This window comes from Bacillus sp. S10(2024) (assembly GCF_050473865.1).
Taxonomy (GTDB): domain Bacteria; phylum Bacillota; class Bacilli; order Bacillales; family Bacillaceae_G; genus Bacillus_A.
On sequence record NZ_JBFLUR010000002.1, the window covers coordinates 4,352,403 to 4,410,073 of the forward strand.

52 protein-coding genes (2 of these 52 cut by a window edge) are annotated in these 57,671 nt (G+C 37.1%); 44 read left to right on the plus strand and 8 right to left on the minus strand.

The window, feature by feature from the left end; all coding sequences use genetic code 11:
• A protein-coding gene (gene pulA / locus AB1280_RS22145; RefSeq protein WP_429757025.1) for a type I pullulanase crosses the window boundary here: on the plus strand, positions 1-1,816 show its 3' portion. The gene continues 326 nt to the left of window position 1, outside the view; only the last 1,816 of its 2,142 coding nucleotides appear in the window; its start codon lies off the left edge, out of view; its stop codon occupies positions 1,814-1,816.
• Between the two features lie 239 nt (positions 1,817-2,055).
• The gene (locus AB1280_RS22150; RefSeq protein WP_429757026.1) at positions 2,056-2,853 is read left to right on the plus strand and encodes a phosphotransferase family protein; all 798 of its coding nucleotides are present in this window, start codon (positions 2,056-2,058) and stop codon (positions 2,851-2,853) included.
• Between the two features lies 1 nt (position 2,854).
• On the opposite strand, the gene AB1280_RS22155 is transcribed toward AB1280_RS22150, so the two are convergent.
• Positions 2,855-3,133: a YtzH-like family protein gene (locus tag AB1280_RS22155; RefSeq protein ID WP_272188510.1), complete on the minus strand. Its 279-nt coding sequence runs from the start codon at positions 3,131-3,133 to the stop codon at positions 2,855-2,857.
• 197 nt (positions 3,134-3,330) lie between these two features.
• Here AB1280_RS22155 and trmB point away from each other — a divergent pair, with 197 nt between their 5' ends.
• A complete protein-coding gene (trmB, locus tag AB1280_RS22160; RefSeq protein ID WP_429757027.1) occupies positions 3,331-3,984 on the plus strand; it encodes a tRNA (guanosine(46)-N7)-methyltransferase TrmB in 654 nt (217 codons plus the stop codon).
• Positions 3,985-4,141: 157 nt separating this feature from the next.
• Positions 4,142-4,426 carry a DUF4183 domain-containing protein gene (locus AB1280_RS22165; RefSeq protein ID WP_272188507.1) on the plus strand — a complete coding sequence of 95 codons (285 nt, stop codon included), beginning with the start codon at positions 4,142-4,144 and terminating at the stop codon, positions 4,424-4,426.
• Between the two features lie 37 nt (positions 4,427-4,463).
• Here the strand turns inward: AB1280_RS22165 and AB1280_RS22170 are convergent, their stop codons facing one another.
• Positions 4,464-4,652 (minus strand): DUF4183 domain-containing protein, encoded by a 189-nt coding sequence (locus AB1280_RS22170; protein WP_429757028.1) that lies wholly within the window; start codon positions 4,650-4,652, stop codon positions 4,464-4,466.
• Positions 4,653-4,680: 28 nt separating this feature from the next.
• Here AB1280_RS22170 and AB1280_RS22175 point away from each other — a divergent pair, with 28 nt between their 5' ends.
• Together AB1280_RS22175 and AB1280_RS22180 are read left to right on the plus strand one after the other, a co-directional pair.
• The gene (locus AB1280_RS22175) at positions 4,681-4,887 is read left to right on the plus strand and encodes a hypothetical protein (protein ID WP_429757029.1); all 207 of its coding nucleotides are present in this window, start codon (positions 4,681-4,683) and stop codon (positions 4,885-4,887) included.
• An 894-nt stretch (positions 4,888-5,781) separates the two neighbouring features.
• Entirely contained in the window at positions 5,782-6,765 is a 984-nt protein-coding gene (locus AB1280_RS22180) for a S66 family peptidase (protein ID WP_429757030.1), read from the plus strand.
• Positions 6,766-6,802: 37 nt separating this feature from the next.
• Here AB1280_RS22180 and AB1280_RS22185 read toward each other — a convergent pair whose 3' ends face one another.
• Positions 6,803-7,066 carry a hypothetical protein gene (locus AB1280_RS22185; RefSeq protein WP_429757031.1) on the minus strand — a complete coding sequence of 88 codons (264 nt, stop codon included), beginning with the start codon at positions 7,064-7,066 and terminating at the stop codon, positions 6,803-6,805.
• Positions 7,067-7,068: 2 nt separating this feature from the next.
• Entirely contained in the window at positions 7,069-7,581 is a 513-nt protein-coding gene (locus AB1280_RS22190; RefSeq protein WP_429757032.1) for a GrpB family protein, read from the minus strand.
• Between the two features lie 180 nt (positions 7,582-7,761).
• On the opposite strand from AB1280_RS22190, the gene AB1280_RS22195 reads away from it, so the two are divergent.
• From AB1280_RS22195 to AB1280_RS22260, 14 genes are all read left to right on the plus strand, one after another.
• On the plus strand, positions 7,762-8,163 hold the full coding sequence (locus AB1280_RS22195; RefSeq protein ID WP_429757033.1) for a YxeA family protein: 402 nt from the start codon (positions 7,762-7,764) through the stop codon (positions 8,161-8,163).
• Between the two features lie 174 nt (positions 8,164-8,337).
• Positions 8,338-8,820 (plus strand): CPBP family glutamic-type intramembrane protease, encoded by a 483-nt coding sequence (locus tag AB1280_RS22200; RefSeq protein ID WP_429757034.1) that lies wholly within the window; start codon positions 8,338-8,340, stop codon positions 8,818-8,820.
• 630 nt (positions 8,821-9,450) lie between these two features.
• The gene (locus AB1280_RS22205) at positions 9,451-10,797 is read left to right on the plus strand and encodes a 2-hydroxycarboxylate transporter family protein (RefSeq protein ID WP_272188499.1); all 1,347 of its coding nucleotides are present in this window, start codon (positions 9,451-9,453) and stop codon (positions 10,795-10,797) included.
• Between the two features lie 68 nt (positions 10,798-10,865).
• Positions 10,866-12,077 carry an NAD(P)-dependent malic enzyme gene (locus AB1280_RS22210; RefSeq protein ID WP_429757035.1) on the plus strand — a complete coding sequence of 404 codons (1,212 nt, stop codon included), beginning with the start codon at positions 10,866-10,868 and terminating at the stop codon, positions 12,075-12,077.
• Positions 12,078-12,503: 426 nt separating this feature from the next.
• A complete protein-coding gene (locus tag AB1280_RS22215; protein WP_429757036.1) occupies positions 12,504-14,114 on the plus strand; it encodes a sensor histidine kinase in 1,611 nt (536 codons plus the stop codon).
• Positions 14,107-14,814 (plus strand): response regulator, encoded by a 708-nt coding sequence (locus AB1280_RS22220; RefSeq protein WP_429757037.1) that lies wholly within the window; start codon positions 14,107-14,109, stop codon positions 14,812-14,814. Before AB1280_RS22215 ends, AB1280_RS22220 begins: the two co-directional genes overlap by 8 nt.
• A 488-nt stretch (positions 14,815-15,302) precedes the next feature.
• The gene (locus AB1280_RS22225) at positions 15,303-16,769 is read left to right on the plus strand and encodes a catalase (protein ID WP_429757038.1); all 1,467 of its coding nucleotides are present in this window, start codon (positions 15,303-15,305) and stop codon (positions 16,767-16,769) included.
• 1,624 nt (positions 16,770-18,393) lie between these two features.
• Positions 18,394-22,485, plus strand: a complete 4,092-nt coding sequence (locus tag AB1280_RS22230; protein WP_429757392.1) for a Cna B-type domain-containing protein — start codon at positions 18,394-18,396, stop codon at positions 22,483-22,485.
• Positions 22,486-23,487: 1,002 nt separating this feature from the next.
• A complete protein-coding gene (locus tag AB1280_RS22235; RefSeq protein ID WP_429757039.1) occupies positions 23,488-25,869 on the plus strand; it encodes a Cna B-type domain-containing protein in 2,382 nt (793 codons plus the stop codon).
• Between the two features lie 186 nt (positions 25,870-26,055).
• Positions 26,056-26,436, plus strand: coding sequence for a cell wall hydrolase (locus AB1280_RS22240; RefSeq protein WP_429757393.1), 381 nt, complete (start codon positions 26,056-26,058; stop codon positions 26,434-26,436).
• 220 nt (positions 26,437-26,656) lie between these two features.
• Entirely contained in the window at positions 26,657-28,204 is a 1,548-nt protein-coding gene (locus AB1280_RS22245; protein WP_429757040.1) for a spore germination protein, read from the plus strand.
• A 4-nt stretch (positions 28,205-28,208) separates the two neighbouring features.
• A complete protein-coding gene (locus tag AB1280_RS22250) occupies positions 28,209-29,312 on the plus strand; it encodes a GerAB/ArcD/ProY family transporter (RefSeq protein ID WP_429757041.1) in 1,104 nt (367 codons plus the stop codon).
• Positions 29,309-30,412: a Ger(x)C family spore germination protein gene (locus AB1280_RS22255; protein ID WP_429757042.1), complete on the plus strand. Its 1,104-nt coding sequence runs from the start codon at positions 29,309-29,311 to the stop codon at positions 30,410-30,412. The genes AB1280_RS22250 and AB1280_RS22255 overlap by 4 nt, the downstream gene beginning before the upstream one ends.
• A gap of 376 nt (positions 30,413-30,788) precedes the next feature.
• Positions 30,789-31,223: an ester cyclase gene (locus AB1280_RS22260; RefSeq protein WP_429757043.1), complete on the plus strand. Its 435-nt coding sequence runs from the start codon at positions 30,789-30,791 to the stop codon at positions 31,221-31,223.
• A 49-nt stretch (positions 31,224-31,272) separates the two neighbouring features.
• On the opposite strand, the gene AB1280_RS22265 is transcribed toward AB1280_RS22260, so the two are convergent.
• Both AB1280_RS22265 and AB1280_RS22270 read right to left on the minus strand, forming a co-directional pair.
• Positions 31,273-31,824 (minus strand): NAD(P)H-dependent oxidoreductase, encoded by a 552-nt coding sequence (locus tag AB1280_RS22265; RefSeq protein WP_429757044.1) that lies wholly within the window; start codon positions 31,822-31,824, stop codon positions 31,273-31,275.
• Between the two features lie 35 nt (positions 31,825-31,859).
• The gene (locus AB1280_RS22270; protein WP_429757394.1) at positions 31,860-32,408 is read right to left on the minus strand and encodes an ester cyclase; all 549 of its coding nucleotides are present in this window, start codon (positions 32,406-32,408) and stop codon (positions 31,860-31,862) included.
• A gap of 211 nt (positions 32,409-32,619) precedes the next feature.
• On the opposite strand from AB1280_RS22270, the gene AB1280_RS22275 reads away from it, so the two are divergent.
• From AB1280_RS22275 to AB1280_RS22290, 4 genes are all read left to right on the plus strand, one after another.
• Positions 32,620-32,958: a winged helix-turn-helix transcriptional regulator gene (locus tag AB1280_RS22275; RefSeq protein WP_272188486.1), complete on the plus strand. Its 339-nt coding sequence runs from the start codon at positions 32,620-32,622 to the stop codon at positions 32,956-32,958.
• Positions 32,959-33,107: 149 nt separating this feature from the next.
• Positions 33,108-33,506 carry an alpha/beta hydrolase family protein gene (locus tag AB1280_RS22280; RefSeq protein WP_429757045.1) on the plus strand — a complete coding sequence of 133 codons (399 nt, stop codon included), beginning with the start codon at positions 33,108-33,110 and terminating at the stop codon, positions 33,504-33,506.
• Positions 33,503-34,102, plus strand: coding sequence for a prolyl oligopeptidase family serine peptidase (locus AB1280_RS22285; RefSeq protein ID WP_429757395.1), 600 nt, complete (start codon positions 33,503-33,505; stop codon positions 34,100-34,102). Before AB1280_RS22280 ends, AB1280_RS22285 begins: the two co-directional genes overlap by 4 nt.
• A gap of 157 nt (positions 34,103-34,259) precedes the next feature.
• Complete coding sequence (locus AB1280_RS22290) at positions 34,260-34,973, plus strand: SDR family oxidoreductase (RefSeq protein ID WP_429757046.1); 714 nt, start codon at positions 34,260-34,262, stop codon at positions 34,971-34,973.
• A 49-nt stretch (positions 34,974-35,022) separates the two neighbouring features.
• On the opposite strand, the gene AB1280_RS22295 is transcribed toward AB1280_RS22290, so the two are convergent.
• Entirely contained in the window at positions 35,023-35,604 is a 582-nt protein-coding gene (locus AB1280_RS22295; protein WP_429757047.1) for a nucleotidyltransferase family protein, read from the minus strand.
• A 100-nt stretch (positions 35,605-35,704) separates the two neighbouring features.
• Between AB1280_RS22295 and AB1280_RS22300 the strand changes: the two genes are divergently transcribed.
• The 10 genes from AB1280_RS22300 to AB1280_RS22345 all read left to right on the plus strand — a co-directional run bounded on the left by AB1280_RS22300 (position 35,705) and on the right by AB1280_RS22345 (position 45,939).
• Positions 35,705-36,568 carry a YtnP family quorum-quenching lactonase gene (locus tag AB1280_RS22300; RefSeq protein ID WP_429757048.1) on the plus strand — a complete coding sequence of 288 codons (864 nt, stop codon included), beginning with the start codon at positions 35,705-35,707 and terminating at the stop codon, positions 36,566-36,568.
• 51 nt (positions 36,569-36,619) lie between these two features.
• The gene (locus AB1280_RS22305; protein ID WP_429757049.1) at positions 36,620-37,474 is read left to right on the plus strand and encodes an ABC transporter permease subunit; all 855 of its coding nucleotides are present in this window, start codon (positions 36,620-36,622) and stop codon (positions 37,472-37,474) included.
• Positions 37,464-38,510: an ABC transporter permease subunit gene (locus AB1280_RS22310; protein ID WP_429757050.1), complete on the plus strand. Its 1,047-nt coding sequence runs from the start codon at positions 37,464-37,466 to the stop codon at positions 38,508-38,510. The genes AB1280_RS22305 and AB1280_RS22310 overlap by 11 nt, the downstream gene beginning before the upstream one ends.
• Positions 38,511-38,625: 115 nt before the next feature.
• A complete protein-coding gene (locus AB1280_RS22315; RefSeq protein ID WP_429757051.1) occupies positions 38,626-39,438 on the plus strand; it encodes a TrmB family transcriptional regulator in 813 nt (270 codons plus the stop codon).
• Between the two features lie 60 nt (positions 39,439-39,498).
• Positions 39,499-40,371 (plus strand): DMT family transporter, encoded by an 873-nt coding sequence (locus AB1280_RS22320; protein ID WP_272188473.1) that lies wholly within the window; start codon positions 39,499-39,501, stop codon positions 40,369-40,371.
• Positions 40,372-40,589: 218 nt separating this feature from the next.
• Entirely contained in the window at positions 40,590-42,152 is a 1,563-nt protein-coding gene (locus AB1280_RS22325) for a fatty acid--CoA ligase (RefSeq protein ID WP_429757052.1), read from the plus strand.
• Complete coding sequence (locus AB1280_RS22330) at positions 42,149-43,294, plus strand: acyl-CoA dehydrogenase family protein (RefSeq protein WP_429757053.1); 1,146 nt, start codon at positions 42,149-42,151, stop codon at positions 43,292-43,294. Before AB1280_RS22325 ends, AB1280_RS22330 begins: the two co-directional genes overlap by 4 nt.
• A gap of 18 nt (positions 43,295-43,312) precedes the next feature.
• Positions 43,313-44,185 (plus strand): 3-hydroxyacyl-CoA dehydrogenase family protein, encoded by an 873-nt coding sequence (locus AB1280_RS22335; RefSeq protein WP_429757396.1) that lies wholly within the window; start codon positions 43,313-43,315, stop codon positions 44,183-44,185.
• Positions 44,182-45,333 carry a thiolase family protein gene (locus tag AB1280_RS22340; protein WP_429757054.1) on the plus strand — a complete coding sequence of 384 codons (1,152 nt, stop codon included), beginning with the start codon at positions 44,182-44,184 and terminating at the stop codon, positions 45,331-45,333. The genes AB1280_RS22335 and AB1280_RS22340 overlap by 4 nt, the downstream gene beginning before the upstream one ends.
• A gap of 147 nt (positions 45,334-45,480) precedes the next feature.
• Positions 45,481-45,939: a GNAT family N-acetyltransferase gene (locus AB1280_RS22345; protein WP_429757055.1), complete on the plus strand. Its 459-nt coding sequence runs from the start codon at positions 45,481-45,483 to the stop codon at positions 45,937-45,939.
• Between the two features lie 118 nt (positions 45,940-46,057).
• On the opposite strand, the gene AB1280_RS22350 is transcribed toward AB1280_RS22345, so the two are convergent.
• Positions 46,058-46,369 (minus strand): PepSY domain-containing protein, encoded by a 312-nt coding sequence (locus AB1280_RS22350; protein WP_090918891.1) that lies wholly within the window; start codon positions 46,367-46,369, stop codon positions 46,058-46,060.
• Positions 46,370-46,510: 141 nt separating this feature from the next.
• Between AB1280_RS22350 and AB1280_RS22355 the strand changes: the two genes are divergently transcribed.
• From AB1280_RS22355 to murC, 10 genes are all read left to right on the plus strand, one after another.
• Positions 46,511-47,584 carry a M42 family metallopeptidase gene (locus AB1280_RS22355; protein ID WP_429757056.1) on the plus strand — a complete coding sequence of 358 codons (1,074 nt, stop codon included), beginning with the start codon at positions 46,511-46,513 and terminating at the stop codon, positions 47,582-47,584.
• Positions 47,585-47,634: 50 nt separating this feature from the next.
• Positions 47,635-48,144 (plus strand): DUF84 family protein, encoded by a 510-nt coding sequence (locus AB1280_RS22360; RefSeq protein WP_429757057.1) that lies wholly within the window; start codon positions 47,635-47,637, stop codon positions 48,142-48,144.
• 223 nt (positions 48,145-48,367) lie between these two features.
• Complete coding sequence (locus AB1280_RS22365) at positions 48,368-48,682, plus strand: thioredoxin family protein (protein WP_098918480.1); 315 nt, start codon at positions 48,368-48,370, stop codon at positions 48,680-48,682.
• Positions 48,683-48,750: 68 nt separating this feature from the next.
• Positions 48,751-49,563 (plus strand): DUF1444 domain-containing protein, encoded by an 813-nt coding sequence (locus tag AB1280_RS22370; protein ID WP_272188459.1) that lies wholly within the window; start codon positions 48,751-48,753, stop codon positions 49,561-49,563.
• Complete coding sequence (gene ytpR / locus AB1280_RS22375; RefSeq protein ID WP_272188457.1) at positions 49,560-50,174, plus strand: YtpR family tRNA-binding protein; 615 nt, start codon at positions 49,560-49,562, stop codon at positions 50,172-50,174. Before AB1280_RS22370 ends, ytpR begins: the two co-directional genes overlap by 4 nt.
• 348 nt (positions 50,175-50,522) lie before the next feature.
• Positions 50,523-50,882 carry a thiamine transporter gene (locus AB1280_RS22380; protein WP_429757058.1) on the plus strand — a complete coding sequence of 120 codons (360 nt, stop codon included), beginning with the start codon at positions 50,523-50,525 and terminating at the stop codon, positions 50,880-50,882.
• Between the two features lie 9 nt (positions 50,883-50,891).
• Entirely contained in the window at positions 50,892-51,722 is an 831-nt protein-coding gene (locus AB1280_RS22385; protein ID WP_429757059.1) for an N-acetylmuramoyl-L-alanine amidase family protein, read from the plus strand.
• 151 nt (positions 51,723-51,873) lie between these two features.
• Positions 51,874-55,443, plus strand: coding sequence for a DNA translocase FtsK (locus AB1280_RS22390; protein ID WP_429757060.1), 3,570 nt, complete (start codon positions 51,874-51,876; stop codon positions 55,441-55,443).
• Positions 55,444-55,504: 61 nt separating this feature from the next.
• Complete coding sequence (locus AB1280_RS22395; protein WP_272188449.1) at positions 55,505-56,626, plus strand: nicotinate phosphoribosyltransferase; 1,122 nt, start codon at positions 55,505-55,507, stop codon at positions 56,624-56,626.
• A 362-nt stretch (positions 56,627-56,988) separates the two neighbouring features.
• Positions 56,989-57,671, plus strand: the 5' portion of a protein-coding gene (gene murC, locus AB1280_RS22400) for a UDP-N-acetylmuramate--L-alanine ligase (RefSeq protein WP_272188447.1). 631 nt of this gene lie beyond the right edge of the window; 683 of the gene's 1,314 nt are visible here — the first part of the coding sequence; it begins with the start codon at positions 56,989-56,991; its stop codon lies beyond the right edge, outside the window.

The window sequence follows — 57,671 nt, forward strand, 5'->3', positions numbered from 1 at the left end:
TTCCAGTAATCAAACTGTATTTAAGGTGTGGGCGCCAACAGCTACAAAAGTAAAAGTTCGTATTTATGAAACCGGGGAAGTATATAAAGATTATGAAATGGAAGGACAAGAAAAAGGTGTTTGGCGTTACGAGTTAGCGGGCGATTGGGACGGTGCGAAGTATACCTTTCTTGTTTGCATTAATTTAATCTGGCGAGAAGCGATTGATCCATATGCAAAATCAGTGTCTGTAAACGGTCTGTACGGAATTGTCGTAAACCTTGCGAAAACATATGTACAAGATGAGGAACCATTACCTCTCATGACTTCTATGACGGACGCTATTATTTATGAAGGGCATATTCGTGACATGACAGTTCATCCTCATAGCGGCGCAACGTATAAAGGGAAATATCTCGGTCTAACAGAAGAAGGAACGACAGGAGAACGAGGGACGTTAACAGGACTTTCTTATATAAAGGAATTAGGTGTTACACATCTTGAACTATTACCGATTCATCATTATGCCGGAGTCGATGAGGAGCAGCCATTTGCAACGTATAACTGGGGATATAATCCATTGTTTTACAATGTTCCGAATGGTAGCTATGCGACAAATTCGTTTGATCCGTACAATCGCATTGTTGAATGTAAACAAATGATTCAAGCACTTCATCGAAATGGATTGCGCGTCATTATCGATGTTGTTTATAACCATGTGTATGAAAGAGAAACGTCTTCTTTTGAAAAGCTTGTTCCTGGATATTATTTTCGGCACGACGAAAATGGAATGCCATCAAATGGGACGGGTGTTGGAAACGATATTGCCTCAGAACGCAGTATGGTACGGAAGTTTATTGTGGATTCTGTTTTATATTGGTTAACAGAGTATAAGGTGGATGGTTTCCGGTTTGATTTAATGGGAATTTTAGATGTTGCGACAATGAACGAAATTCGGCAGAAAGTAAATGAAGTAAAAGAACAAGTCATATTATTAGGTGAAGGATGGGATTTACAAACACCGCTTGCTTCGGATCAGAAAGCAACATTACAAAATGCAGCGAAACTACCATATATCGCTCAGTTTAATGATCAATTTCGCGATGGGATTAAGGGAAGTACATTTGATGTACAAAAACGAGGGTATGCGCTTGGGGAGACAACAAATAAAGAGCATATCCAATACTTGCTTACAGGAAGTATCCCTTATGTAAAACAGAGAAGTTTATTTATAGAACCTGTGCAAAGCATTAATTATGTAGAATGTCATGATAACATGACGATGTGGGATAAGATTATCGGAAGCAGTAAAGAAGAGGAACATATGCAAAAACGTCGCCATCGCCTTGCAACAACGATGACATTATTAGCACAAGGTATTCCATTTATACATGCCGGTCAAGAATTTTATCGTACAAAGCAAGGAAACGAAAATAGTTATAATGCCCCGGATTGTGTCAACCAAATGGATTGGGATCAAAAAGAGCGAGAAGAAGAAACAGTTTCTTATATAAAAGGAATCATTCGTATTCGCAAATCACACGGTGCCTTTCGTTTTACGTCCTCTGAATTAATTAAGCAGCATATGTCTTTTTTTGATACAGTTTCTTCTGTCATTGCATATTATTTACAAGATGTGCAGCAATTTGGGACGTGGAAAGAAATTGTTGTGTTATTTCATAACGGGACAGAGGAGCAAACAGTTTCCTTACCTAAAGGTGGTACATGGCACATACTTGCCAATGAGGGAGAGGCAAATGAAAATCCAATTTCTTCATTTGAGGGAGATACAATTGCTATTGCTCCAATTAGCACGTATATATTGACGAAATTGTGACGAATCGACCCTTGACGATGCGAATATAATAAATGTAGAATTGAACAAGGTGGCTATTCAGTTAAGTTGCCAGTCTATTATTATTTTTGTAAAATAAGGTAAAAGAGTGAGCAGCTTGTCTGTTTTTTCACATTTACTTACTATTTGAAGCAGAATGAATGGAAACCTTGGGCATATGTTTAGATATGTTGTGGTTTTTCTTTTCATAACTATAAAAGATAAGGAATTGTTAACGGGTAATGAACATGGAATGGTTGGAACAATTGTTAGGAAAAGAATGGAAAGTAATGCCGGCTGGAGGGGCGACAGGAGATGCCTACATTGCGCATAACGAACATAATAAAATTTTTTTAAAGCGCAATTCATCGCCCTTTCTTGCGGTATTGTCAGCAGAAGGAATTGTTCCGAAGTTACTTTGGACAAGGCGATTAACAAATGGTGATGTGATTTCGGCACAAAAGTGGCTCCCAGGACAAAAATTAGAACCAGAAGATATGAACTCTGAGCGAGTGGCAGTATTGCTGAAAAAAATTCATTCTTCTAGAGCGTTAGTGCATATGATTCAAAAGCTTGGGAAACAGCCTTTGCATGCACAAGATATATTAAAAGAAGTGCTCCTCACTTTGCGAGAGGATGTAAAGCAAAATGAAGTCATTCAAAAAGGACTTCAGTATTTACAAAAGTCCCTTCAGAATGTAGAATTTGAACATCTTGCTGTTTGTCATTGCGATGTGAATCATAACAATTGGTTAGTAACAGATAATAACGAATTGTTTTTAATTGATTGGGACGGAGCAGTTATTGCAGACCCAGCTCTTGATATTGGGATGCTACTTCATTGGTATGTTCCAAGAGATGAATGGCGTGAGTGGCTTGAGCATTATGGATTAGAACTGACTGATTCTTTGCTAAGCCGCATGAAATGGTATGTTACACTGCAATGTATGATTTTTGTACAATTGTATAGGGAAAAAAATAAGCAAGTAGAAGCAGAATATTGGCTGCAATATTTAATGCAACTACTCGCTTCAGAATAAGTTAAGAAAAACTATCCATTCCTGTAATCCATTGTGACAGTTGTTCTTGATGACCAGAAATATGGCCGTCTAAATCAGGAGAATATTTACCCGATTGACTATAGTAATATACATCGTTTAACATCGATTTAACCTCATTACCCACATTGTCATTTACGAGTAATGATTGAATGAGACGTTCTAATTGTTCACATTCAGAAACCGTTCCACAGCAATCACTTTGATGATTGACTAAGATGTCTTTTAAGATTGCCATTTGATGTTCATGATTAAGTGGCATTTTGACACATCCTTTTCAGTTGTTATCGTAACAATGAAACGAGCGTAACGAACCGCTGATGGAAATTGTATTTCATACACTTTGTAGTTTCCGTCAAAATAATAAATTTTATACTTGAAAGAAACGGACCGAGTGCTCGTACGTACTTGGTTTTTTATATGATACACACATCTTGAAGTGCAGAGAGGGAGAGAACTATGCGTTTAAGACATAAACCATACGCAATGGACCGAACGAAAGAATATTCACAGTTTGTAATTGGAAATCCGGAAGAGCATAACGGAAAATGGAAAGAGCTATTTGGAAATGACAATCCGATTCACATTGAAGTTGGAACAGGTCGCGGCCGTTTCATGTACGAAATGGCAAAAGCAAATCCAAACGTAAACTATATTGGAATTGAAAAATTCACAAGTGTAATTGTAGATGCACTTGATAAATTAATTGAAGAACCACTGCCGAACTTAAAACTAATTAATAAAGATGCAGAAGATTTAACTGTATTCTTTGCGGAGAATGAAATTGATCGCGTATATTTAAACTTCTCTGATCCATGGCCAAAGAATCGCCATGAAAAGCGTCGTTTAACGTATAAAACATTTTTACGCAACTATGAAACAGTACTTGTAAAAGGCGGAGAAATTCATTTCAAAACAGATAACCAAGCCTTGTTCGAATACTCTCTTACAAGTATGGCGGAATATGGCATGCTGCTGCCTTTTATTAGTTTAGATCTTCACAAAAGTGACTTCGAAGGAAACATTATGACGGAATACGAAGAAAAATTCTCAAGTAAGGGAAATCGTATTTATCGTGTTGAAGCAAAATATCGTACAGAACCTGCGCAATAATGCGCAGGTTTTTTTATCTTTGGTAAAGAAATCGATTTTTAATAGTAAGTAGCTAGGAAAAATAAGCAACTTGCCGTTCCTACCAATAAATATTTACATACTATGTATAGAGTAGGACAAGTCCTACTAGATTTAAAAACGAAAGGGGTGAGGTGGAATGCCTATTATTAAACCTTTTTTAGCTGCTAGAAGATATAATGCAACAATCGGTGCTGGAACGGGAACTGGAGCAACGTTTAATATTTTAGCAACTGCTTGTACTGATGACACTGGAGCTGCTGCAACAGCATTTCCTTCGTCATTTGCGTATTACAATTTATACGTGAGTGGACAATTGCAACCTGTGGTTAACTCAAGTGTTACCACAGCAGCGATTACAATTCCAGATGGAAATACTTTGGATCCTGGGGTTGTTGTTAGTGTTGAATTTGTCGTGAACTAGTCAATAAAAAGCGGATTCCTTTAAAGGAATCCGCTTTTTATTGATTGATTAAAATAAACTGAAGTGTGATTATAACACCAGCTGGTGGTGCCTCATCAGCCAATAGTGTAAGCATTCCCGCTTGTACGGCATAAGAATTTTGCGACTGAATAACGCCATTAATAAATAAATTCATATAGGATACTTGACTTGGTGCTAAAATCTGCGTCGTTCCGTATTGAGGCAAACCGTCGGCATTTGTGTATACAAGACTCGTGCCATCAGAAACAGCAAAATACATTAGATTTGTGGCAGGAATTAGTCCTTGGAAGGTAGGTCCGGTAGGTCCAGTCGGTCCGGTGGGTCCAGTCGGTCCGGTGGGTCCAGTAGATCCAGTCGGTCCAGTCGACCCGGTAGGTCCAGTAGATCCAGTAGGTCCAGTAGGTCCGGGATCCGGAACGGGAAGCGCACAAGGAAAATAATAAGGATTGCAGTTTTTTCTAGAAGAAAATGATTCCAAAAGAGTCCCCCTTTCTTTACGAACAGAATAAACTTATTACCAGTATATGGACAGATGTGACATTTGACTGTACGTTGGGTGTAGTTCTTTAATATGTGTTTTATAAAAATTTTAAGGAAGGAAGTTTATTAGTGGTCAAAAGATATTGTTGATTCTTATAGTGGCCATGTTTTTTGTAAATATTGGCGCAAATGGAGCTACTATTTTATTTCCATTTTTAGTGAGAGATATGGGACTTCATTCTGGTTCTTTGGGCATGCTATATGCAGCGATGTCTCTCGGTTCTTTTTGTGCGGGAATACTATTTTCCTTAAAGTTGATAAAAAGTTTTATTGAGCAACGAACAATAAAGAATAATGCAGGGATGTAAGGAAATAAAAAAAGCCGCCCCAAAGTCCTAGCTTTGTGACGACTTCTTGCAAGGATAAAGAAAGAGCGGGAGCAGCACAAGAATGTCAATGAAAGTTAAAAAGGTTTCGAAAACTAAACTTTCAGAAAATTTATAAACTTAAGGGTTTTTCGCTACTCTTTCTTTATTAATAAGAGTTTAACATGTATAGTAAAAGAAATCAACGGAAAATAGACAATTTTCTTTTAAATTCGACATTTTAAAAAATGATCTAAAACACTTCTATCAATTTAATATATCTATGAAGTTGGGTTATAGTAAATAAAGTGAAAATTTAATCAGTGGGGGTTTCATCCCCACTGATTATTAGTTGAACCAATCGGGCTTTTACGGGCAGTTTATCTCCCACCTAACTTCTTTGCTTTTACCGAATTTTGAGGGGGGAATATTACTGTCCGTTAATGCGGGATAAATATCACATATATGTTTATATAGGAGTGAAAAGAAGTGTTTCAGCTAAACAAAGGAGATAAAATAGGAGTTTTTTCACCATCATTGCCTGGTACATATACATCATCTAATCGGTTCGAACGTTCGAAACAGTTTATGGAAAGTAAAGGATTTATTATCGTTGAAGGAAGTCTTACTGGAAAATGTGATGGTTATCGATCTGGCAGTATAAAAGATCGTGCTCAAGAGTTGAACCAACTTATTCAGAATCCAGAGATTAAGTGTATCATGTCATCTGTTGGAGGAAGCAATTCGAATTCATTACTTCCTTATTTAGAATACGAAGAAATAAGAAAACATCCGAAGATTTTCGTTGGGTATTCTGATGTCACGGCCATCTTGTTAGGTATTTATGCGAAAACGGGTATGACAACATTTTATGGACCGTCCCTTATTTCATCATTGGGGGAATTGCCTCCATATGTAAATGATACATTTTCATCATTTGAAGATGTGTTAATAAAAAATGCAGCACTCCCATATGAGTATCCTGTATATCCTGTTTGGACAGATGAGCAATTAAATTGGCAGACACAAACTCGTTCTAAAGCAAGTTATCCGAATGAATGGGTTTGTGTAAAGGAAGGCGTAGTAACTGGTCGGTTAATAGCGGGAAATTTAATGACGATGTTAAGTATATGGGGAAGCCCTTATATGCCTGTTATTCGAAAGGGAGATATTTTAATGATTGAAGACTGTAAAAAAACAGCAGCAATCGTTGAAAAACATTTTAGTTTCTTACAAATAAACGGTGTATTCGAAAAGATTGGCGGCATCATCTTAGGAAAGCATGAACAATTTGACGATCAAGGGACAGGGTTAACACCATCTGATATTTTGCTCGAAGTAATGGGAGACATTGATATTCCAATCTTAGCTGATTTTGACTGTTGTCACACACATCCTATTGTTACAATGCCTATTGGCGGGACAGTAGAATTAAATGCGACGCAGAAGACAGTTCGAATTTTGGAATTTTAAAATGCAAAAAGCTAGCTTATTGCTAGCTTTTATAGTGCTATAAAGAATCAACATAATTTTTAGCTTCCAGTAATGACAATCCTAAAATCTCTCGCGCTCTCTTGATTGCTTTGATTGTATCTCCATCTTTCACTAGCTGGCGAAGTTCTTCGTTAATGTCATGCTCAGGTAGTTCCAAGTGTTTAGCGATTTGATCTAATTTATCTTCTGTTCGTTTTAATCTCGTATGAATGTTGTTTAACTGACCGGAAACATAAAATATGCCTAAAACGATAACTGCTGTTAGAAGTAAATAATCCACATTTATCTCTCCTTCTTCGCTTTTTGAATAACATCTACGATAAACGGCGCTTTTGCATTTGTGTATGCAACTCTATCAAAACGATGTTTATTCGCTAATTCCTTTTTTAATTGCTCATATTGTTGACGCACATTCGGGTGATTTCTTATATACTCACGAAATAAAAGGTTATGATTCCATTCCTCACTACCATATCGATAAATGTGTAAATGATGCGTTCCTGCTCTCCATAATCCTTTTCGAAAGAATCTTCTATTTGGAAATTCTTGATGAAATACATGTTCATATCCAATTATTTTCAATAGCTCAATAAACGCATCTATGTCGTTAAGATCACGAACGCCAACCATTATATCAAGGATTGGTTTTGCGCTTAATCCTTCGACAGATGTACTTCCGATATGTTCAATAGAAATTGCTGTATCGCCTATACTATTTTTAATCATTTGCTGTTCTTCTTTAAACTGTAATGCCCAATTTGGCGTATATTCCTCAATGACAACGGGTTTGTCCATATATGTCCTCCCTCCCACTTCCTTAATTTACCTTCATCTTATCACAAATAATACGTGCGATGAGGATAGGGGAACATTACAAAAATGTAATGTTGCTGTCATGTAAATCGATAACAAATCATATATAAAACTTTTATGATTCAAACAGACATAGTAAATGAACAGATGAGGTGGATTCACTTGAAGAAATATGTAATAGGGATTACGTTATTTATGCTATTATTTTCCGTATCTTCAATGGTAGTGCTAGCTGTTGCTGAAAAAAATGATGCAATAGATATAAAAAAATGGATAGCAAAAGAATATTACGTTCAAATTACAGAGAATGGAAAAGAAGAGTCTGTGGAAGATAATGATGGAAAAAAACAGTCCGTGTATTGGTATACAATGAAAGCCTATGATAAAAAAGGAAATGAAGAAACGGTTAAATTTTTTGCAACGAAAAACTTAAGAATAGGGGCATTTCTGCGTGTGCATGTAAGTGGTGAATACCCTGACAAAACAAATGAAATTGAAAGATATAAAGAAATAACGACTAAGGAAATACCTGTGAAAGCGAAAGAAAAGTTAAGTGTGAAATAAACAAGCAGCTTGTGGAAACTAGATCCATAAGCTGCTTGTTTTATTGAAATATCAATTGTTTAGCAGTGAAAAATGCAATTTTGCATTTTTCCTTATAATGGTATAGAAAACATGTTATATTAAAAAAGAAATATTTGAATAAAATGACTCTTTAGACAACGGGAGAACATACATATGGCGACACAAATAAACCGATATTTATGGAATTTGAAAACACCGTGGTTTATCATACTCATGACGATTGCAACGTTTGTCATTATAATTCCATTAACTTTTATTTTACCGGAAATTTCAAAACATCCAATTACACAAGAAACTATTTTATTGCAAATAATAGCAGCATTATTTTGGGCACCTTTATCTGAAACGTTAATCTTTCAGGTGTTTTTGTTTTGGATTTTTCGTTGTATTCCTTGGATTCGTGAAAAAGACATCCTGATTATTGTAATTGCATCCATTATATTTGGTTTAAATCATCCATTTGGAATTACTTATATAGTAGGAGTAGTGTTAATCGGACTACTTTATAACTATGCGTATTGGCTGTATGAAAAGAAAAATGAAAAAGTTGATGTAGCGATGTCTGCATTTTGGGTTGTATTTTGGATTCATTTACTCCATAACTTAATTTCGTTACTTGCTTCCAATTTTGGATAAACTTTTAATTGTAGAGGGTGAATAGACTAATGAAAAGTCTAAAATCATTAAAGTTTTTTGCATGTTGTTTTGGAATTTTATTTTTGTTGAAATGTACGGATTTGTATAGGGATTTTTTTGTTGATCATAAATTTTCTTGGTTTCATAGTATTTCTGCAATCTTATTCCTTATTGCATTTCTAGATGTTGTATATAGCATTAAAAATAAAAAGTATAAAACTGCATAACAAAATAAAGGTATGCTAGATTGTTGCTATCTAGCATGCCTTTATTTTAGTTCACACGTTTTGCTTTCTTAATCAAATAAAAAGGTATACAAAGGACAGTAATTAACACTGCCAACAACGGCGCATTCTTTGCCAAAGCATCAATTGTATTCATGATTGAATCACCTTTGTGTTTTTTCGGCTGATCATACTCCTGTAATACTGTATATTCTTTTTGTAGTTGCAGGATAAAAAGTGTCCAAAATCAAAGAAGTCAAGGGAAATGTATGATTAGAAAGGTTAGATCAAAAAAATGGTCTGACCTCTTTTTTTAATTACAAAACCACTTACAAAACTTACAAAATCTATTATTACTATTGAAAGCGTTTTAATATTGTAAATAACAACATAAGGGGGGGCCTCTATGGGAATTCAAAAGCAAGTGGAAACGATGTCATCTACAGGTGAGGTAGAAACAAAGCCGGATACATTCGTTTCAAAAATCATGAATATAAAAATTGGTGTTATACCGTTACCATTATATCTTGTACTAGCAGCGGTTATTTACGGAGCATCTGTATATAATAAGTTGCCAGCAGATATGATTGGCGGATTTGCAGTTATTATGATTATGGGGATTTTCTTAGGCGATATCGGAATGAGAATTCCAATTTTAAAGAACATTGGTGGACCAGCAATTCTTTCATTATTTATTCCGTCATTACTCGTGTTCTTTAACTGGATCAACCCAGCATCAATGAATGCTGTGAATATGTTAATGAAAAAATCAAACTTTTTATATCTATACATTTCTTGTTTAGTAGTCGGAAGTGTTTTAGGAATGAACCGCAAGGTGTTAGTACAAGGGTTTATTCGTATGTTTATTCCGTTAGTTGTAGGAACGCTTGCTTCGATTGCAGTTGGATTATTAGTTGGATCATTATTCGGATTTGAAATGAAAAGAACGTTCTTCTTTATCATTGTACCAATTGTGAGCGGTGGTATTGGAGAAGGAATTTTACCACTTTCCTTAGCATACAGTGAGATTTTAAATCAATCATCAGCAACATTTGTATCTCAGCTTATTCCAGCAGCGGTTATCGGAAATATGTTTGCGATTGTAGGCGCTGGATACATGAAGCGATTAGGTGAGAAAAAACCAGAACTTAGCGGTAATGGTGTATTAGTAAAAACAGGTAATCAAGATGACTTATTAAAAGAACAAAATACAGAAAAACCAATTGACTTCTCATTAATGGGAGCAGGTTTATTAATCGCATGTACGTTCTTTATTTTCGGTGGATTGGCTTCTAAATTTATTGGTATTCCAGGGGCAATCATTATGATTTTCTCAGCGGCACTTGTGAAGTACTTTAAATTAATGCCAGCAAAAATGGAGCAAGGTGCATATCACTTATACAAATTTATTTCAACAAGCTTAACGTGGCCATTAATGGTTGGTTTAGGAATACTGTACATTCCGTTAAAAGATGTAGCAGCTGTTCTTTCAGTTGGATATGTTGCGGTGTGTGCATCTGTGGTAATCACAATGATCGCGACTGGTTTCTTTATTGGAAAAGTCATGAAAATGTTCCCGGTTGAATCTGCGATTGTAACAGGATGTCATAGCGGATTAGGCGGAACAGGAGACGTTGCAATTTTATCAGCTTCAAACCGTATGGAATTAATGCCGTTTGCACAAATTTCAACGCGTTTAGGCGGAGCGGCAATGGTTGTAACAGCATCAATTTTATTAAAAATGTTTTCGTAATGTAACATCTAACAAGCTAGCTATGTAAAGACGTAGCTAGCTTGTAAAATTAGGAGGAGATTATTTCTATGTTAGAGAGTCAAATTAAAGAACGTTCGTTATTACTTCATAAAGAATTAGTAGGGAAAATTGAAATTACAAGTAAAGTAGAAGTGAATTCAGCTGATGATTTAAGTTTGACATATACACCAGGTGTAGCGGAATCTTGTAAGGCAATTGCGGCAGATGAAGAAACAGCTTATGACTATACAGCGCGTGGTAATATGGTTGCGGTTGTCTCAGATGGAACAGCAGTACTTGGCTTAGGTGATATTGGACCGAAAGCAGCTATGCCTGTTATGGAAGGAAAAAGTATTTTATTTAAAAAGTTTGCGAATGTCGATGCATTCCCGCTTTGTCTTGGAACGACTGACGTAGATGAAATCGTAACCATCGTTAAAAATTTAGAACCAACATTTGCAGGGATTAATTTAGAAGATATTGCAGCGCCGCGCTGTTTTGAAATTGAAAAACGTTTAAAAGAAGAAACAAATATTCCAGTGTTCCACGATGATCAGCATGGAACAGCAATTGTTGTTTTAGCGGCAGTTCTTAACGCGTTACAAGTAGTAAATAAAACAATGGATGAAGTGAAAATTGTTATAAATGGTGCTGGTTCTGCAGGGATTGCGATTGGGAAATTGTTACTAAAAGCAGGCGCTGAGCATATGACGTTAGTAAGTTTAGAAGGTATCGTTTGCGAGGGAGAATCATGGATGAACCCTGCACAAGTCGAGATTGCGAAAGAAACAAATCGCAAACATGTACGCGGAACATTAAAAGAAGCGATTCAAGGCGCAGATATTTTTATTGGCGTATCTGCTCCTAACGTATTAACAAAAGAGCATGTGAAGACAATGAATGAAAATCCGATTGTATTTGCAATGGCGAATCCAGTACCAGAAATATTCCCAGAAGAGGCACTAGAAGCTGGGGCAGCTGTTGTTGGAACAGGACGTTCTGATTATCCAAACCAAGTGAACAATGTATTAGCATTCCCGGGGATATTCCGCGGTGCATTAGATGTACGTGCGACAGATGTTACAGAGGAAATGAAATTAGCTGCAGCATATGGAATTGCTAACATCATTACAGATGAAGAACGAAATGCAAATTATGTAATTCCAAATCCGTTAGATAAAAGAGTTGTACCAAGTGTAGCAGCTGCGGTAGCAAAAGCTGCAATTGAATCAGGTGTGGCACAAATTAAAAAAGTGCCAAACTATGCAATCGAACAGTAGAATTAAGCTTTCATACAAAAAATATATTGAACTTGGATATAATACCAATCTAAAAGATGTAGGTAGTATATGTCTAAGTTGAGTACTATCACTTATTTTTGAAAATTCTCCCCATCTTTAAGAGGTGGGGAGAATTTTTATTTCTTTCCTATAAATGCCTATTTGTTTAACACTTAACATATAAGTCGCTGCTATGCCGAATACACCATGACATGCATTGGCTTTCACCTTTAATTTTAATCCTAGCATGCGGTAGGGAAATACCGTAATCCCCAATTTTATTGAAAGTTTCTCTAGATTTTCTTTGTAGCTCAATGAGTAAAATAGTATATATAATCTTACTTAAGAAAAAAGTTGTTTTCATTGTAAAGAATCAGTATTATAGATTTCGCACGGAATATAGAAAACACAGGGGGAAAAGGCGGGATGAAGAAAAGTAAGAAGTTTTGGAGCTTGCAGAAAACTATTGCATTTTTAGTATGTGCTGTAGTTGTCTTTGCTTTACTTGTAACTGATATTTTAATTAGTCATCATGTCGAGCGCACGACAGAAGAAACTCAAATAGAAAAAGCGAAAGCAGTTGCACGTATTACAGCAAATTCACCGCTCGTAATCGATGCTTTATCGGGAAGAAAAGATGAATCTGAAGTTCAGCCGAATGTGAATCGGCTTTTAAAAAATACAGATGTTCAATTCATTGTCGTTATGGATATGAATGGGATACGAAAATCTCATCCAGATCCAACGAAAATTGGCCAACATTTCGTTGGAGGCGATGAAGCGACGGCCTTGAAAGGAAAAGAGTACGTATCAACAGCAAATGGAACATTAGGAAAGTCTGTGCGAGTATTTGTACCAATCTTTTCTGAAACGAAAAAACAAATAGGGGTTGTGGCTGTTGGAATTTCAGCTGATAATGTAGAAGAGATGGTCGAACAGAGTAGACATATTATGTACATAGGTGTCAGTGTTGGGATTTTAGTAGGGGTTATAGGGGCTATTTTATTAGCTAGACATATTAAGAAAATTTTATTTGGCCTCGAACCTAATGAAATTTCCAAAATTTTAGAAGAACGCAATACAATGTTACAATCTGTCAAAGAAGGAATTATCGCAATTGATAGGGATGCGAGAATTACTTTAATTAATAACGAAGCCAGGCGGTTAATTGAGAAAAGCGGGATTAAAGAAGAGTTTATTGGTGAAGACATTAAGAAATACATGCCGAATTCAAGGATAAAAGAAGTATTACAAACGGGAGTAGCGCAGTTTGATGAGGAACATAGTATGCATGGTATCACAATTGTTTCGAATCGAGTTCCATTATACGTAAAGGGAGAAATTGTTGGTGCGATTGCAACATTTCGTGATAAAACGGAAATAAGAAAATTAGCAGAGCAGTTAACCGGTATTCGACTATATGCAGAGGCTTTGCGTGCACAATCTCATGAATTTATGAATAAGATGCATGTTGTATTAGGGCTAACACATATGAAGCATTATGAACAATTAGAAACGTATGTTAGCAGCATGGTATCAGAACATCAATACGAAATTGGTGATGTGATGCGGAAGATAAAAAATCCTGTGTTTGCCGGCTTTTTACTTGGGAAACTTAGCTATGCGAGAGAAAAAGGAATAGAATTAACGATCAGTGAAGATTCTTATTTACCACATCCAGATGATGAGGGGATTATTCATGAACTCATTACAATTGTGGGGAATTTAATTGATAATGCTTTAGATGCAGTAGTGGATTGTAAATATAAGAAGGTAAATGTTACAATTGAATATAATGATAAATTGATAGTGAGAGTTACAGATACAGGGAAGGGAATTAAGAAAGAAGAAATAGATAAACTATTTGTCAAAGGGTATTCTACAAAAGGAGAAAATCGCGGATATGGCTTATATCTTGTGAAAGAAAGTATAGAACGTATAAAAGGAAATATACATATTGATTCAGTATTAGGAGAGCAAGCAACAATCACAATTGAAACACCATATAAAAGTAAGGAAGAGATGGAAGATGATTAAAGTTTTAATTGTAGAAGATGATCCAATGGTAGCGATGCTAAATAAGCATTATTTAGAACAAGTTGGCGGGTTTGAACTTGTTCGTACAGCTAACTCTGTAGACGAAGCGTTACAGGTACTAGAGGAATCTCAAATAGATTTTATATTGCTTGATATTTTTATGCCTGGTGATACTGGGTTTGAATTGTTGTTGGATATTCGGAATAAAGAAAAAGAGATTGATGTGATGATGATTTCAGCAGTGCATGATATGGTAAGTATTAAAAAGGCGCTGCAGTATGGAGTTGTAGATTATTTAATAAAACCATTTACGTTTGAGCGTTTTAAGGAAGCATTATCTGCTTATCGTGAAAAATTTAAATTTATGAAGGAACAGCCTAATATTAATCAATCTGAACTAGATGAATTGATCTTACAGAAAGAAAAAAAAGAATCTCCTGTAAGTAAAGTGCTTCCGAAAGGATTAACAAAGCAAACCTTGCAGTTAGTCTGGAAACAGATACAATTGCTGCATGGAAAAACATTTACAACGGAAGAAATGGCGCAATTAGTTGGAATTTCCAGGGTTTCTATTCGAAAGTATGTCATGTTTTTAATTGAAATTGGAGCTTTAGAAAATGAAATGGTGTATCAGCAAGTTGGAAGACCGGTGAGTAAATTACGTTGTATTGATGAAAGTAAAATACATTTATATATATGAAACTGTCCCAAAAGGTCGTTACATAACGGCTTTTTTGGGACAGTTTTTTTGTTGAACATCAACGTATTTAGGGATCACAATCACTTTTATGTAAACATTTTTAAGTTGAATTGTATAATGATGTCGAATTATTTAGAATATTGTCATTTCATGTCTTGATGTCGTGTATTTTTGGTGTTAGACTTGAAATCACAAAGAGGAAGTAGCAAATTATTTTTCGGAAAAATAGACTGAAAAATCAAACTTTTTAAGTTTTTCTCTATTTTTGTGTGACTGATATGTCTGTGTAACGGCTACTTTTTCTTTGTTTTATAGTATACAAACATTATTGAGTAGAGATATGGAGGTGATTTAGAGCGGAATTAATCATTTAGTGAAAATAATTTTTAAAATTTTCATGAAAATGGTTGACAAAAATCATGTTTTTAATAATAATTACTTTATAATTATTTTAAATAAGTAATTATTATATAATAGGAGGCTCTATAATGAACCGATATAATCGCTTAACAACAAACCAAGGTGCTCCTGTAGGAGATAATCAAAATTCTCGTGCAGCAGGTCGTCGCGGGCCAGTATTATTAGAGGATTATCATTTAGTAGAAAAATTAGCTCATTTTGATCGTGAACGTATTCCTGAGCGCGTTGTACATGCGCGTGGTGCTGGTGCTCATGGTGTTTTCGTAACAAAAAATAGTATGAAAGAATATACAAGAGCAGCATTCTTGCAGAACGAAGGAACAGAAACACCTGTATTTGTTCGTTTCTCAACGGTTATTCATGGGCAAGGGTCTCCAGAAACAGCTCGTGATCCAAGAGGTTTTGCGGTGAAGTTTTATACAGAAGAAGGGAACTATGATCTTGTTGGTAACCATTTACCTGTATTTTTCATTCGTGATGCAATCAAATTCCCAGATATGGTTCATTCTTTAAAACCAGCGCCCAATACAAATATTCAAACACCAGATCGTTACTGGGATTTCATGACGCTAACACCAGAATCAACTCATATGTTAACTTGGGTATTTTCTGATTACGGCACACCTGCAAACTACCGCGAAATGGAAGGATTCGGTGTCCATTCATTTAAATGGGTAAACGAAAATGGCGAGGTTGTATACGTGAAATATCATTGGAAGCCACAGCAAGGTGTACGTAACTTTAATGTAAAAGAAGTAGAACAAATGCAAGGAAAAGATTTTAACCATGCAACTCGTGATTTATTTGATGCAATCGAGCGGGGAAATTACCCGAAATGGGATCTTCACGTACAAGTTATGAAACTAGATGAAATGGATTCCTTAGAGTTTGATCCGCTAGATCCAACAAAATTGTGGCCGGAAGACCGTTTTCCATTAATGGAAGTAGGTACAATGACGTTAAATCGTAACCCACAAAATTTCTTTGCAGAAGTTGAGCAAGCGGCATTTTCACCAAGTGCAACTGTGTCTGGTATTGAACCGTCTGAGGATAAATTATTACAAGGACGTTTGTTCTCTTATCCGGATACACAGCGTTATCGCTTAGGGGCAAATTACTTGCAAATCCCTGTAAACTGCCCGTACGCAGCTGTGCATAATCAACAACGTGATGGTTTCATGCAAGTAAACCAACAACCGTCTACAATTAATTATGAACCAAGTCGTCATGCGGAAAATCCAAGTGAAGATCCAGCATACCGAGATTCAACTATGAAACTTGAAGGTTATGTATCGCGTGAAAAGATTGAGAAACCAAACGATTTTGAGCAAGCTGGTGAGCGTTATCGTTCCTTCTCTCAAGAAGAACAAGATAACTTAATTGCGAACTTGGCAAATGATTTAAAAGGTGTAAATGAACAAACGAAATTGCTTGCGATTTGTAACTTCTTTCGTGCAGATCAAGAATACGGTATGCGTTTAGCGCAAGCGTTACATGTTGATATTTCAGCGTATGTGGGAGGACCTGTGAAGTAAGAGACACCTTAATGATATATATAAGTAAAAACCCTAAAAACCCCTTTCTTTTTAGGTGGGCGAGAGGATCTGGCCGTGCATAGAAACGGCCAGTGCCTTTTCTTATCACATGTAAGCTTGAAAACAAAAAGAAATCAGCATGGCCGGATGTAAATGTCACGAATATGGATATATATTATTTCGGTGGAATTATACACTTTTTTAAATTACAAAACTAATTACAATAATTTAAAAAATATTATTATTGTCAAAAATGTTGTAAAATTTCGGACAAGAGCATGAGAGGGCCTTTAAGGAGGGAATCAAAAAAATTTGAAGTATCAAAATTGAACATGTTGATGTAATGAATCTAGAAATAAAAAAATATAAATCCTCATTAAAACTAGGACATGGCTGAGCTTGTTGCCTATGATTAATCTCACATAGAGAGAAATCGTTTATGCCGTATTTTAAAATTGGATTTATATAATATGAACAAATCAATGGTTTAATTGAAAACATTATGAACCAGGCATTTATGCTCAGCACGAGATGGTAATACGGTACAATTTCAATTTATATGATTTGATAGAAATGATAATAAAACATAATTTAGCTAATTAGTATATTATCATTGCTTACGAGATATGTCAATATTTAGATTATAAGATTTAGTGGTTAGTTTATAAAAATCGATTAGAAATATATATAGAAATCAAGTTTCTAAGTTTATAAAAACAAAAAAAAGACAAAATACTAGCAGCTATCAAATCATTCTGATTGTACATTTGTACCAAAAGCCATCTTAATATTATTCGTTAGGAGGCGGATAAAGAGTATGGTGTGTGACGTTAGGCAGAAATCGAGTTCACTCTCGAAGGATTGTCTGGACTAACGATTGTTAGTAATAACTGAAACTGTGAGACCACGGTGAGATACCTAAACAAATCTTACGACTAGATGGCTGTTAATACTCCCCCATGCGTAATTGGTAACGACTGCGTGTGAAGCGGGGTAAAGTCGCATCGAGTAGCCCTAACAGGTGAGGCTGAGGAAAGGTTAAACATACTGCGAAAGTGATGCGGACAGGGAACTATATATGGTTAGAATTTGAGCACTCAATGACGAACTGCTGAATGTACGTCTCGTAAATCCGTTCCTAGAAATGGGCGTTATTACCTCCAAAACAAATATCATACAGTTTGTGATGGATAAAGCTAATGGGTTGCTTTAACTTCTGATTGAAGTGGTAATCGGGACAAAGGCAGGACCTACGTATAGTTATATACCTAGCAGTTTTGGAACGTCAGAAGTCTCTAACGATGTAGTAATAACTTGGGGAACGGCACGGCTAAGCTGTGAAAGAGTTATGAATAGGGATGGCAGCAGGGGTGTAGTACCGATGAAACTCTGATAATAAGGAGTGGAGGAAAGGCCCCGAGTCTAAATAAACAAGTGAGTCATAATCCCCTTACATAAAGATAGCGATAACTACGCTTACGAAACGAACTTGTTGATTAGATGGAACGCCGTGTGCGGTGAAAGTCGCACGCACGGTGTGGGGTGGGGGAAAAGCTGGAGATGGCTTCAAAGGTTTACCTATTACCATTATTTGAAAAAAGTAACTTCTATTTTTTCGATTATCATGATCTTTATGTTTACGATAGGCCAGAGTTTGTTGCCTATAATAGCAAAAGCGCAAGAATTAAGTACAAGTGGGTTTGTTGATAGTTTTACGATTGATAAAACGACACTAAATACCGGAGAACGTACAGGAATAAAAGTTAACTTTAGTGATAAATCTGGAAATAAAATGAAGGCTGGAGATACACTAACATTAGCGTTACCTCCAGAGTTAAAAGGATTCACGAAAACGATTCCGTTGAACGATGAACAAGGTCAGAATTTTGGTACTTGTCAAGTAACTCCAACTAATGTGGTATGTACATTTAGTGATACAGTTGAAAAACTTTTAAATATTAGAGGGAATTTTTATTTTGAAGTTAAAGCAACTGATAATGTAGGAGCAAATGAAAGGTTAACCATTGAAACAAATCTAGGTACACAATTACAAAAACAACCAGTAACGATTATCGGTCCAACGGGTTCAGGAACATCGACATTTGACTCCAAAACGGGTTCAATCGCTCCAGAAAACACCGATGAGGTACGTTGGGTTTTGAGTGTGAATGGAACAAAACAAAATTTAGATAGTGATATTGTTTTGGTAGATACTCTGCAAGAGGGTCAAACACTTAATAAAGATAGTCTCCGTATTGGTGGATTTGCTGCTCCTATGACGGTGCAAGCATTTGAAGATCAAGGTTATGGTAAGGTTACCTTTATTGGCGATAACTCTTTTAAAGCCGTGATTAATAAAGATAAAGCGAGTGGACTTACTTTTACCTTTGAATATAAGGCTGATATAACACAAAGTGGAAAGACTCAAAAAGATTTCGTTAACAAGTATACAGTGGATTACAAGATTATGAATGAAAATCCGGTATCTAAATCAGGTAGTGCTTCTACAGCTAATATAAATTCAGGTGGTGGTGCGCAAGGTGATTTACCACCTAAAGGAACGTTAAGGATTGTGAAGCACGTTGCTGGAGATGAAAACAAGTTTATTCAGGGTGCTGAATTTAAGTTGTATAAAGAGTCAGGTGAACAAATAGGCGGTACGTATACAACGGATGCGCAAGGTAGAGCTGAGGTTCCTAATTTAGATCCAGGAAATTACTATGTGCAGGAGATCACAGCTCCAAACTATTTGGATTTCGATCCACAAGCAAAAGTAACCTTTACAATTGATGCAAATGCTGCAGATGGCGTAAAGCTGATGGTTCCAAATAAGGTGAAAACGACATCTGTTTCGGGAACGAAGACTTGGAAAGATAACAATGCATCAGATCGACCAACAACAATCCAAGTAGACTTACTACAAAGTGGAAATGTAATCCAAACACAAGACGTAACAGCAGCAAACAATTGGAACTATACGTTTGCAAATATACCAGCATTTGATAACGACGGTAATGCATACACGTACACAGTAAAAGAACATCAGGTAGCAGGATACAAATCAGAAGTAACTGGTTATAACATTACGAATACAAAAGTAGGACAAACAAAAGTAGAAGGAACAAAAACGTGGAAAGACAACAATGCGACAGATCGTCCTTCAATAATCAAAGTCAACTTACTACAAAACGGTCAAGTAGTTGATACAAAAGATGTAACAGCGGCAAACAATTGGAAGTACACGTTTGACAATCTACAAGCGTACGATGCAAATGGAGTAGCCTACACGTATACAGTGCAGGAGGAACCGGTAACAGGATACAAATCAGAAGTAACTGGTTATAACATTACGAATACAAAAATAGGACAAACAAAAGTAGAAGGAACAAAAACGTGGAAAGACAACAATGCGACAGATCGTCCTTCAACAATCAAAGTCAACTTACTACAAAACGGTCAAGTAGTTGATACAAAAGATGTAACAGCGGCAAACAATTGGAAGTACACGTTTGATAATCTACAAGCGTACGATGCAAATGGAGTAGCCTACACGTATACAGTGCAGGAGGAACCGGTAACAGGATACAAATCGCAAGTAAACGGTTATGACATTACGAATACAAAAGTAGGACAAACAAAAGTAGAAGGAACAAAAACGTGGAAGGATAACAATGCATCAGATCGACCAACAACAATCCAAGTAGATCTATTGCAAAATGGGAATGTGATCCAAACACAAGACGTAACAGCGACAAACAATTGGAATTACACATTTACAGACTTAGCGCAATATGATGGAAATGGTGTTCCTTATGCGTACACAGTAAAAGAACATCAGGTAGCGGGATACCAAACGGAAGTAACTGGCTATAACATTACAAACATAAAAGTAGCGAAATTGACAGTAGAAGGAACGAAGACGTGGAAGGACAACAACGCAATAGATCGTCCGGCAACAATCAAGGTAGACTTATACCAAAATGGTACGTTCCTACTTACGCAATATGTAACGGCAGCAAACGGCTGGAATTACACATTTGATAAACTACAAGCGTACGATGCAAATGGAGTAGCATACAAGTATGAAGTGAAAGAAGAACCAGTAGCAGGATACGAGTCTAAAGTAAACGGTTATGACATCACAAATACAAAAGTAGGAAAAGTAAACTTAGAAGGAACAAAAACTTGGAAGGATAACAACGCAACAGATCGTCCGGCAACAATTAAAGTCGATTTACTACAAAACGGCCAAGTAGTTGATACGAAAGACGTAACGGCGACAAACAATTGGAAGTACACGTTTGATAATCTACAAGCGTACGATTCGAATGGAGTAGCATACAAGTATGAAGTGAAAGAACAACCGGTGGCAGGATATCAATCAGAAGTAAACGGTTATGACATCACGAATACAAAAGTAGGACAAACAAAAGTAGAAGGAACAAAGACATGGAACGATGATAATGCACCAAATCGTCCAAGCACAATTAAAGTAGACTTACTGCAAAACGATAAAGTAGTAGATACAAAAGAAGTAAGCACAGCAACAAACTGGAAGTACACGTTTGACAACCTACAAGCGTATGATACGAACGGAGTAGCATACAAGTATGAAGTGAAAGAAGAACCAGTAGCAGGATACGAGTCTAAAGTAAACGGTTATGACATCACAAATACAAAAGTAGGAAAAGTAAACTTAGAAGGAACAAAAACTTGGAAGGATAACAACGCAACAGATCGTCCAAGTACAATCAAAGTTGATCTAGTACAAAACGGCCAAGTAGTTGATACGAAAGACGTAACGGCGACAAACAATTGGAAGTACACGTTTGATAATCTACAAGCGTACGATTCGAATGGAGTAGCGTACAAGTATGAAGTGAAAGAACAACCAGTACCGGGTTATCAATCCGAAGTAAACGGTTATGACATCACAAATACAAAAGTAGGAAAGACAACAGTAGAAGGAACGAAAACGTGGAAAGATAACAACGCAACAGATCGTCCGGCAACGATCAAAGTAGACCTTCTACAGAATGGTCAAGTAGTTGATACAAAAGACGTAACGGCAGCAAACGGCTGGAAGTACACGTTTGATAATCTACAAGCGTACGATGCAAACGGAGTAGCGTACAAGTATGAAGTGAAAGAACAACCAGTACCAGGGTATCAATCTGAAGTGAAAGGTTATGACATCACAAATACAAAAGTAGGAAAGACAACAGTAGAAGGAACGAAAACGTGGAAAGATAACAACGCAACAGATCGTCCAGCGACGATCAAAGTGGATCTTCTACAAAATGGTCAAGTAGTTGATACGAAAGACGTAACAGTAGCAAACAATTGGAAGTACACGTTTGATAATCTACAAGCGTATGATGCAAATGGAGTAGCATATAAGTATGAAGTAAAAGAACAAACAGTAGATGGATATCAATCAGAAGTAAATGGTTATGATATTACGAATACAAAGATTAAGGAATGGACAGATAAAGTAGATAATCCTAAAACAGATTCGGGTACAAGTGTAAACACAGGTACAGGTACAAGCACAAATATCGAGAATCCAAAAGTACCGTCCACTAAAGATAACAATAAGACGACAGTATTACTTCCTAAAACAGGAGGAACACCAGCAGAGATGATTTCAATGCTTGGTGGCATGGTATTGTTCGTTTTAGGTGGAATCTTATTCCTTCGTCAAAGAGTAAAATAATTAGATTATCTGTAACCCGAGTAGTAGACAAATTAAAAGTTACTATTCGGGTTTTTTATTAAGAGGAGATGTTATGGGTTCATGCAAGTAAAATAGCATCCGTCTACAATCATTTATGAAGTAAGTAGTTTATGGTGAGAATCTCATTAAGATAGTATGGCTTGTAATTTGTAATTTTTTCGTGTGGATTGAAAGCCTATTATGTGTCTAATGAAAATTTTGAATATTGACATTTTTATATGTATATATGAATATATAAGGAATAGGGGTGAATAGGAGGTGTTATTGATAGTAATCTTTCGGATAGCTGTATGATTTTTTTAATTACAAAATCTATCTTTATTGTCGGAAGAGTTTTAAAATTACAAACAAGAGCATAAGAAGTATTTTTATGGGAGAGGCAAAAGTTTTGATGAAAAAATGCATGCTATGAAACTTTGACATACTGATTCTATTCATTTGAAATTAGTGTGAGTAATAGTATGCAAATGGAAATGTTATGAACCGCACATTTATCCTGCCACTTTTTTGTCAGTAAAACATTCACCCCCAAGATTCTGAAAAAAGAAAGAAGGTAGGAGATAACTACCAGCAAGAGTCTGAATGGTAAGCCTCTACTGAGAAGTTTTATTTTATGCTTACAAAGAGATGGTATATACGGTACAAATTAATTTTGTATGATTTCGTGTAAATAATGGAAGAAACTAGTTTTCCATTGTTTATATTATCATCGTATGCTAGATATATCAATATAATCCTAAAGTACATAAGTGAGTTTGGTTGCACATTAGAAAAACTAATAATTGGTAGTGAAAGTATGAAACGTATGTGAAGTGAAGTTTCTATCTAAGAATGTAGTTTATTGAAACGGTAGGAGCTAGGTACTTGCTGCATTAAAATCACTTAACCAATATATACCAATAAAAGTGGAATAGGGTTAATATCGTAGCATATTGTACCAGTATCCATCTAAAGATCATTGATAGGAGGATGCCATAGGGTATGAATTTTAAAAGAGTAACATCAATTTTCTTCATTGTAATGATTTTTATGTTTACTATAGGGAAAGGTTTTATGCCTATCATCGCAAACGCCGAGGAGTTAAATACAACTGGGTTTGTAGATAGTTTTATGTTTGACAAAAAGGATCTAATTTACGGGGAACGATCGGGACTAAGAGTTGACTTCAGTGATAAGTCTGGAAATAAAATGAAGACTGGAGACACACTGACATTAACACTCCCTTCTGAACTAGCGGGATATGGTAAAACGATCGACTTAAAGAATGATACGGGTGTTAGCTTTGGTACTTGCCAAGTATCGACGACGAATGTGGTATGTACATTTAATGATATGGTTGAGAAACTTCAAAATATTAGAGGTTATTTGTATTTTGAATTTAAAGCAACTAGTAATGTAGGAGAGAATCAAACGATACCAGTTGATACAAATTTAGGTACAAGTTTAGCTGATCAAAGGGTAACAATTAAAGGGCCAACTGGGGGGACGGGTACAACGACATTTACTTACAAAACAGGTGACATTTATCCAGATAACCCAAATGAAATAAAATGGCAGTTGAATGTAAACACGACTGGTTCGCAAGAGTTAAGTTCTGATGTTGTTTTGACTGATACTTTACGATCGGGTCAAACACTTAAGCAGGAAGGCTTTACTATAATAGTTGGAAATGAGAGTTTAACACCTCAACAATTTATGGATAAAGGCTATGGAACGATTACGTTTAACGGTAACTCTTTCGACATTAGAGGCTATAAGAATTATGTAAGTAAGAAGTATTTCGGTATGCATTATAGCTCGATTATAACTGAAAGCGGAATGAATGAAGAATATTTGTATAATGATTATAAAATTAGTTACCAAATTCTAAATGAGCCACCGGTAACTGTTTCAAAGGATGCATGGGCTAAAAATATAAACGCTGGTGGCGGTGCGCAAGGTGATTTACCACCTAAAGGTACGCTAAGGATTGTGAAGCATATTGACGGAAATGAAACGAAATTTATCCCAAATGTTACCTTTAAGTTGTTTAAAGAGTCAGGAGAGCAAATTGGCGATACTTATACAACAGGTGCAAAGGGCATTGTTGAAATGTCTAATTTAGATCCAGGAAATTATTATGTAACAGAGATTAAAGCACCAGACTATGTGGATTTTGATCCTCAGAAAAAGATAAACTTTACAGTTGAGGCAAGCGCTCAAAAAGGTGTAAAGTTAATGATTCCGAATAAGGTGAAAACGGCATCTGTTAGCGGAACAAAAACATGGAAAGACAATGACGCCACAGATCGTCCAAGTACGATTAAAGTAGAGTTAATACGTGGGGGTCAAGTAGTTCAAACGCAAGATGTAACGGCCGCAAATGGTTGGAACTATTCATTTACAAATATCCCTGCGTATGATGATGACGGTAACCCATATACGTATGAGGTGAGGGAACAAGCAGTAGCAGGATACAAATCAGAAGTAAACGGTTATGACATTACGAATACAAAAGTTGGTCAAACGAAAGTAGAAGGAACGAAGACGTGGAAAGACGATAACGCGAAAGATCGTCCAAGCAAAATCAAAGTCGACTTACTACAAAACGGTCAAGTAGTTGACACGCAGGACGTAACAGGAGCAAACAATTGGAAGTACACGTTTGATAATCTACAAGCGTACGATGCAGACGGCAAAGCATATAAGTACGAAGTAAAAGAACAATTAGTAGCAGGATACAAATCAGAAGTAAACGGTTATGACATTACGAATACAAAAGTCGGTCAAACGAAAGTAGAAGGAACGAAGACGTGGAAAGACGATAATGCGAAAGGTCGCCCAAGCAAAATCAAAGTCGACTTACTACAAAACGGTCAAGTAGTTGACACGCAGGACGTAACAGGAGCAAACAATTGGAAGTACACGTTTGATAATCTACAAGCGTACGATGCAGACGGCAAAGCGTATAAGTACGAAGTAAAAGAACAAGCAGTAGCAGGATACAAATCAGAAGTAAACGGTTATGACATTACGAATACAAAGATTAAGGAAACGACAGATACAGGCACAGATGCAGGTACAAGCACAGATGCAGGTACAGGCACAGATGCAGGTACAAGCACAGATGCAGGTACAAGCACAGATGCAGGTACAAGCACAGATGCAGGTACGAGCACAGATGCAGGTACAAGTACAGATGCGGGTACAAGCACAAACAAAAATGTTAAGAATCCAGAAGCACCATTTATTAAAGAAGGTAATCAGACGAAAGGGTTACTTCCTAAAACAGGAGGAACACCAGCATGGATGATTTCAGTAGCTGAAGGTATGATGTTGTTTGTTTTAGGTGGAATGCTATTGTTCCGTCAAAGAGTTAAGTAATTAATTTATTATGCTAAAACCCGAGTAGTAGACAAGTTAAAAGTCGCTACTCGGGTTTTTTATTATTTAGAACGTGTCTTTTTAAAACAAATAATCATTTCTGCATATAGTTATAGTGAGAACGGAGGGATAAAAGTGACGAGAATTGCGTATACAGAAAGTGATGTCGACTTATTAGCTCGTCTCATGCGTGCAGAAGCAGAAGGAGAAGGGCAGCAAGGGATGATGGCAGTAGGAACAGTTGGTGTGAATCGTGTTATGTGTGATTGTCTAGACTTTAAACAAATTACAAATATTACGCAAATGGTGTATCAGCAGCCAGGTGGGTTTGAAGCAACGACGAAAGGGTATTTTTATCAAAGAGCAAGAGAGAGTGACAAAGAAATGGCAAGAAAATGTTTGAATTATGCTCGTATATGGCCAGGTGTATATTCTCTTTGGTTCTTCCGGCCAGTTGGCAGTTGTCCTCCTACGTGGTGGGATCAACCTCATGCAGGACAATACAAAAATCATTGTTTTTACGAACCAACTGGAGACGAATGCCCGAAAGTATATAGCGGAAAGTAACGATAAATATATTGGCGATTTGGCACAGAATAAAGACCTTTCGACGATAATTGAAATACAAAAAAGCCACCTTTTTTCAAAACGGGTGGCTTTCTTTTTTATTTTGGAGCCTCTATAACAATCATTATGGCCCTGCCTCTTGCTAGTTATTAGGATATTTTTCCTTAAGAAATGCATACTAAACAATAATATAAAACGCACGTAGAAAGTGGGGGAGTTCATGGTTAAATTTCTGAAACGGTTAAAAAGCAGGGGCAATCCTAAGTCGTTTTCAAAACGCGACGATCGTGATTTTCAGGATGAAGATATAGAGGACCCCCTCTTAGATACGGATTTATCTAAAAACATAGGTGAGCTTCAGGAACTCTTTCGTCAAGCGCCTGATTTAGTAATTCGGCGGTTTTCAATGTCAGGAGATGGATTAGAAGCAGCTTTAGTGTATTTGTCTGGACTAACAGATAAGCTATCGATTCAAAAATATGTTTTAACTCCATTGATGGATAGTGTTTATGATGCGAATACGGAACTTCCAATTTCACTAGGACATGTTGAAATGATTAATACGTGGGGCCGGATTGAAAATGCTATTTTGGGAGGAGATAGTGTTTTATTCATTCATGGACAAAGGGCGGCGCATCAATTAGATACGAAAGGGTGGCCGCAAAGAAATATTGAAGATACGCATATTGAAATATCTCTAAAAGGTGCACATCAAGCATTTGTAGAAACGGGAATACAAAATGTCGCCATGATTCGAAGATATATCCCTCAGCGCGAATTAATGGTTAAAGAAATAATAATTGGTATGCGGAGTAAAACGAGAATTTCTATTTTATATTTGAAAGATGTAGCTTCAGAAGAAGTGCTGAAAGAATTAGAAACACGTATTCAAAGAATTACAGTCGATGCTGTTGAGAGTACCGGTGAACTTATCGAATTTATTGAGGATAATCCGTATTCACCATTTCCACAATTTATGTTAACTGAAAGACCCGATGTAGCTGTATCTCATATTCTCCAAGGAAGATTTGTAGCTGTAGTGGATCGTTCTCCCAACGTATTAATTGCTCCAACAAATTTCATCTCCTTTTTTCAAGGAGTCGATGATTACGGGACACGTTGGCTAGTCGCTTCGTTTATTCGGCTACTTCGTTTTATTGCTTTTATGATTGCTTTATTTTTGCCTGCGAGTTACGTTGCGTTTATTTCCTTTAATTTTGAAGTTATTCCTGTAGAACTTTTTTTATCTATTGCCGAATCAAGAACGCGTGTCCCTTTTTCTCCAGTTATGGAAGCCCTGCTTATGGAAATGACTTTGGAAATGATGAGGGAAGGAGCCCTGCGGCTACCTACTCCGATTGGTCAAACAGTTGGAATTGTAGGCGGGATTATTATTGGACAAGCTGCTGTTCAAGCGGGAATTGTCAGCAACATTATGATCATTGTTGTTGCTGTTACGGCCATCGCTTCGTTTATTATTCCTAATTATGATATGGGAGCGGCGATCAGGCTGTTACGCTTTCCTATGATGTTGTCAGCTGCTTTATTTGGAGTTGTCGGAATTGTTATTGGGTGGATGACATTAGTTGCGCATCTCATCAGCCTTGAATCACTCGGAACTCCTTATGGTACTCCATTAGCACCGTTTCGCTTTGCAGATATGAAGGATGCCTTCGTTCGCCTTCCTTTATGGACAATGAAAAATCGTCCTAAAGGTACGGATGCTATCCAATCTGTTCGACAAGGAAAAAATCATAACAAAAGGTGAAACTATGAAAAAGTATGCCTATAATGACATCACACTTCTGCAGTATATTTTCTTAATTAATGGAATGCAGGTGGCAACTGGAATTTTATCTCTCCCGCGAGTGCTAGCTGAAAAAGCTGGAACAGATGGATGGATTGCTATATTGATCGGCTGGGCCTTCTCCACAATATCCGGTATTTTTATCGTGAAAACATCTGCAAGATATCCAGAGGACACGCTTTATGACATTCTGATACGATTGTTTGGAAAAATATTTGGAAAAGCGCTAGCTGTCATTTACATGATCTATTTTGCTTGTTATTCTTGCATCATTCTTGTGAACGCTTTGCTTTATCTTAAGGGGTGGCTTCTTCCGAAAACGCCTGACTATATTATTATTTTTTTGTTTTCCATTCCTACATTTCTTGTTGTACGCAACGGCCCGCGTATATTAGGACGATATTGCGAACTCACTTTTTATATGATGATTTGGCTCCCAGTGTTTTTTTTGATACCGCTAAAAGAAGGCGGGAGTTGGCTGCCGTTCTTTCCAATCTTAAAAGAAGGATGGAAACCGGTATTAGCAGCTGTACCGACTACAATTTTTACTTTTTTAGGGTTTGATATCGCATTCTTTTTATATCCTTTTTTACAAAAGAAACAGTATGCAGTCCATGGATTCGTTATTGCAAATACTTTGACGATGTTATTTTATTTATTTACTACTCTTGTTTGCTTCGCCTACTTTAGTCCTGACAGCATTACAGAATTTAATCAGCCCGTACTAAATTTATTGAAAGTAATTGAATTTCGGTTTTTAGAACGCTTTGACATGGTTTTATTAGCTGTTTACTTAATTGTTGTCTCCACAGCTTGGATGACTTGTATATACTGCGCTGTATTTTGTTCTAGTCAATTACTGGGGAAACAAGATCATAGTTCTCACGTTGTTGTTTTACTGATACTCATTATTGGTTTTATATTTTGGACTCACCCTAGTTGGAATCAATCCGAAACTTGGCAGCAGGCAATATCGAATGCTGGATTAGGATTGACGTATATATCACCTATTATTTTATGGCTCTATAGCTGGATATATGAGAAGTATCGCCAGGGGGGGATACATTGAAAAGAAAGGTAGTATGCTGTATTTTGTTATCGGTGTTTATGATGACTGGCTGCTTTGATCAAACAAATGTTGAAGATGTTTCCTTGACTCTTATACTTGGTATAGATTTAGATCAAAATGATAATTTATTGGTGTACATGTCAAGTCCTGTTTTTAATAAAGAAGCAAAGATAAAAGAAGAAAATACTGGTGTGAAATCTTTCACGGTTCGAAATTCTAGGGATAAATTTGACGCCACAGTTATGGCGCTAACCTCGGGAAGTAAGACGCAGGTTTTTTTAGTTGGAAAACGGTTAATGAAACAAAAAAATTGGGAAAAGTATCTCGATCCATTTTACCGGGATCCCAAAAACACAGTCACTACAAGAGTCATTGCTGTAGATGGGCCTGTTTCGGACGTCATCTATTATACCCCAAAAGATAAGCCGCGACTTCCATTATATTTAACAAAACTAGTTGACACCGCCTATTTAAGAAATGTAGCGGTAAAGACATCTCTTCAAAAATTGCATGAACAAATGATAGATAAAGGGATAACAGCAAGTATTCCGGAGATGAAAAAAAAGAAGAAATTATGGCTGACAGGCACAGCGTTATTGGATGAAAAAGGAAGATATAAATTAACGTTAAAATCTGATGAAAACAAATTGTTACGCATTTTGCAGCACGAAACAAAAGGTGAGTTTCCATTTACAATTCCAATTAAGTTAAATTCGGATAACAAGGATAAAGATTGGATAAGTTTTAGTTCTCAAAGCATTAAAGTAAAGACAAAGGTAAAGTATGATAATCATTTTATATTTAATATAGATGTAAAGATGAAAGTCAGTATTACAGAACGCCTTTTTGCATTTAATACAAGAAAGAACGCAGCAAAATTACAAAAAGCGATTGAAACGAAGATGGAAGCTGATTTCAAGCAATTAATAAAGAAAATACAAGCCGCAGAAATTGATCCGATTGGCCTTGGAATATATGCGAGAACTTACACGTACCCAGAGTGGAAAAAAGTTCAAAATGAATGGGATAAGGCATTGGCGAAGGGAGATGTGAATGTTAACGTCAGTATAGAAATTGGTGGGATGGGAACGATTAAGTAACAAGAGTTTAGCTGGGAGACAAAAAATATAATTTGCTTTTTCTTACATTTAAATAAAAAATGCTATTTTCCCTCCCCGGGAGAATAGCATTTTTCTTTATGAATTTTAAATACTTTTGAATAAATTCTTTCGGAGAACAAGTGAATATCGTGTCCTTCATAATAATCTTCTTATTTTTTCTTGTTAGATTGATAGTGAGGAGTTTCTATTTTTAACTTTCGGAAAAGCATTGACTACGAAGGAAGACTTAGAATTTGGTAAAAGGAAAAAATAGACGATATATATTTGTTTGTTGGATCCGTAGTAAATGATATAGAAAAATATTGATGCTATAATGTGAGGGTAAAATTATGACTTGGGAGGGAGCGATTGTGAAATGATGCCTGAAGTTGTAGTCAGAAGATTCTTTGAAGAAATACGAACAGGGCGTAATCTACATCTAGTAACGGAGTTCATGGCAGAAAAAGTGTTGGCTCATCAAGTTCAAGCTGAAGGTGAAGTAACAGTTGAAAGAGCTCCTATGGATTATGCGGATCATGTACAAGAGATGTTGGATGCTTATGGAACGTTTACTTTAGAAATTCAAGAGTTGTTCTCTCAGCAAGATCGTGTATATGTTCGCTGGAAACAAACAGGTACTCATATTGGCGAGGTTGATGGATTTCAACCAACCAGTCTTCCTATCATTCAATTAGCGAGCGCTGTGTATCGTGTGGAAGATGGGCGAATTGTAGAGTATTGGATTCAAATTGATCGCGCTGGTATTACAACGCAGTTAGAAAGAAATCAAAAACAAGTGCAGTCAAAATAGAGATACATATTTAGAGAAGTCCGATTCGAAAGGACTTCTCTAATATGAATTAAAGTGGTAATACCTCTTCTAGATGTGTATTCAGTTCAAATACAAATCTATCAATATCTGGATTTTTGATTACATCATAGCAAGCGAAGCTCTTTAACGGTTTCATACCAATAAAATCTTGTGTACGGTGTAAGTGACTGAGTGCTTCTTCTAAGCTCTTTCCTCCAAAGAATTGTGCTGGATTGTTAAATGCTTGTTCAGGAGCATTCCATGTAGTTGAAAACATATAATGCTTGTCAGTTAATAAGCCGCCTCTTCCATATTGCTCAGATCCTTTGAAAAATAATCCGTAAGCATACACTTCATCCATATATGTTTTTAGTAATCCTGGTACATTGAACCAATAGATAGGCGTTTGAAAGATGACGATATCAGCCCATAAAAACTTACGCTGTTCTTCCTCGATACTGTATCCGTTTTGAACGATCGTTGTTTGGACATTGTGATTTGCACTTAATACATTCACCATGTTGTCTGTCAAAGTTTTATTTAGTGTTCCTTCTGCTGATCTGTAGGTTTGATGGCCGTTTATAATAAGTATATTTTTCATTGTAGTTTTCCCCTTTATTTTATAATGTGTTTCAATTAATTTTCCGGTACAACGCCGAGTTGTTGCATAAGTGTTAGATTATCTTCTAAGTGCCAATCTTCAACGATTTTTCCATCTTTCACTCGTAAAATATCGATGGCAAAGAAGTGAACAGCTTTGCCAGTTGGCTGCTTCTCTCCAAAATTACCTTTATGTGTTCCAGTGAATGATAAACGAGCTGTTACTTTATCCCCAGTTACTATTAAATCCTCGATGTTACACTGTAAGTCGGGAACAGCTTTACGGAAATTGCTTGATGCAAATGTTAAGCCTTTTGGCCCTTGAGGACGTCCTTTCGGCAGCGTGTTATCAAAAAAATTGTCTGTAACAGTTTGCGGGATTAGAGCGTCATTGCCAGTATTCCAAAATGCATAAAAGCGCTGCGCAGCCTGAACCATCTCCGTAGCTTTTTGTTTATCCAATGAAGGATCGATTGTCATCGATTTAGGTTGAGGAAAATCCTTCAACAGTTGAATATCTTTCTTGGCTGGTGCAGAAGTTTTGTATTCTGATGTTTGCGTATGACACGCTGCTATCAAAATCATGATTCCGAAGATGCTTATGACACTAGCTATGTTTTTCATACTCATTTTTATAACCTCCTTATTTTGTAAATAGATTCAGTTGTTAATGATATTGTATGTATAGTTAGTTTATTTTGGGAAGTAGTGATATTTATTTCATATAGTTACCGTAAAGATATAATTGTGATAACATAAGGGAAATGAATCGAAAAAATTTTAGGAGTGTGGTTCAATGAGTAACATGGAGCCAATCAAATTAACAAAGGGAACACCAGGGCAGATTTGTCCCATTGCGAAAACACTTGATGTAATCGGGACAAAGTGGACGTTTTTAATTATTCGAGACCTTCTTATTGAAGGAACGATGCGGTTTAGTGACTTGCAAAAATCAATGGACGGAATTAGCCCAAAAACGCTCTCGCTTCGTCTGAAGGAACTGGAAGCGCAAGGAATTGTGGAAAGAACGGTATATCCAGAAGTTCCACCGCGTGTTGAATACACATTAACAGAGAAGGGGAAACGTTTAGAACATATTTTCATTGAATTAAAGCGGTTCGGATTAATGTTATAGAAGAAATCTTTATTCATGTTGTGAAAGGGAATATGTGTGAAAAAATATAATAATATAAAAAGGGATGCTTTTTAATTAGCATCCTTTTTCGCATTGAACCATCATGTTATTTGGCGAAAAGAAGAATTTTTTAATAACAGGAGGAAAAAATGAAAAAGATTTTACTCGTGTTAGGAATTGTAATACTAGGATTGGCAGGATGGGTTTTTTACCGACATTCTTATGATATGAAGCAAGAAGAAGTAACGATTCAAACGAAAAAAACTACTTTACATGGCTCCCTCGCCTTACCTAAAGAAAAAGAAAAGCCGGGATTAATTATTTTTGTTCATGGTGATGGACCTGTAAGTGCGACGTATGATGATGGTTATTTACCTTTATGGGAGGAATTAGCGAAAAGGGGATATGCTTCTCTAGCGTGGGATAAGCCTGGTATTGGAAAATCAAGTGGAGATTGGCTAGATCAATCGATGGAAGATCGCGCAAATGAAGTAATCGAAGTGATTGAATGGGCAAAGAAAAACCTTGATATTGATTCTAAAAAATAGGTGTATGGGGGGCGAGTCAAGGTGGATGGGTTGTCCCAAAAGTAGCAAATGCTAGTAATGATGTTTCATTTAGTATTTTAGTATCACCTCCAATTAATTGGATCGAGCAAGGAAAGTACTATACGGAAAAAAGTATGACTAGTGCAGGTGCAACGAAAGAAGAAATCAATCAACGAATGAAAACCAATGAAAAAGTTCTCGAATTACTTTTGAAAAATAGTAATTATGAAGAATACCAAAACGTAACGAATAATAAAGGCGATATCTCAAAAGAAAGATGGAATTTTATTAAAAAGAATGTAAATAGCAATGCAACAAAGGATCTCTCTGAAACAAAAAATCCTGTTAAGTTAATTGTTGGTGGTCGTGATGAAAATGTAGATGTTAAAAACACAATGGAAGTCTACAAAAAAGAAATACGGAAAGAGTTGCTATCGATATCTTATTTACCAGAAGCAAATCATTCCATGTTGAAACCGCAATATGTAAATTCAGAATTTGGTGTGTTGGTGAAATCTATTTTTGATCCAAGAGGGTTATTTGACGATGAATATGTAAAATCGGTTAGTGAGTTTGTTGATAAAATGAAGAGATGATGTGAATGAAGGAATTTTTTTAGAAGTACACCCTTATTCAAAAAGAAACTTTCTATAATGTAACTAGGTGAATTAAATATCACTACTTCAAAAAAGAAAGTTATAGAATTACAATAACCTCAGTAAAGCAAAACAAGAAAAACTGGGGGAAATGAACATGTTAAATAACAAGAAAATTGTCATTATCGGTGGTAGTTCTGGAATTGGTTTAGAAACAGCGAGACTAGCAATCATGCAAGGTGCTGAGCTCATCATTGCTAGTCGTTCGGAAGAAAAACTGCAAAGAGCAAAGGAGCAGTTAGGAGGAAACGTAACAATTCATGTGCTTGATACGACACAAGAACAACAAGTACAATCCTTTTTTAAACAAGCAGGTACAATTGATCATTTAGTTGTTACAGCAGCAGAAACATCTGGAGGCTCTTTTATCGATACAGATACAGCCGCGGCACGTCAGTTATTTGAAAATAAATTTTGGGGACAATTTTATGCAGCGAAATATGGTGCCCAAAACATTGTTGATAATGGTTCCATCACTTTATTTTCCGGAGTTGTCGCTTATAAATCTATGATTGGATCGGCAACACTTGGTGCAGTCAATGCGGCTGTTTCTAACCTTGGTCAAACGTTAGCGCTAGAACTAGCACCAATTCGTGTAAATGTTGTCTCACCAGGAATTATTGATACACCGTCACGCAGCAAAATGGCAGAAGAAGCGCGTAATAAATTTTATACTGACTTAGGGAACAAACTTCCAACGGGGCGAGTAGGTAAGGCGGAAGATGTTGCACAAGCTGTACTATATGCTATGCAGAACGGATTTGTTACAGGAACAGTTCTGCATGTTGAAGGTGGGCATACTTTAATCTAATAGAATGAAAGACGCTATTCTTTTTGAAAGAATAGCGTTCTTCATGTTTCTATATAAAATTTAGAGGATAAAAAACCTTCACCTTCCGCCATTTCTCCTCCCACTTCTTTTTCTGTACACGTTCTACATAAATATTTGCATATTCTTTCATTTCCTCATAATAAGGAGTCGGCCTTAGTTCTAAGTTAATGACGTCTTGCACGCCCCAAGGAGCAGCAAGTACAATTTCATCCTGTTCATTTAATTTCAAGCCTAGTGCGGTTGCTGTTTCTGGAAATTTTGATATAGCATCTACTGAAGAAGAAAAGGGTGGCATGTTGCTAATGATGTGCATTCTTGCTTCGTTTTTTACAGACCAAGGTACATTTGGAAACATATTCAGTAGTTGTTGTTCGTATTTCTTTTCTGCGGATTCATCAATATTTTCAGCATCAAAATAAACAACATCAACATCTGGAAGGGGTGTTCTTTCTTCAAATCCGTGCAGAGTGTCCCATATTTTTGAACGGACAAATCCAGCGCATACCCACCAATCGGGTAACTGTAATTGTTTAGCAGTTTGTAATATATCCATCATCCATGTATCTTCTTTTACTAATCGGATAATGTCTTGTTCGTTTGTTAGCTTCATCATATTTCTCCTTTTATATGTTGTAAGAGCTGCTTCTATTGGATAATTTATTATTTTTCTGAATTATATGATAACATAAAAGAAAAGGGGGATACAGAAAATGGAATATTTAAAAATTGGTGATATACAAGTAACCTGGCTGCGAGGAGGAAATACACATTTAGACGGCGGTGCAATGTTTGGCGTTGTACCGAAAGCGCTTTGGTCACGCAAATATAGTCATAATGATAAAAACCAAATTTATCTACGAACAGATCCATTGCTGCTGCAAACGAAAGATGGAAATATGCTTATCGATTCAGGGATGGGCAACAACAAAATGAATGAGAAGATGAAGCGAAATCAAGGAGTAACAGAAGAGTCATCTGTTGAGCAATCGCTTGCTCAGCTCGGATTAAAAGCGGAAGATATTCAGTATGTATTAATGACGCATCTTCATTTTGATCATGCCTCTGGTTTAACGAAATGGGAAGGTGAAAAGCTGGTTCCGGCGTTTCCCAATGCAAAAATATATGTATCACAAACAGAATGGGATGAAATGAGAAATCCGAATATCCGCTCATGCAATACATATTGGAAAGAAAATTGGGAGCCAATTGTGCATCAAGTCCAAACATTTACAGAAGAAGTACGCATTACAGATGAAATCCGAATGGTTCATACAGGCGGTCATAGTGATGGACATGCCGTTGTTGTTGCGCAAAGTAAAGATGAAACATTCCTTCATTTAGCAGATTTACTACCAACGCATGCGCACCAAAATGTACTGTGGGTTATGGCGTATGATGATTATCCGATGACGTCTATTGAAAATAAACAAAAGTGGATGAAGTACGGTATAGAGCAGAATGCGTGGTTTACATTCTATCATGATGCCTATTACTGTGCGGTGAAGTGGGATGAAGAGGGGCATATGGTAGAAAAGTTAGAACGAAAAGAAATAGAAGTGACGAGCGAAGTGTAACGAAGGGTTGTCTTATTTGATGTAATAAATCACGATGCGAGGAGATTCAAAATGAAGGGGTTTTTCATTGAGAAATGTATAGAATTTTGCATTTGCATTGTCGTTATTATGGTTATTAGTTATGTGCCATTTGTTTTTTTAGGGAACAATCCTCTTAGTTTTACTACGTTTTTACAACAGATATTTACCCATGGAGATGCTGGAAATCCTATGGCTATGCGCCAAGTTGCGTTTTGGGATATAATTTGGGAACCGTATATGTATTCAGGTATTATTCTATTAGCATCTACATGTTTAACGGTGTTAATTGCTACGTGTCTATCTTTTGGTTATGTACTGTCATCTTTGAAAGTGAAAAAAGCAATTGAGCGATGTTTAGTGCTGATCGAATCTATTCCTGATTTGTTATTAATTTTTATGCTGCAAATATTTTTTGTTTGGGTATATAAACAAACGGGAATCAATTTCGTAAATATTTACGCGTTCGGCAGTAAACAAGCTTATTTCTTACCGATTGTGACAATGAGTCTTGTGCCTGCTCTTCACTTCTTTCGGATTATGGTTTTGTTTTTATTGGATGAACAGAATAAGCCATATGTAGAATTTGCCCGTGCAAAGGGGTTAAGTAGAAAATATATTTTATTTGTTCATTTGTTTCGAAATGTAATTTATCATTTATTTAATCATTTACAATCTACTTTTCTAGTTATGATTTCAAGTCTACTGCTAGTGGAGGCTGCTTTCAATATTAATGGATACATGTCATTTATTTTAAAGCCATTTGTTTTAAATCCTGTAACGATAGCACAATGGATCCTTTTATTATTTATTCCATTTTACATTGTGTTTACGATTGCTCATTTTCAAGTGAAGCGTACGACAGGAGGACTTGCAAATGAAAAATAGCATGTTCCATTCTAAACGTTTTTGGATTGGCCTTTCTTTTTTCGGCGGACTTGTGTTAGCTAGTTTTTTATTCACATGGTACGGAAAAGATTTGTATTCTCAGACGCAGGTGTTAATCAAAGATGCTGACGGTAATGTTTCACAAAGTGCACCGTTTAATCCTTTGGTGATACCTCCTTTCGGATCGGATCGAAGTGGGTATAACTTATTCTTTAAACTTATTATTGGCGCAAAGTTTACGATTTTATTTGTGTTTGGAATTTGTTTTATTCAACTATTAGTAGGAACTTTATTGGGGAGTTTATTAGCATATACACCAAATTCATTACAAAAGTTTATTGAAAAAGTATGTAAGGTGTATTTCTATGTTCCGACAGTTGTTTTAGTTAATTTGTTCATGATGCCGCTAATGATCCAAAGTGAGCAGACCGGTTTTCAGGAATCTATTGTTATTAAGCAATTTCTCATTCTTTGCATCGTCACATTGCCAAATCTCATTCTTTACATTAGCCAAGAGATTAATCTTTTTATGAAAAAAGAATATATTACAAGCGCCATTGTGCTTGGTGCTCGAAAATTTTATTTGTTTCGAAAGCATATTTGGCTCTCTTTGAAAAAGATTCTTGTGATTTTGTTCCTGCAACAGGCTGTTCAATTATTTACGCTACTCATACATATGGGCTTTTTAAAAGTATTAATTGGTGGAAGAAAAATGGTAAAGGATCCTTCCGGAGGTCCACCTACTGCGTTTTCCCTTACAAATGAGTGGTCGGGGTTAATCGGATTGAACAAAAATGAATTATTAACAGCACCGTGGATTATATTGGCGCCGTTAGTAGCTTTTACAATATCGATTTTTGTTTTAAATCTTATGGTTCAAGGAATAAAGGAACGACTCGATACAAGGTTTATGCCTATTCCAAAGAAAAAACAAGATTCAGCAGTTGAAGAAAAGAAAACAGTGATGCCTGTGGATAAATTTCGATTTGCGAATACGAAGCCATTGTACAAAGGAAAAGATAGTTCGTATGAATAAAAGTATCGGTCTATGCTGACTGATACTTTTTTGTGTTTAAAGAGTCTGAAAATATAGACATTTTATTTCTGATGTTTTATAGTAGTTAATACAATAACTACTATTAGGAGGGCTTATGGAAGAGAAAGCAATTGCCGAATTGCAAAAACATGGATTTTCAAAATACGAGTGTAAGGCTTACATCGGTTTATTGAAATCACCTGCCATCACTGGTTATGAATTAAGTAAGCGTTCCGGTGTTCCTCGTTCTATGATTTATGAGGTATTAGGAAAATTGCTTGATAAAGGAGCGATTCAAACGGTGCCTTCTGATCCAATTGTCTATAAACCTGTTGAGCCGAAGTTGTTGCTTGCTCGTCTGAAAGAAGAGATGGATGCATCATTAGAGGTGCTAGAATCGTCTCTTACCACGTTAGAAAGTGATCAAAAGATAGATGTTGTAACGAGAATTGTTCAGTATGAACATATTGTTCAAGAAATGCTTTCAATGATTCGAGAGGCAAACAAAGAACTTTGGTTATCAATTTGGTCTCCTATTGTGAAGGACATTGAAAAAGCTGTTCGTAAGAAAGAAGGATCAATCCCTATTTTTACAGTTTTATTTGGAGCTGAAGATAAAACGCTAGGAAACACGTATCATCATAACTATATGGCACCGGACATTGTTAGTAAACGGATGGGTGGGTATTTGACGATTCTCGTTCGAGATGAAGAAGAAGCGTTAATTGCTAAGTTTAGCGATAGAGGTTCAGAGTGGGCTGTGAAGTCAACTGATCCTGCACTCGTTCTAATTGCTACCGAATACATCCGCCATGACATTATGGTAGAAGAAATTACAACTGCATTCGGTCCTGAAAAGTTAGATGAGCTATGGAAGAAAAGGGAAGATTTAATTCATGTTATGACAGGAAAAAACAGCTTCGTATAGAGCTGTTTTTTCGCACAAAACAATAGTCGTTATAACTATGACTACTTTAGGGGGAGTTACATGTATGCGAAATTAAAATTTGTCGCTTCTATGGCTATCTTTGGTTCTATCGGTCTATTTTCGATTAAAACAGGTCTCCCATCGATTGAATTGGTATTTGTACGATGTCTCTGTGCAAGCGTTTTGTTAGGGGGAATATGGTTTTTTCACACATTCACAATGAAACAGGAAAACTTTACGCCACGCCGCGAGTACGGACTTGCCTTACTATGTGGATTGTTTCTTATTATAAACTGGGTCTTCTTCTTTCGTTCTATTGAAGTTATGCCCATTACTGTCGCGATATCGATTTATCATTTAGCACCTGTGATTGTGCTTCTTTTAGGTTCTGTGATCTTTAAAGAAAAAATAACTGGAACAGGATTGTTCTTTTTCTTTGTTTGCTTCGTCGGTACATTGTTAGTTGGAGGGATTCATCAACATACAACCGTTTCCGAATTTTTATCCACAGGTGTACTATGGGCATTTGCTGCAGCATTTTTCTATGCGCTTACTTCCATCACAGGAAAGGGAATTCAACTACTTAGCCCGTTGTTAACAACCGTGATTCAAACGAGCCTCGGTGTTATCATATTGATTCCATTTGTGGATTGGTCAAAATTTATGCATCTTACTGCTGAAAATTGGTTTTATATCCTTGTGACAGGATTTATTCATACCGGATTTGTGTTTTATTTGTTCTTTAGTAGTTTAAGAGAATTAAAGGCTCAAACAATTGCGATTTTGGTCTTTGTGGATCCGATTGTCGCAATTTTACTAGATGTTACGATTTTGCATTACCGCCCTGATTTGTATCAACTTCTTGGCATTTTTCTTGTATTTGCAGGAATGAGTTATTCTCCGAAAAAAGAGCGACAATTAGCAAAAGCTTAAACTGTATATATGTAAAATATGTTCAGAGTTTGTTTTAATGAATTTTGGTTAAAACAAGCTCTTTTTTCGTTAAAGCGAATCGTAGTTGTCTCTATTTGTCGAAAGATTCACCCGTAAATTGTTCTGAAAATTGTTATAATAATCCCCAAGTTATCTTGTTTTTAATAGGAAGATAGCAAAAAAATGAAAGCGTTTTAATAAATAGGGGGGAAGATATCGTGTATATGACCATTGGGGGACTACTAGAATTAACGACTGGAAGTTATCCGAATAAGGAAGCGATTATTGAGCCTGAAAAACAGATTCGTTGGACGTATGCAGAATGGAACGAGCAGGTAAACAAACTTGCCCATGCACTTCAACAAAGCGGGATTCGAAAGGGTGATTGCGTTTCGACATTTCTTTTTAATGGTAGCGCGCTAGCGACAACGTGTTTTGCTTGTGCCAAAATAGGAGCTATATTTAATCCCATCAATTTTCGATTAAAACCACAAGAACTTACCTATATATTAGAAGATGCTTCTCCTAAAATCGTACTTTTTGAACAGCAAATATCCTCTCAAGTACAAAGCATTCATACACAATTTCCTCACATTCAGTTTTGGTACATCAATCAAAATGAACCATCATTTTCTGTTTCTTATGAAGAAAAAGTAGCAAATGCTACGCCGCATTTTGAAAAAGTAGAAGTCAATGAAGATGACATTTGTTCCATTATGTATACGAGTGGAACGACAGGGCAGCCAAAAGGTGTGCTTCATCGCCATAGGGAGATCATTGATCAAAGTTTGATGGGCGTTGCTTATTTACATTACACGGAAAATAGCCGCGGCCTTGTAACAGCGCCGATGTTTCACTGTGCAGAGCTTCATTGTTGTTTTATTCCGAGAGTGCATAGTGGTGCGACAAATATCATTCTTCATCATTTTGATGCAAAGCTTGTCTTGGAGACGATTCAAAATGAAAAGGTGACGGTTATGTTTGCTGCACCGACAATGTGGAATATGCTGCTGCAGGAAGATTTATCACAGTATGATTTATCATCGCTTCAATACGGCTTATACGGAGCGGCTTCGATGGCACCTGCGCTTGTAAAAGCTTGCGATGAGAAGTTGAACGTTTCGTTAGTACAAGCTTATGGCATGACAGAGATGGGACCGGCTGTTACATTTTTACGGGAGCATGAGCAGCTTTCAAAAGTTGGATCGGCAGGAAAGGCTGGATATAATCATGAAATTCGCGTTGTTCGCCCAAACGATGATGGACCATCTGAGCCGGATGATGTGTTACCTCCATATGAAATTGGAGAAATCATTATGAGAGGTCCATGTGTGATGGCGGGTTATCACAACAAGCAAGAAGCGACGAAAAAGGCTTTATATAAAGATTGGTACCACTCTGGAGATTTAGGTTATGTAGATAGAGATGGGTATTTATACGTGGCCGATCGTGTTGATGATATGGTCGTGAGCGGCGGAGAAAATATTTATCCGCGCGAGGTAGAGGACTTTTTGTACACGCATGAAGGTGTGTTAGATGTTGCGGTATTGGGGGAGAAGGATGACCTGTGGGGGCAACGCGTTGTTGCGTACGTTGTTTCGAAGGATGGGTCGCTCACAGAAGAAATGTTGGATGAATATTGTAAACAAAGCGATAAACTAGCTGATTATAAACGCCCGCGCCGGTATGTATTTACGGAGCAGCTGCCGAGAAATGCGAGCGGGAAAATTCAAAAGTTTATTTTACGTAATCAAGGGACAGAGGTGAAAAAAATACGATGAAGCATGCCTATTTAGAGGAGGAGCATCACATTTTCCGTGATGCCTTCCGAAAATTTTTAGAAAAGGAAGCGTATCCGCACTATAACCGGTGGGAGAAAGACGGTATCATTCCGCGGTCTTTCTGGAGAAAGGTGGGGGAGAACGGTTTTCTTTGTCCGGTGGTAGAAGAGAAGTACGGCGGAGCTGAAGCTAATTTCGGATACTCTGTAGTAATTAATGAAGAACTAGAAAAGGTTGGTTCTAGTTTAGTGGGAATTGGTTTACATAATGATATTGTCGTTCCGTATTTGACGGCATATGGAACAGAAGAGCAAAAGAAACGATGGCTTCCAAAGTGTGTGAGCGGAGAATATATTACTGCCATTGCGATGACAGAGCCGGGAGCAGGCTCTGATTTAGCAGCTATCCGTACAACGGCGCGAAAAGAAGGAGATCATTATGTTGTGAATGGTGAAAAAATATTCATTACAAACGGGATTCATGCAGATTTAGTCGTTGTTGTTTGCAAGACAGATACAACTGTAAAGCCGGCGCATAAAGGGATTAGTTTACTCGTTTTAGAAAGAGGAATGGAAGGATTCAAGAGAGGGAGAAAACTAGAAAAGGTTGGATTGTATAGTCAAGATACAGCGGAACTTATTTTTGAAGATGTGAAAGTTCCTGCTTCTAATTTGTTAGGGGAAGAAGGAAAGGGTTTCTATTATTTAATGAACAAATTACAGCAAGAACGCCTCATTGTCGCAATTGCGGCCATAACAGCGGCTGAAGTAATGCTTCGTTTAACAAAGGACTATGTAAAAGAACGAAAGGCATTCGGGAAAAGTATTAGTGATTTTCAAACTGTCCAATTCAGGGTTGCTGAAATGTATACAGAAATTGAAATTGGCCGCACGTTTGTGAATGAATGTATTGCAGCACATATGCAAGGAGAAAACATTGTAACGAAAGTGTCGATGGCCAAGTGGTGGGTAACAGACCTTGCGAAGAAAGTAGCAGCAGAAAGTATGCAGCTACACGGCGGATATGGCTATATGGAAGAATACGAGATTGCAAGGAGATACAGAGATATTCCCGTAAGCGCCATTTATGCGGGGACAAATGAAATTATGAAAAATATTATTGCAAAAAGTATGGGGTTGTAATGAAAGGAGAGGGAAATGATGATTCAAAATATTGCGGTGATCGGTGCTGGGATTATGGGAAGTGGTATTGTTCAGTCATTAGCGATGGGCGGAAAATGCGTGAAAATGTATGATGTGTCAGAAGAAAGTATACAAAAAGCATACAAGGGGATTACAACAAGCCTAGCACGTTTCGTGAAAGCTGGGCGGATGAGTGAAAAAGAGAAAGAGCAAGTTCTTGCGAATATTGTGTCTACTATAACACTAGAAGAAGCATGTGAAGATGTAGAGCTTATTATTGAAGCTGCTCCAGAAAATTTACAGTTAAAAAAAGAGATTTTTAAACAGCTAGATAGCTATGCTTCCGAGTCGACTATTCTTGCGACAAATACATCTGAATTAAGTGTGACGGCGATTGCAAGTGCGACAAATCGCACAGAAAAGGTGTTAGGAATGCATTGGTTTAATCCAGCACCTGTGATGAAACTGATTGAAATTGTGAGAGGAGTTGACACAACAGAAACGACGATACAAGCGGTGAAAGAGTTAGCAGAAGAGATTGGCAAAGAAACCGTTGTTGTGAAAGATATGCAAGGGTTTGTCACTTCGAGAGCGATTGCGGCTCATTTGTTAGAGTGCATGCGTATGTATGAAGAAGGGATAGGCAGTAAAGAAGAAATTGATAAAGCGATTAAATTAGGCCTGAACTATCCGATGGGGCCATTTGAGTTAGCGGATTATGTTGGGTTAGATACGATGTTATTTGCAAGTCAAGGTTTAAATGAAGCGTTTGGTGATAGATTCCGCGCTCCGCAAACGCTTGTGAAACTTGTAGAGGCAGGACATCTTGGAAGGAAAACAGGAAAAGGTTTCTATAATTATGAAAAAGGGAAAGTAGGAGAGAGAATATGAACAGAGAAGTTGTAATTGTTGAAGCGGTACGTACACCAGTTGGAAAAAGAAACGGTGCGTTTCGTGAACTCCATCCAGTACAATTTGCTGCAGTTGCGATGGATGAAGTGATGAAGCGTGCCAATATAGAAAAAGGAATGGTAGAAGATATTGTCATGGGGTGTGTGACACAAGTTGCTGAGCAAGGCTTTAATATTGGTAGACTTGCTGCTTTAGAAGCGAATTTTCCGATTAATGTTCCTGCTGTAACGATTAACCGTCTATGCGGTTCGGGACAACAAGCAATCCATTTTGCAGCGCAAGAAATTAAATCTGGTGATATGGATATTACCATTGCCGCTGGTGTTGAGCATATGACGAAAGTGCCAATTTTAAGCGATGGCAATGCAAATACAATTCCGAGTAGTCTTCATGCAAAATATGAATTTGTACATCAAGGTGTTTCAGTAGAAATGATTGCTGAAAAATATGGAATTACAAGAGAGCAGCTAGATAGCTACGCTTATGAAAGTCATCAACGTGCACTACAGGCGATAGAAGCAGGGTACTTTAAACGTGAAATTGTCCCAGTGAATGGGATAGATAAAGAAGGCAATGCAATACTCGTTACAAACGATGAAGGACCAAGAGCAGACACTTCTCTTGAAGCATTAGCAAATTTAAAGACTGTATTTAAAGAGAATGGATTAATTACAGCAGGAAATGCAAGTCAAATTAGTGATGGAGCAGCGGCCATTTTGTTAATGGATAGTGAAAAGGCGAAAGAGTTAGGGCTTCAAGCACGGGCAAGGATTGTGAATCAAGTTGTAGTTGGTTCAGATCCGACAATAATGCTAGACGGCGTCATTCCAGCAACAAAAAAAGTACTGCAAAAAGCAAATTTAACAATTCATGATATGGACGTAGTCGAAATTAACGAGGCATTTGCTTCTGTTGTTCTTGCGTGGCAAAAAGAACTAGAAGCAGATTTACATAAAGTAAATGTGAACGGCGGTGCGATTGCATTAGGACACCCGCTTGGAGCAACAGGTGTGAAATTGATGACATCCCTGCTTCATGAATTAGAAAGAAGAAACGGAAAATACGGCTTACTTACAATTTGTATCGGACATGGGATGTCAACGGCAACTATTATCGAAAGAATATAACAAAAGGTACAGAAACGATGTAAATCGTATACGAATTAGTAGACCAAATCACGATTTGATTTGGTCTTTTGAAATGATTGTGTAACGACTTAAACATACGAAATCGACAAGAAGACTATGGAAATATTCTTGTAAAGGAGCATTATATTGAAACATATATCATTAAAAACGATCGATAAGAGTAATTGGGAAGATGCGATTCAATTATCAGTGAATCAAGAGCAACAACCATTTATCGCTTCCAACTTGTATTCAATTGCAGAGGTGCAGTTTCTAGACAATTTCCATGCCAAAGGAATATATCTTGATAACGAAATCGTAGGCTTTACTATGTTTGGGATAGACTGCGACGATAATAATTATTGGATTTACAGACTGATGGTTGATAAAGGGTTCCAAGGAAGAGGAATAGGAGTACATGCTATAAAATTGGTTATTGAAGAAATAAGGAGAATGAATGATTTAAATATTCCACTTATTATGATAGGGTATCATCCAGAAAATCTTGCAGCAAAATTTGCTTACCAAAAGGCAGGTTTCATGGAAACGGAATTATCATCTTGGGGTGAGCAATTAGCGAAGTTCTGTTTATCCCCCACTGATTAAAGTTTCACTTTATGAAAAAGTCGGCTTATGTAGAGAGATAGAAATCAAAAAGCTTGGATGTACATGTAATCCAAGCTTTTTGATGCTAGAACGATTTAAAACCAAGCTGCATCTCGTATTAAGCAACTTTTACTTCTAAGATTGTACCTGTTTTTGCATCTACTAAAAATTCAAATCGTTCTTGTACATCGTGTAGTAATGTTGTAATACCACCGCGGTATACATCGTAAGTAACATCATATTTTTCAAACGTCTCGGGAACCATATGTACCCAAGAACCTGTAATTTCACCTTTATGACTTAATGCTTGCTTCACCATTTTTAATGCTTTTTCAGAAGAAATGTGGGATTGTTCTTGTACTTTATTTGCAACAACATATCCAGCTGCAAAACCTAAACCAACACCCGCTAGTAAGCTTTTCCAGTTCATACATTCACCTCTATCCTGTTAAAGTTTTCCCCATAAGTATAAATCAAATTACATAAAAAAAGAAGAAACTAGAAAGATTTCGAAAATTTCGTTACAATGAAAAGAGTAATTCTATTACTGGATTGAAGGAAGGATACCGCGATGAATAAAGAGACAATGGAACTATTTCGTACGTTAACAGAACTGCAAGGTGCTTCAGGATTTGAGCATGATGTGCGCCGTTTTATGAAGCAAGAACTAAGCAAATACTCAGATGAAATCGTACAAGATCGTTTAGGAAGTATCTTCGGTTTGAAAAAGGGTGACGAAAATGGCCCGCGCGTTCTTGTAGCTGGTCATATGGATGAAGTAGGCTTTATGGTAACGCAAATTACGAGAAACGGAATGGTTCGTTTTCAAACATTAGGCGGTTGGTGGAGCCAAGTATTGCTAGCACAGCGTGTACAAATTATGACAGACAACGGCCCGATTATCGGTGTAGTAGGTTCTGTTCCTCCGCACTTATTAAGTGATGAACAACGTAACAGACCAATGGATATAAAAAACATGTTAATTGATATCGGTGCAGATAGTCGTGAGGAAGCCCATGAAATTGGTGTGAAACCAGGCCAACAAATTGTACCAATTTGTCCGTTTACACCGATGGCAAATCCAAAGAAAATAATGGCGAAAGCTTGGGATAATCGTTATGGCTGCGGTCTTGCGATTGAGCTATTGAAAGAATTAAAAGATGAAAAACTGCCAAATACACTATATTCTGGTGCAACAGTGCAAGAAGAAGTCGGCCTTCGCGGTGCGCAAACAGCTGCGAATATGATCGAGCCTGATATTTTTTATGCGTTAGATGCAGGCCCAGCAAACGATGCATCAGGAGATAAAACGCAGTTTGGTCAAATTGGAAAAGGTGCTGTCCTTCGCTTGTATGATCGCTCTATGATAACACACCGCGGCATTCGCGAATTTATTTTAGATACAGCAGAAACGCATAACATTCCGTATCAATATTTCGTATCACAAGGTGGTACAGATGCAGGACGCGTACATACAAGTAACTCTGGAGTACCATCTGCGGTGATTGGCGTATGTGCTCGTTACATTCATACGCATGCTTCGATTTTACATATCGATGATTATGCGGCAGCGAAAGAATTGCTGATTCAGTTAGTAAAAGCGACAGATAAAACTACATTTGAAACAATTAAAGAAAATGTTTAATAAGGAAAGGCCAAGTGTGGCCTTTTCTTTTTGAATTTTGAGGTGAAAATATGAAAGTGGCAGTTGGATCAAAAAATAAAGTGAAAATAAATGCGGTCAGGCAAGTGCTTACAGAAGCAGAAATTGTTTCATTGTCTGTCCCGTCTCATGTGTCTGCGCAACCATTTTCAGATGAAGAAACATTGCAGGGGGCAAGTAACCGAGCAAAACTAGCATTAGCAGAAGGAAAAGCGGATATTGGAATTGGTTTAGAAGGTGGCGTGATGCATACAGACCATGGTTTGTTTATGTGCAACTGGGGTGCTTTAGCAACGAAAGAAGGCAAGCTATTTACAGCAGGCGGAGCACGTATGAAACTGCCAGATGAGTTTATTCAGCCTCTTGAAGAAGGAAAAGAATTAAGCGAAGTGATGGAAGACTATACGAAGCAACGTGACATTCGCAGCAATGAAGGAGCAATTGGTATTTTTACAAACAATTATGTTGATCGGACGGACTTGTTTGTGCATGTTATGAAGCTATTAGTTGGACAATATATGTATGACAGAAGCAAAGCATAAACCTTGCACCGTATCGCATGTATGGTAGTATATAAATACAAATTAAAAACCCTCTTTTTTAGGTGGCCGAGAGCATCTGACCATGCATAGAAGCGGTCAGATCCATTTTCTGCCACATGCAAGGGTTAAAACAAAGGTAGAAAGCAAGTAGCGGGCATGTTTTAATCTACATGGAAGCAACTTAATTAGTAAATACATACTTCTTTTTAGGGAGGAATTATAGATGAAAGCATTAGAAAGTATGGAGCAATTTCAAGAATTAAAAAACGAAGAGAAAGTGATCTTTTTATTCTCAGCAGATTGGTGTCCAGATTGCCGCTTTATCGATCCATTTATGCCAGAAGTAGAAGAAAAATATAGCGAGTTCTCTTTCTATTATGTAGACCGCGATGAATATATTGATTTATGCATCAAATTAGACGTATTTGGTATTCCAAGCTTTGTCGCTTACAATAAGGGAGAAGAAATTGGCCGTTACGTAAACAAAGATCGTAAAACACAAGAGCAAATTGAAGAGTTCATTGAAGGTTTAAAATAAACTGAAGCTGAAAACAACCTCTATCTTCATATGTGGGGGTTGTTTTTTTCGGAAGGGAGGTAAACGATATGAAAATGACGAGTAAGAAGATGAAAGACGAATTGATGAAGCGTCTTGCACGAGCAGAGTGGAGCTTTCAGTACGATAGTGAAAAGGAAACACTTCGCATTGAACAAATAAATACGAAAAAGGGAATTACCATTTCTCTTCCAGGTATTGTAGCGAAGTGGGAGGTACAGAAAGAGAAGGCAATTGAAGAAGTTGTCTATTATGTAGAAGAAGCTCTCGTTGCGATGCATAAAGAAGTAACAAGTACTGCGAAAATTTTGCCTGTAATCCGTTCCACTTCTTTTCCGAAAGAAGCAGAAAAAGGAAATCCGTTTGTCATGACGGAACATACAGCAGAAACACGTATTTACTATGCATTAGATTCAGATAAAACATACCGGCTTATTGATCAGCGCTTGCTAAAGCAAATCGGGATGACAGAAGAACAGGTGCGTGAAATGGCATTGTTCAACGTGCGCTCTTTACGCACTGAATTTAAGCAAGATGAAGTTGCTGGAAATACATTTTATTTCTTAAATACAAATGACGGGTATGACGCGAGCCGTATTTTAAACGATTCATTATTACGAGAGATGTGTAACCAAATTTCTGGTGATATGGTTGTTGCAGTTCCGCACCAAGATGTATTAATTGTTGCTGATATCGTGAACAAAATCGGTTATGATATTATTGCACAAATGACAATGAAGTTTTTTGCAGAAGGTCATGTTCCGATTACATCACTTTCATTCGTATATGAAGATGGTAATTTCGAACCAATCTTTATTTTGGCGAAAAATCGGAACGAACGAAGTGAAAAAGAGAAAGGATGAACAAAGTGAACGTTTTTTATAACCTTGAAGGTATTGGGGATACATTAATTGTTGCCCTACAAGACATTACATTAGAAAACCGCACATTTGAACGTATTGGAGATGTAGCGCGCGTTTTCGATCGTGAAAGTAATGTAACAGCAGGATTCAACATTTTTAATGCTTCTTCTTATATGGAAATATCAGAAACAGGCAATCTTACATTAACGAAAGAGCTTGTTGAAAAGATCAATGAAATTTTAGCGAAGAACGATTTTACAGAAACAGTAGAAGCGGATCTTTCACCTAAATTTGTTGTTGGTTACGTAGCAGAAAAAGAAAAGCATCCAAATGCGGATAAATTAAACGTATGTAAAGTAGAAGTTGGTACAGAAACATTACAAATCGTATGTGGTGCTCCAAACGTTGACGCAGGTCAAAAAGTAGTAGTTGCGAAAATCGGTGCAGTAATGCCGAGCGGTATGTTAATCAAACCAGCAGAACTTCGCGGCATTCCATCTTCCGGTATGATTTGCTCAGCACGTGAATTAGAGCTTCCAGATGCTCCGCAAGAAAAAGGAATTCTTATACTTGAAGACAGCTACGAAGTTGGACAAGAGTTTAAATTCTAAATAAAAAAGAGCTGACCTCATAAGGTGCGTAGGTACCTTACGGAGTCAGTTCTTTTTTTTTGGTCCACCTATATATCGGCGATTCGACATAGGATAAAGCTCTACTAACCATCGGTGACGCTATTCTCACTGATGGTTAGTAGAGCCAATCGGGCTTTAACGGGCAGTTTTCTTCTTTGTGATTCCCCAGTCCTTACTGCCCGTTAATGCGGGATAAAACCCTTTGACGAGTTTGGATATGCTGATTACAACTACGATACACAAACATTCTATTTTCTCCCGTAAAATAATTGTATTTCTAAGTCATATTAGGTAAAATCTAGAAAAATATGAAAAGAGGTATATCGCATGATGCAGCATCCGAAAGTATACGAACTACTTCAACTCATTCAAACATCTCGTATTCATGATATTGAATTGCAATCGTTAGAAATTTATCTATTTCATAAACAAGAATTTGAAAGTGGGCAAGTTGGTTATCGGTATGATAAGAAAGGAAATTCATTAATAGGAGAAAGAGAAGGAAATTGGCAAGAAAGCTGGTTTGTGATTGGATATGATACGGACCTTGGTAATCCTGTTTTTGTAGATATACAGAATTTACATGTGTATATTGCAGAGCGAGGGATGAGCACTTGGAATCCTGCTTGTATTATGAATCATATAGATGAAATTATGGAGTACATAAGAAATTCTTTTCATAGATAGGGAGATAATATGAAGTACATAAAAAATATTTCTGTAATGATGATAGCTGCACTTTGTATGATGGGATGCACGAAGGAAGCGGCAAAAACATCACCTAAGCAAGAGGAAAAAGAGCCTTCTCGTGTAGAAAGTTCTGTACAAAACAATGAACCGAAAGCGGAGCAAGTGAAAGAAGAGCCAGCACCAGCACCTGTCAGGGAAAAAACAAAGTTTATTGTATGTATTGATCCAGGTCACCAACGAAAAGCGAATTTGGAATTAGAGCCAATTGGCCCAGGGGCAACAAAACAAAAATATAAAGTAACAGATGGAACAACAGGAGTTGTAACGAAAAAGCGAGAGTATGAACTAAATTTAGAAGCAGCTGTTCTATTAAAAGAGATGTTAGAAGCAAAAGGCATTGAAGTGGTTATGACAAGAACGACACATGATGTGAATATGAGTAATAAAGAACGAGCGGCAATTGCTAATGAGCATCATGCAAATTTGTTTTTACGAATTCATGCAGATGGTTCGGAAAGTACAGCAGAAAAGGGTTTTGCGGTGTTAACGCCGTCAAAAGAGAATGCTTTTACAAAAAACATTTATCAAGAGAGTTTAACCGCTTCTGAGTTTATTGTGAATAAAGTGAAGGAAAACAGTAGCGTACAAGTAAATGGGATTAAATTTCGTGATGATTTGTCTGGGTTTAACTGGGCTGAGGTACCAGGGGTTTTATTAGAACTAGGATTTATGTCAAATCCAGAAGAAGACAGAAAACTATCAGATGTGAATTATTTACGTTCTTTACTGCAAAGTGTAGCAGATAGTGTTGAGGGTTATCGGGTTAGTAAAAGGTAATTTTTTCTTGGCTCCATCCTAGATGGAGCCATTTTTATTTAATAATATTTTTTATTTTTCTGTAAATGAAATGAAAGCAATTTCATCTGCACTTTTTGCCGAATGCTGATACAATAAAGGGTGTTACTATTTAGTAGAAAGAGTGGTAAGCATGTTAGATTGGATGAAAAAGCTTTTTAAAAAAGAGGAAGAAAATGAAGCGACAGCATTAAAAACAATAGAAACATCTGCAGAGAAAAAGGTTACTTCTCAGATTCCTCGTGTAAAATACTACTCTGATAAACGAGAAGCTGACCTGCAAGCGTCTAAACCAAATTCGGGTAGTAATTTCCGTTTCCCGTTAATTCCTGATAATGGATTTGACGAAAGTACGCAAGAATCATCTCGTCTAGAAAAGCTCGCTATACAAGAAGGCCCGATTAGAGAACGGCGCCGATCAAGACGAGTAGAAGAAGTGCAAGAAATGACATATATAGAACCAAGTACTGAGAAGGTAAAACCTACTTCTAAAGTTGAAACTAATCGAAGACCGTTCCGCCCATCAGAAATGCTTTCACCCGTTTTTGGATACAATCGTCCACAATCAAGACAAAAAGAAAATGAAGAAAGTAAGCAACAACAACGAGAAGATATTGAAATATCAATGGAAGGAAAATCAGTTGTTGATGCGTGGTTAGAGAAGAATGGCTATATAAGTTCTGATTCATCACAAGATGAATTAACAGAAGTTGAATCTACCATTGTGAAAACGAATGGAGAGCAAACGGAAGATAGTAAATCGGTTGTGAATCTAGAGAAAAACGAAGCGGCGTTACATAGCCATGAGGAACAGCTAGATAAGTTTGAAGATGTTACTGAGCAAATTCATACATCTGAAAGTGAGGTACAAGAATCTAATGTTATAGAGACAAGATTTGAAATGACAGAAGAAGTAGAGGAATCTGTAGAGATAGAAGAGTCACTTGAAGAATCTGTTACGGAAGAAGTGATAAGTGAAGTAGCAGAAGAATCTGTTATGGAAGAAGTGATAAGTGAAGTAGCAGAAGAATCTGTTATGGAAGAAGTAATAAGTGAAGTAGCAGAAGAATCTGTTATGGAAGAAGTAATAGGTGAAGTAGCAGAAGAATCTGTTACGGAAGAAGTAATAAGTGAAGTGACAGAAGAATCTGTTACGGAAGAAGTAATAAGTGAAGTAGCAGAAGAATCTGTTACGGAAGAAGTAATAAGTGAAGTAGCAGAAGAATCTGTTACGGAAGAAGTAATAAGTGAAGTGACAGAAGAATCTGTTACGGAAGAAGTAATAAGTGAAGTAGCAGAAGAATCTGTTACGGAAGAAGTAATAAGTGAAGTAGCAGAAGAATCTGTTACGGAAGAAGTAATAAGTGAAGTAGCAGAAGAATCTGTTACGGAAGAAGTAATAAGTGAAGTAGCAGAAGAATCTGTTACGGAAGAAGTAATAAGTGAAGTAGCAGAAGAATCTGTTATGGAAGAAGTAATAAGTGAAGTGACAGAAGAATCTGTTATGGAAGAAATGACAGAAGAAGTAGAGGAATCTGTAGAGATAGAAGAGTCACTTGAAGAAGAACTTACCGAAGAAGTAATAAGCGAAGTAGCAGAATTTGTTACTACCGAAGAACATCTGAAGACAGGGGAATTTGCCGAGCTGGAAGAATCAACTGTAGAAGGTAAAGAGTTTGGGCTAGTGGTAGAAACATCTTCAATAATGGAAGACTCCGATATGCAAGAAGAAACTTCAATCGTAGAAGAATCTGTTATTCAAGAGGAAACACCTGTAGCAGAGGAATCTGTAGAAATAGAAGAATCATTTGAAGCTGAAGTATCCGAGGAAACAGAAGTAGTGGATGTATCACTAGACATAGAAGAATTGATTACCGCAGAGTTTGATGAAGTACCAAAAGCAGAAAGTTTCACGCAAGAACAAACGGAAAAATTTATTCAAGCTGATGAGCAAACACAGCAAGCTGTACAAAGCTTTGCCAATGTAATAATAGAAGAAACGCAAGCTAAGAAACAGCCAGAAGTGAAAGCGGAGCAAAAAGAAAAGGTGATTGAAGAGCCAAAACGTGAGAAGAAACGTTTCGTTCCGTTTAATGTAGTGATGTTGAAGCAAGATAAACAGATGTTAGAAGAAAAACGTCGTGTAGCAATGGCAACACAACCCGCTCATACAGGGCCTGAGCAAAAACAAAATATTGAGCCGCCAGTGCAAGAGGAAATGACGCACCGAGTTGTTGTAGAAACAGTGCAAGATGTTCGAAATGTTTTACAAGCGCCGCCAACATACGAATTTCCGCCATTAACACTTTTAAATATTCCAAATCACTCAGCGACAAATGACGCTGAGTGGTTAGAGGGACAAAAAGAGCTGTTAAATACGACATTCCATAATTTCCATATCGGTGCAAAGGTTGTGAATGTGACGCAAGGACCAGCTGTTACTCGTTTTGAAGTGCAGCCAGATCCTGGTGTGAAAGTAAATAAAATTACGAACTTAAGTGATGATATTAAACTGAACTTGGCGGCTCGTGATATTCGAATTGAAGCGCCAATTCCGGGTAAAAATGCGGTTGGAATTGAAGTACCAAATAAAGAAAGTAAAGCCGTATTCCTTCGAGAAATTTTACGAAGTCCAGTGTTTACGAAAAGTGAATCACCGCTTACAGTCGCACTTGGTCTTGATATTTCAGGAACACCGATTGTTACGGATATTCGAAAAATGCCGCACGGTTTAATTGCCGGATCGACAGGATCGGGAAAAAGTGTATGTATTAATGCAATTTTAACAAGTATTTTATATAAGGCGAAGCCGCATGAAGTAAAGCTGATGTTAATTGATCCGAAGATGGTGGAACTTGCACCATATAATTCTGTACCTCACCTTGTTGCACCGGTTATTACGGATGTAAAAGCAGCAACGGCAGCCTTAAAATGGGCAGTTGATGAAATGGAACGCCGTTATGAATTGTTTGCGCATGCAGGTGCTCGTGATCTATCACGTTATAATACAATTATGAATGAACAAGAAATTCCAGGAGAAACGTTGCCGTATATCGTCATTGTAATTGATGAGTTAGCTGATTTAATGATGGTTGCACCAGGTGATGTAGAGGAAGCGATTTGCCGCATTGCTCAAAAAGCAAGGGCTTGTGGAATTCATTTATTAGTAGCGACGCAGCGTCCATCTGTAGATGTAATTACAGGATTAATTAAATCAAATATTCCAACGCGAATTGCCTTTACAGTATCATCACAAGTAGACTCTCGTACAATCATTGATATTGGCGGAGCTGAGAAATTACTTGGACGCGGTGATATGTTATTTTTAGATAATGGAACGTCAAAACCGGTTCGTGTGCAAGGGGTATACGTTTCAGATGAGGAAATTGAAAAGTCTGTTGCGCATGCGAAACGTCAAATGAAGCCAAATTATTTATTCCAGCAAGAAGACTTATTGGCAAAAACGGAACAACAAGAATCTGAGGATGAGCTATTCTTTGAGGCGTGTCAATTTGTTGTGGAACAAGGAGGAGCGTCCACATCTTCTGTACAGAGAAGATTCCGTATTGGTTATAACCGTGCCGCGCGTCTTATTGAGGAAATGGAAGCGCAAGGGATTATTTCGGAAGCACGCGGAACAAAACCAAGAGATGTCCTTATTACAGAAGATGAATTTGCTGCGATGCAGGATATACATGTATAAGAAAAGGTTTTGCTGTATACTAAGAGAAAACGTTGGATAGTAAAGTAGGGAGTATAGCGACATGAAAGAAATCGAACTAAAATTACAAGGTGAAATAAAGCGACTGACAAATAAGACGTTCAAGTTTGATGAGCGCGTTGGTGAAGGATGGTTTTCAGCGGTTTATTTCTTAAAAACTCGTGATATTATTAAAGAATTTCGAGCGGAAAGCGTTGTGACAATGCAATTTTTCCAGAAAGAACACGCTGTATTATGTGGAACAGATGAAGTGCTTGCTTTATTACAAACATTTGCGGAGTACCCTGAAGAGCTTGAAATTCACACCTTAAAAGATGGGGATAAAGTAAGTCCGTTTGAAACGGTATTAACGATTCGCGGACCTTATGAGTATTTCGGCTATTTAGAAGGTGTTATTGATGGTATTTTAGGGCGCCGCACTTCTGTGGCAACAAATGTGTATAACGTTGTACAAGCTGCGCGCAGCGGTCAGAAAGAGAAGCCTGTTATTTTCATGGGCGACCGTGATGATCATTATACACAACAAGCAGGTGATGGTTATGCTGCTTATATCGGCGGTATGAGCGCACAAGCAACACATGCGATGAATGAATGGTGGGGCAGAAGCGGAATGGGAACAATGCCTCACGCTTTAATTCAAATGTTTAATGGTGATGTTGTAGAAGCGGCAAAAGCATATCATAAAAAGTTTCCAAAAGATGAGCTAGTCGTACTAATCGATTACAATAACGATGTCATTACAGATGCACTTCGTGTTGCTCGTGAGTTCGGATCAGAACTAAAAGGCGTACGTGTAGATACATCGCGCACGATGATTGATCAATACTTCATTCGTCATCCAGAAGTACTTGGCACATTTGATCCACGCGGTGTGAATCCATCTCTAATCTTTGCACTTCGTAAAGCATTAGATGACGAAGGATTCCAGCACGTGAATATCGTAGTAAGCGGCGGCTTTGATGAAAAACGTATTCGTGAGTTTGAATCACAAAATGTTCCTGTTGATATTTATGGTGTCGGCAGTAGCTTATTAAAAATGAACATTGGCTTCACAGGTGATAACGTAGAATTAAACGGAAAACCAGAAGCGAAAGCAGGACGTAAATATCGTCCAAATCCACGTTTAGAACGAGTTCAATTACAAGCAAGGGAAGACGCGGAATAAAGTGAAACTTCCATCGGTGGGGGAGCTTCATCCCTCACCGATGGTTAGCACGTCCAATCGGGCTTTTACGGGCAGTTATTCCCAAACAATTTTATTTGTTTCTCTCTGAATATTAAGTGAGGAATAGTTAGTTTTAAATAGTTGAATAAACGGAAAAACTGGTAGGGAATTGACCCTATCAGTTTTTCTGTTATCATAGTATAATGGATTGTTTTTTGCTATAATAGGTTTGTTATGGACTTATAAGGAAGCTTAGACGTGATTATAAGAAATTCGAGATGATTACCAAAATAAGAAGAAAATCATATACTGTCTTATAGATAGACCGTTGGAATAGTTCGAAATGTTGGAGGTTCTTTAAGATGACAGTTTACCATTTTGTAGGAATTAAAGGGACAGGGATGAGTGCTTTAGCGCAAATTTTACATGATATGAAGCATACTGTTCAAGGTTCTGATGTAGACAAACGTTTTTTTACGCAAACAGCGTTGGAAGAGCGTGGGATTTCTATCCTACCTTTTGATAAGAAGAATATTGAAGAAGGACAAGTGATTATTGCAGGAAATGCATTTCCAGATACGCATGAGGAAATTGAATATGCAAAAGAATTAAATTTACCTATTTATCGTTATCATCACTTTTTAGGTGATTTTATGAGCAAGTATACGAGCGTTGCTGTAACTGGTGCTCACGGAAAAACATCAACGACAGGTTTGTTATCTCACGTAATGCAAGGAGCGAGCCCTACATCTTGTTTAATTGGTGATGGAACAGGACTTGGAGTAGAGGATAGTAAGTATTTTGTATTTGAAGCGTGTGAATATCGCCGTCATTTCTTGTCGTATCATCCAGATTATGCAATTATGACAAATATCGATTTTGATCACCCAGATTACTTTGCAGACATTAATGATGTATTTAGTGCGTTCCAAGAGATGGCGCTGCAAGTGAAAAAAGGGATTATTGCGTGTGGTGATGATGAAGAACTTCAAAAGATTCAGGCGAAAGTACCAGTTATTTTCTATGGATTTGGCGAAGATAATGA

Excerpts from the sequence above, each read along its gene's own strand:
- AB1280_RS22150 (WP_429757026.1), top strand. The coding sequence starts at position 2,056 with ATGAACATGGAATGGTTGGAACAATTGTTAGGAAAAGAATGGAAAGTA.
- AB1280_RS22155 (WP_272188510.1), bottom strand. The coding sequence starts at position 3,133 with ATGCCACTTAATCATGAACATCAAATGGCAATCTTAAAAGACATCTTA.
- trmB (WP_429757027.1), top strand. The coding sequence starts at position 3,331 with ATGCGTTTAAGACATAAACCATACGCAATGGACCGAACGAAAGAATAT.
- AB1280_RS22165 (WP_272188507.1), top strand. The coding sequence starts at position 4,142 with ATGCCTATTATTAAACCTTTTTTAGCTGCTAGAAGATATAATGCAACA.
- AB1280_RS22190 (WP_429757032.1), bottom strand. The coding sequence starts at position 7,581 with ATGGACAAACCCGTTGTCATTGAGGAATATACGCCAAATTGGGCATTA.
- AB1280_RS22200 (WP_429757034.1), top strand. The coding sequence starts at position 8,338 with ATGGCGACACAAATAAACCGATATTTATGGAATTTGAAAACACCGTGG.
- AB1280_RS22205 (WP_272188499.1), top strand. The coding sequence starts at position 9,451 with ATGGGAATTCAAAAGCAAGTGGAAACGATGTCATCTACAGGTGAGGTA.
- AB1280_RS22210 (WP_429757035.1), top strand. The coding sequence starts at position 10,866 with ATGTTAGAGAGTCAAATTAAAGAACGTTCGTTATTACTTCATAAAGAA.
- AB1280_RS22215 (WP_429757036.1), top strand. The coding sequence starts at position 12,504 with ATGAAGAAAAGTAAGAAGTTTTGGAGCTTGCAGAAAACTATTGCATTT.
- AB1280_RS22220 (WP_429757037.1), top strand. The coding sequence starts at position 14,107 with ATGATTAAAGTTTTAATTGTAGAAGATGATCCAATGGTAGCGATGCTA.
- AB1280_RS22225 (WP_429757038.1), top strand. The coding sequence starts at position 15,303 with ATGAACCGATATAATCGCTTAACAACAAACCAAGGTGCTCCTGTAGGA.
- AB1280_RS22230 (WP_429757392.1), top strand. The coding sequence starts at position 18,394 with ATGATCTTTATGTTTACGATAGGCCAGAGTTTGTTGCCTATAATAGCA.
- AB1280_RS22235 (WP_429757039.1), top strand. The coding sequence starts at position 23,488 with ATGAATTTTAAAAGAGTAACATCAATTTTCTTCATTGTAATGATTTTT.
- AB1280_RS22240 (WP_429757393.1), top strand. The coding sequence starts at position 26,056 with ATGCGTGCAGAAGCAGAAGGAGAAGGGCAGCAAGGGATGATGGCAGTA.
- AB1280_RS22245 (WP_429757040.1), top strand. The coding sequence starts at position 26,657 with ATGGTTAAATTTCTGAAACGGTTAAAAAGCAGGGGCAATCCTAAGTCG.
- AB1280_RS22250 (WP_429757041.1), top strand. The coding sequence starts at position 28,209 with ATGAAAAAGTATGCCTATAATGACATCACACTTCTGCAGTATATTTTC.
- AB1280_RS22260 (WP_429757043.1), top strand. The coding sequence starts at position 30,789 with ATGATGCCTGAAGTTGTAGTCAGAAGATTCTTTGAAGAAATACGAACA.
- AB1280_RS22265 (WP_429757044.1), bottom strand. The coding sequence starts at position 31,824 with ATGAAAAATATACTTATTATAAACGGCCATCAAACCTACAGATCAGCA.
- AB1280_RS22270 (WP_429757394.1), bottom strand. The coding sequence starts at position 32,408 with ATGATTTTGATAGCAGCGTGTCATACGCAAACATCAGAATACAAAACT.
- AB1280_RS22275 (WP_272188486.1), top strand. The coding sequence starts at position 32,620 with ATGAGTAACATGGAGCCAATCAAATTAACAAAGGGAACACCAGGGCAG.
- AB1280_RS22280 (WP_429757045.1), top strand. The coding sequence starts at position 33,108 with ATGAAAAAGATTTTACTCGTGTTAGGAATTGTAATACTAGGATTGGCA.
- AB1280_RS22290 (WP_429757046.1), top strand. The coding sequence starts at position 34,260 with ATGTTAAATAACAAGAAAATTGTCATTATCGGTGGTAGTTCTGGAATT.
- AB1280_RS22295 (WP_429757047.1), bottom strand. The coding sequence starts at position 35,604 with ATGAAGCTAACAAACGAACAAGACATTATCCGATTAGTAAAAGAAGAT.
- AB1280_RS22300 (WP_429757048.1), top strand. The coding sequence starts at position 35,705 with ATGGAATATTTAAAAATTGGTGATATACAAGTAACCTGGCTGCGAGGA.
- AB1280_RS22305 (WP_429757049.1), top strand. The coding sequence starts at position 36,620 with ATGAAGGGGTTTTTCATTGAGAAATGTATAGAATTTTGCATTTGCATT.
- AB1280_RS22310 (WP_429757050.1), top strand. The coding sequence starts at position 37,464 with ATGAAAAATAGCATGTTCCATTCTAAACGTTTTTGGATTGGCCTTTCT.
- AB1280_RS22315 (WP_429757051.1), top strand. The coding sequence starts at position 38,626 with ATGGAAGAGAAAGCAATTGCCGAATTGCAAAAACATGGATTTTCAAAA.
- AB1280_RS22320 (WP_272188473.1), top strand. The coding sequence starts at position 39,499 with ATGTATGCGAAATTAAAATTTGTCGCTTCTATGGCTATCTTTGGTTCT.
- AB1280_RS22330 (WP_429757053.1), top strand. The coding sequence starts at position 42,149 with ATGAAGCATGCCTATTTAGAGGAGGAGCATCACATTTTCCGTGATGCC.
- AB1280_RS22335 (WP_429757396.1), top strand. The coding sequence starts at position 43,313 with ATGATTCAAAATATTGCGGTGATCGGTGCTGGGATTATGGGAAGTGGT.
- AB1280_RS22340 (WP_429757054.1), top strand. The coding sequence starts at position 44,182 with ATGAACAGAGAAGTTGTAATTGTTGAAGCGGTACGTACACCAGTTGGA.
- AB1280_RS22350 (WP_090918891.1), bottom strand. The coding sequence starts at position 46,369 with ATGAACTGGAAAAGCTTACTAGCGGGTGTTGGTTTAGGTTTTGCAGCT.
- AB1280_RS22355 (WP_429757056.1), top strand. The coding sequence starts at position 46,511 with ATGAATAAAGAGACAATGGAACTATTTCGTACGTTAACAGAACTGCAA.
- AB1280_RS22360 (WP_429757057.1), top strand. The coding sequence starts at position 47,635 with ATGAAAGTGGCAGTTGGATCAAAAAATAAAGTGAAAATAAATGCGGTC.
- AB1280_RS22365 (WP_098918480.1), top strand. The coding sequence starts at position 48,368 with ATGAAAGCATTAGAAAGTATGGAGCAATTTCAAGAATTAAAAAACGAA.
- AB1280_RS22370 (WP_272188459.1), top strand. The coding sequence starts at position 48,751 with ATGAAAATGACGAGTAAGAAGATGAAAGACGAATTGATGAAGCGTCTT.
- ytpR (WP_272188457.1), top strand. The coding sequence starts at position 49,560 with ATGAACAAAGTGAACGTTTTTTATAACCTTGAAGGTATTGGGGATACA.
- AB1280_RS22380 (WP_429757058.1), top strand. The coding sequence starts at position 50,523 with ATGATGCAGCATCCGAAAGTATACGAACTACTTCAACTCATTCAAACA.
- AB1280_RS22385 (WP_429757059.1), top strand. The coding sequence starts at position 50,892 with ATGAAGTACATAAAAAATATTTCTGTAATGATGATAGCTGCACTTTGT.
- AB1280_RS22390 (WP_429757060.1), top strand. The coding sequence starts at position 51,874 with ATGTTAGATTGGATGAAAAAGCTTTTTAAAAAAGAGGAAGAAAATGAA.
- AB1280_RS22395 (WP_272188449.1), top strand. The coding sequence starts at position 55,505 with ATGAAAGAAATCGAACTAAAATTACAAGGTGAAATAAAGCGACTGACA.